Below are 57,671 nucleotides of genomic sequence, written 5' to 3'. Positions count from 1 at the left end.
ATCGTCGTCAGCAAGCCGCGCCAAGCCATGGCCTGGCGTTCCTGGTCATGATGCAGATAATGCTGGATTTTGCGCTGCAGCTCTGCAGCGGTCGTGAAGGTTTCGATGTCATAGCCAGGTTGGTAATAGCGAGGCAGGTCTCCGCGAGTATCCGTAATCTGCATCGTGCCACAAGCGCTGATCTCATAGGTGCGTGGATTGATCGAGCGTCCCTCCAGCTGGTGCGTATTACGATTGTCCTCCCCGTTCTCACAGGTCCGATGTACGTTAATGACAATCTTGGCGCCGTTGTAATAATCCACCGTTGCCGCCGGATCAATCCATCCTTCGTGGATGAAGCGCCCCAGCACATCCAGCCTGGCCAATCGGCTCCACTGGCTTCCGGCAATAAACACTCTTTTATCTGCCAGATAAGGAGCAAGCTGATTGAACAGGTCAATCCGGTTCCAGAAGCCTGTGCCGATAAAACAGATATCGTATTGATACTGCGGATCTGTGCGGCGCGGATGAAACATGCCCGGATTGACAGCCAGCGGCATGTAGATGACACGCTGTGCACCTTTCCCTTTGTAGAACGGAACGGCTGCCTCCTCATGTGTAAACACAATGTCATAATGCTGACAGATGGTTGCTGTGTCCTCTGTGAAGTAAGGGTCATCGACAAACCATACAGCTGTCCGAATCCCCAGCTCACGGATGCCTCTCACCTGCTCCAGATGATTCTCGGGAAACACATGCAGACCGTTCATAACCAGAACTACATCCGGCCGGTGTTGACCAGCTTCCTGCAGCATCGCTGCCGGCGATCCGACAACGCATTCCCGAACGGACTGCTGCAGTGCCGAGATGACACCCTCATCAATGGCATCGAATCCCTGAGGGATGTAGAGCACCTTCATGTCCCGCACGGCTGGCACATATGGCTGTACCCGCTCCATGATGGCCTGACAGCCGCCAAACCTGCGGCCTTCTGCATATCCGCCGCGGTAGGCCATCTCCGCTTCAGTCAGCGGACGGTGTCTTCGTTTTGCCACATTCTTCACCCTGTCTTCCTTCAAGGAGACCCCTTGCCGGACTCTCCACGAGATTGGTCTTCCCTCTAAAGGATATGCCCCGGGGTCAGATGCATCATGGACGGGTGTCCTGCAAGGCTCAAAATTGGCTCATGCCCTCCATGTCCGCCTGCACGGGCATGTCCGCTACAGCGGTTATGTGAATAACCCGGAGGACAGGGTCCCCCGGGTTGCAGCTCTTACCTGTATGTTAGTCCTGCGATACGTGCACTACTGTGCCTTGTAAGCCAATTGGTGTCCGTCCTCGAAACCCTTGGCGAAACCCGCGTTGAATCCTTCGTTGTATGCCTCGTTGTATCCTTGACTGTATGCGTTGTCGGGGTTTGGATCGGTAGGGGTAGCCGGGACGAACGGTTGAGCGGCCTTCACATTGTGATGCCGCCGCACGGTGCGTTTCTTTTTTTTCAGCCACGCACTGCGTCCTTTGCCTGTACGTTTATGCACGACACGTTTCGATTTTAATGCACGCAGCTTGCGGATTTTACGCAGGCGGGCACCACGAGCCACCAAAGCCCGCTTTGTTTTCAGTCTGGACTTCTTCTTTAACATATCAGCATTCCTCCTGTAGGTCCCCGGTGGCACGAATGACACACGCGGGGTCTTTGAGCCAAGGCAGACCGGGCGCTCCATAGCGAATGCGGGAGAGCCTGATGCCTGTGACCATGCGAGACATCTCTTCCTGATAGCGACTAAGCAGACGTATATTCTCAGCAAGACTGCGAGCGGATACTTCCGAATGAGACGATACACTGGCTACACTGTCCAGAATACGGGCCAAGGCCTGCTGACTGTGAGCAATGGATTCAATGAGTGCCAGTTTGACCTCCTGTTCCCGCTGCAAGAGACTCATTTTCCCAGATCCCCGAGATCCATGCCGCCAAACATGCCCCCGTCCATGCCGCCATCTTCGCTGTCATTCTGGACCATAACCGCTTTAAGATTGTTGCATAGCCCCGTTTCCATGCGGGTTAACCCTTCCAGCAGCTCAACCAGCTGCTCATGCATTTTCAGCGGTTCGCCAACCTGATCTCCATGGGTTAAAAAGCTGTCTCCGTTCAGGTGATTCAGCGTCCAGTTTCGTACCTTCTCCGCCTCAATCGCCTTTGCCTCCAGAATCAGTGCAATGTTCCACTGCATTTTGGCGGCTGCATCCAGCATTAGAATAAGGCTTTGTTCTCTGCTCATGTTTCATCACCCGCCTTCCGGGCTTATTCTTCCTCTTGCACTGCAATCTCCCGCATGACCTGAGTCAGCGTCTCGGCCACAGCTTCTTCCAGGTCAGCCAGCCCCCCCAGGTAGGAGATGATACTTTTGTTTATCTGCCCCGAACTGTCCAGCAGCCCCTCAACCCCATCCAGCTCCGGCTCGATATCGGGCAAATGATGGATAATCTCTGACATGCGTACAGCGACCTGACGTTTGGCATCCAGTACCCGTGCGATCTGCTGATGGGAATGGGCGATATGTGTAATGATTTCATCTATTTTGCTCTGCATGGTGCTCCTCCTTTCGGGTTAAGGCCTGCTTCTCCATAGAAAAAAACCGGCCTATCAGCATTTGCCTGTTACAGCATATGCCGGGCCGGGATCGTCAGTTACTACAGCCTGCGCCTATATCATTAAATTCAATTACTCAACCTATCGCTATATGACATAACTCCAATCCGAAGAATATCTGCTGAGAAATTGCCGCGTACGTTCCTGCTGCGGCCTGCTGAATACCTCCTCCGGAGCTCCTTCCTCTACAACACTGCCACCATCCATAAAAACAACCCGATTGGCCACTTCCCGGGCAAAGCCCATCTCATGCGTGACCACAATCATCGTAATGCCTTCCCGCGCAATGTTGCGGATCACAGCAAGCACCTCGCCAACAAGCTCGGGATCAAGTGCTGATGTTGGTTCATCAAACAGGATAACCTCGGGATTCAGCGCGAGTGCCCGGGCGATGCCAACACGCTGCTGTTGTCCGCCAGACAGCATGCTGGGATAAGCATTAATTTTATCGGACAAGCCCACTTGCTCCAGCACATGAAGCGCCCGGGTCCGGGCATCCGCTTTGGACCTTTTCTGGGCAATAATCAATCCCTCCGTTACATTCTCCAGCACCGTTTTGTGCTTGAACAGATTATAATGCTGGAACACCATCGCTGTTTTACGCCTCAATTGTACAATGTCATGCTTGCGTGCATGCTTGCAGTCCACCGTCAGCCCGCTGATCTGAACCTGCCCCTCATCGGCACGTTCCAGAAAATTCACACAGCGAAGCAATGTTGTTTTCCCTGATCCGCTGGGACCCAGAATAGCAACAACATCTCCCTGATCCACCGTCAGATCTATGCCTTTCAGCACCTCCTGCGGACCAAAGGACTTGTGAATGTTGGACAATGTAATCATGACACGCCTCCTTTATTATATACAGCCACTCTGCGTTCAAGCAGAGCTGTAATACGTTCAGCAATAACCGTGATCCCCCAATAGATGATGGCGGCAGCAATGAAGGCTTCCAGAAATTTCAGGCTTACGGAAGCAACGACGTCCGCTTTTCCCAGAATATCCATCTGTGACACAGTGAAAGCAAGCGTTGATCCATGCAGGAAGCCGACAAACATGCTGCACAGATTCGGTAGCACAGCGCCTATAGCCTGAGGAATGATAATCCGTCGCAGCGCCTGAAACGTGCTCATGCCTACTGCATGAGCAGCTTCCATCTGCCCCTGGTCCACGGCAAGAATGCCGGAACGGATAATTTCGGACAGGTAAGCTCCGGCTGTGAGCGAGAAAGCAATCAGGACAAAAACAAGAATTGGAATCGAGGACGATTGAAATGCCCAGCCGTATCGTTCAGCCAGCCGGTCGATGATCATGGGAATGCCGTAATAGATCAGGAACAGATGCATCAGCATCGGGGTTCCGCGTAGAAAGGAGACGTAAAACGCGGCGATTCGATGCACCCAGGGCACACGGTAGATGCGAATAAGCGCTGTTACCAGACCGATACCCAAACCTGCGATTAACGGTACAATCGTAATGACAAGCGTCAGCGGAAGCGCCTTTAAAATCTGGAAAAAAGAGGTGTAGATAAACTGCAGATCAATCGACATACGCTCACCCCGCTATTCGTTTCAGCCGTCCTGCGGCTCGAATTGCCTTGCCCGTGACTGCCTGTTTTCGTTCATGGCGCTGCAGTCTGCGCTCGGTCACGGCAAACCCTTTTTCAAGCAAGATCACAATGACATAATAAACAATCGACAGACTGATATACACTTCCAGTGCATGCGATGTCGCCGAGATCAGTGTCTGTCCTCTGCCCACCATATCCATAACACCGATGGAGAACGCGAGAGACGTATCCTTCAACGAACCGATGAATGTATTAGCCATATTGGGAAAAGCAACAACCAGCGCCTGCGGCACCACAATCCGCCGAAACGATTGAAATGCAGTCAAGCCCGCAGCATAAGCGGCTTCGGTCTGACCTTTATCCACACTGCGCACCGCCCCGCGAAAGATCTCGGCAAAGGATGCTGCATCACTGAAGGCATACGTCACGATGACAAACAACAGCGGGTCCGTTCGGGACAGGTCGATGCCCAGCGGCTTCAGCAGTTCCGGCAGACCGTAATAGACCAGAAACAGCTTGATCAGAATCGGTGTTCCCCGCATGAACGAAATATACAGGGTTGCGAGCTGACTCAGTACCGGAATCCGGTAGAGGCGAGGCACGGCAAGCAGCACACCGCCAAGCAGTCCAAGCACGATAGAGCCGCTGAGCACGATCAGTGTAATATGCAGATATCGCAGCAGTTCCGGAACAAAGTCCAGAACAAGTGACAGATCGAACGCTTTTCCCATGACCGCTTGCACACCTTTCTCTTGATCTAAAATTAGAGCTATTCCTCAACCGTATAGTCGGCTCCAAGCCATTCCGTGCTCAGTTTGGCAAGTGTGCCATCTTTCTTGATGGATTTGAGCGCTTCGTCGATTTTGGTTTTGAGCTCCTGTTCGTCTTTGTTGAGGATGAAATACACCTTGGAATTGGATAACGCATCCCCTACGGTTTTCAGCTGTGCATCCACCGCTTTGTTCTGATAATCAATCGCAAACGGTGTGCTGATGGTCGCATCCACACGGCCCGTTTTGATCTGCGTAATCGTATCCTCGCCAGCACCCGAATATACAATGTCGATCGCATTGCCATGAGCCGCATTCCATTTCTCGGCAAGCACCGCTGCATTGCTGGTTGCACCTACAATCAGCTTTTTGCCTTTTAGATCGTCAATGGAATGCACCGTATCGTTTTTCTCGCTTACCACCACTTTATTAGGGAAAATATTATAGGCTTCATCGTTAAACAGGAATTTGGCCTGTCTCTCTTCATTCACTTCCATCTGGTGGGCAATCAGATCAATTTTTTTCGTTTCAAGGCTCAGCAGCAAATTTTTAAAATCCATCGTACTGAACTCGAACTCATATTCCGGCAAGCGTTTGTCGATCTCGCGGATCAATTCCACATCGTACCCGGTTAAATTGCCCTTATCGTCAATAAAGCACACGTTTGGAAACTGCGTGCCCGTTCCTACAATGATTTTTTTCACCTGAGTGCCGCCTGCTGCAGACGCAGCTTCCGAATCTTTGCCAGCTGTACCTGAGCTGCAACCTGCGAGTACCGCCATAATTGTGATGAACAGCAATGCTGCTCGGACTTTCCGAATCCCCCATTTTTGTACCATACCCATTCTCCTCCACAGGCTGTAAATACAGCGAAAATATTGACTCTCTCCTGCCCGACCTTCCATTCAAAACAGATTGTATATTAACAACCATTCTTACTTGTATAGTCGGAATTAGGTTGAACACAGAATAGCACTGACCGTTCATTAAGAGCAATATGCCGGTTAATAGGACATTCCAATATGCTAATAGAACTTCTCTATGCTGCAAGCAAAAAAGCCACCTCCTCAGCATCAGGAGCATGGCTTTGTTCGTTCATATGAAGTTGTCTAAAACTTGATCATTTGGTGAAATGAATTCGTGTTTGATGGTGCCGTCTATCTACGGCTGGCCCATTTGATTTTACGTGCCACTTCCACCCGCTGCAACTGCAACACACCGATTCGCTCTTCAAACTTCTTGCGTTCATCTACCGAATGCGCGGCATGAATCTGATGACATAGACCTGTCAATTTACTGTTGATGTAATCGAATCTCATCCACAATTCCTCTTCAGGAGTATGTTGCTGCTCCGGTGCCGTTTGAAATATTTTGAGCTGCTGGATAAGGGACTGGCGCCATTCCTGATCTTGAATTTGGATGGCAAAATGCAAAAGATCCAGATAATCATCAATTTGCAACGATATGTCGCAATCAGGTTTAGTGTTCATCGTCGTCTCTCCTTATTTCAATGCTTGGCTGGAATCAGTTACCTCCTATTTTACAGGAACAAGCCCCATGAAAGCGAGTACCGAACAGCAGAAATTTGGAAAAAAATTTGTTTTTTTTCCGCGAAAAGGGCTTTACTTTTCCAATATGATCATTTTCATTGCTCCCGAGGACATATGTCAGGTGGTTCATAATAAAAACCCGCTAATTGAGAATCGTTCTCCAAGCGGGTTACAGGTAAATCTAATTATGATGTTTTGCTATCTTGCGGTTGTCTTGTCATCAGTAACATTAGAAATGAAATGATGATAATCGAAATGGTCCAGGCCCAGGCCATCGTCTGATTCCCTGAATCCACAGCAACATATATCGCTGTCGGTACGGTCTGTGTTTTGCCTGGAATGTTACCCGCAATCATCAAGGTTGCACCGAATTCACCCAAGGCGCGAGCAAAGCCCAAAATAAAGGCTGTCATCAAGGCTCTGCCTGCAAGTGGCAACGTAATGTAACGGAACACCTGCCATTCATTTGCCCCGATGGAGCGCCCGGCATCTTCCAGATCCCGATCAACCCCGTTAAAGCCCGACTTCATCGTCTGATATACGAGCGGAAAAGCCACTACTATCGAAGCAATGACAGCGGCCCACCAGGAAAAAATGACAGGAGCCGAGAAGATCGCTTCAATCCAGCGACCGAGCAGACTTCTACGGCCCAGCAGAACGAGGAGCAGGAAACCAACCACCGTTGGAGGCAGAACAAGCGGCAGCATGAGCAGAGTCTCCAGAAACACTTTACCGCGAGATGAGGATCGGGACATCTTCCAGGCAACAGCTACTCCAATCAATAAAGCTACAATACTTGATAGCAGCGCCACCTGCAGGGATAAGCGCACTGGGGGCCAGAACACGGACCAGTCGATTGCACCCATATTCATTGCGGGATCGAGAATCCGTATTTAGCGAAAATGTCCAGCACCTCGGGTGTCTGCAGGTAAGCATAGAATTGCTCGGCCTCTGTACGGTGTTTCGTACCTTCAATAATGCCTAGCGGGTAATTAGCGGGGGTATAGCTGCTTTTGTCAACTTCAAATGCGATTTTCACCTGCTTGGAGGTCAGTGCATCGGTTTTGTACACAAAGCCTGCATCCGCATTGCCTGTTTCAACATATTGCAGCACCTGTCTGACGTCTTTACCCTGCACAAGCTTCTTTTCAAGCTGATCCCACAGCTTCGCATTCGTTAGAGCTTCTTTTGCATACATTCCAGCGGGTACACTTTCCGGGATGCCAATCGCTACCGTTTTGATGGCATCACTTGCCAGGTCCTTTTCACTGGTCACTGTACTTGTCCCGTCTGCAGGCACAATGGCTACCAGTGAGTTTTGCAGCAGATTTCTCTGGTCAGTGGATGCAATTAGCTGTTCATCGACCAATGCCTTCATATTTTTAGCCGAAGCCGATACAAAAATATCTGCTGGTGCCCCCTGTTCGATCTGCTGCTGTAATGCACCCGAAGCCCCAAAGTTAAAATTCAGACTGATGTTGGGATGTGCCTGCTCATAGCCGGTTTTGATCTCTGTCATTGCATCGGTCAGGCTAGCTGCCGCTGAAATCGTTAGCTCTACTTTTTCCTGCGGCTCTGCTGCTGATGATGATGTGCTCTCGCTTGATGCCGCTGGTGTAGAAGCTGACGCTTGATTCGCAGCAGACGACGCATCTGGCTTCTCTGTGGCTGAGCTTCCGTTGTTCCCGCAGCCAGCCAGCATAAGTGCCAACACAAGTGATACACTTCCAAGTATGGTTCCGATTTTTTTATTCATTACTTCTCCCCCAATATTATGTTTAGATATAACTAGTTATATTTAATTATAACTAATTATACACAAGACGAATAAAATGGGAAGGCGAGCGCTTGTACATTTTTTTGAAGAGATCCAGGAACGGTGTAGTTACATCATGCGCAGGTTTATGAATGCCTTTAAATAATGGTATAGTACAAGAAACGTCTGCTTCCGCAGCATCGGATCAGTAACAATCGCTGTAGAAAAGATTTTGACTACAACATCTTCTATTGTAATCGCAATCAATACAATGGACGAAACGCCAAAGTTATGTGGCCTTATATTATAAAGGGAGGTTCTTCATTCATGTCGGAGGAGCAATCCTACACAACCGAAGAAATTGCCAAGCTGCTTAAAATATCAAAACTAACCGTCTATGACCTGATCAAAAAGGGAGACCTTGTCGCCTACCGGGTAGGTAAACAAATGCGCATTGATGCCACAGATCTGGAAGCCTACAAACGCCGCTCCAAGCAGCTCCAGTCTCCAGCGCATCAGTCTGCTGGCACCGGCGTGGCGGTGGAGAAGCATGCCGCTGCGCCACCTGGGGTACATAAACAAAATTCAGGGTCGAATACGCTGGCTGGTCAGGGAGAAGTGCAGCATTCAGCAACACCTGTGACTGCGGCGGCATCGACATCACAAGGTGCTTCATATTCATATGCAAACGCTCCTGCAGGTTTCGGACGGAACAGTGCTAGTGCAGCACGCCATCTGGTCATTACGGGTCAGGATGTCAGCCTGGATATTCTGATGCGGCATATCGAAAAACAATCCCGAGACATCCGTCCGTTGCGCTCCTTTATGGGCAGTCTCGATGGTCTGATCTCCATGTACCGTGGAGAGTCGGATCTGGTCAGCACGCACCTGCTGGATGGAGATACTGGAGAGTACAATTTACCGTATATCCGCAAAATTTTAACAGGCTGGTCCTATATCGTTGTAAATCTGCTCACCCGCCCTGCCGGCCTGTACGTCCCGCGAGGTAATCCTCACCAGTTAAATGACTGGACAGATTTCAAACAGCCGGGGCTCCGCCTCGCCAATCGTGAAAAGGGGTCGGGAGCCCGGGTGCTGCTGGATGAGCAGCTACGGCTGAACGGAATTTCATCTTCCCGGCTGCTCGGGTATGATATGGAGGAAACAAGCCATATGGGCGTCGCAGCCAAAGTCAGCTCCGGCGAAGCCGATGTTGGCGTCGGCATTGAAAAAGCCGCCCGTCTTGTGGGACAGGTCGATTTTATCCCGCTCGTTCAAGAGCGCTACGACCTGGTTATGCTGCGAAAACAGGGCAACGAGGCCTGGATCGAGTCTGTGCTCCGTATCCTGCAATCTCCAGAGTTCCAGCAGGAATTGCGAGCCTTCGAAGGATACGATGTATCCCGTACGGGCGAGATTATATACGAGGCATAGCGATGAATAAGCTCAAGTAACGTTTGAAGGTGTGTGTGAAGTGGAAGTGGCGACCTTTCATCATCGTGTTACTCTACCCCACCATCTGCTGGCACCACTTCTCTCCTTCTTCATACCTGTTTCAGCTTCTAACACCTTTGGAGCTCTGTATGTATATGTATGCGCCGACTTCCGCGGCATAACAAAAAGAGGACCCATATCGTTGTTCACAAATACGGTCCTCATCGAATCAAAATGTGTGATTTTCCAGTCATCTCCGTTCCTTGACCAGACGCACCCATATTATGTTTTCAGTCACGCTCACGCCAGAATACCCCGGACTCATCCCTCTCCACCTGCTCCAGCACATCTTCAAAATCGGGACACGGCACAATGACCTCCACAGGACTCCAGCTTGAGTAATCATCACTGGCGTATACCTTCCACTGGTCACCTTCCCAGTAGAAACGCGCAATCGGCATCCGCTCCCACTGATACCGCTGTCCTCTTGGGCGCTCTTCGGTAAGAATCAGCTCATTTTCCTTCAGCTCGTACGTTAGCTTCACCATCGTACGCAGCTGTGCCGGTACTTTCTCATGCACATAACCATTCATCAGAGATTCAATCCGCCGCTGTGTAAACACATCCAACATGGAAGATCCGCCCCCTTATCGAAAAAATGGAACCCGCTCAGCTTACCAGCTGGATTTAGTCACACCCGGGATCTGGCCTTGATGAGCCAGCTCACGGAATTTGATCCGGGATACTTTGAATTTGCGCAAATATCCGCGCGGGCGGCCTGTCACTTCACAGCGATTTTTCAATCTCGTTGGTGAAGAGTTACGGGGCAGCTTCTGCAATGCCTCATAATCTCCCTTTTCCTTGAGCTCCCGGCGCAGCTCCGCATACTTTGCCACAATGGCCTGACGCTGCTTTTCACGTACAACCTTTGATTTTTTAGCCAACTTCTCCAGCTCCTCTATCGTTTAATTTGTCATCTTTCAATCAATGTATCCCTATCACTTCAACCGTTCCGGGCAAATTTACTGTCTGCGTCCAGCGTGGTCGTGCATTACATTGCTTCTACAGGCCACGGCAGCGGATTCTCAAAATGTCCCCAATCCGCCAGCATCTCCTCATCGCTGAGCAGACATTGATCCAGTTCATCCTCGATGATGGAACGCTCCATATCAATGCCGATCATCACCAGCTCCGTTTGGCGATCGCCCCACTGAGCGTCCCATTTGGCAAGCACATCCGGCTCGGTCCGCAAAATTTCTTCTTTATCGGCTTCCGGCAGTGCAGCAACCCAATGCCCCGCAGGTCCGAATTGAATGGATGGCCCTGCCTGGCTCAGACTGGCAGCCACATCTCCTTCTGCGGCAAGCCACACCAGGCCTTTGGCACGAACAACCTCTTCCGGCCAATAACTCATGAACTCAGCCAGACGGGAAGGATGGAATGGCTTTCTGCGTCGGTACACAAACGACCCAATACCGTATTCCTCGGTCTCTGGCGTATGAGATTCCTTCTCAAGCTCCTGTATCCAGCCAGCCGACATGCTCACCTTCTCAAAATCAAACCGGCCTGTGTTCAAAATTTCCACCGGATTCACCTGTCCGTTGACCGTGCGAATAATCTTCGCACTCGGCTGCAGCTTACGGATAATGCCCTCCAGCTTCAGCAATTCTGCCTCTTCCACCAGATCACATTTGTTCAGCAGCAGCACATCACAGGTTTCAATCTGGTCAATGAGCAGGTCCACAACATCACGGGTATCTTCCTCCCCGGTCGCCTGATTCCGATCCAGCAGGCTCTGTCCAGAAGCATAGTCATGCCAGAACCGATTGGCGTCAACAACCGTGACGAGACAATCCAGCTTCGCCAGACGAGTCAGATCAATGCCCGTTTCTTCATCGGCATATGTAAACGTCTGTGCCACCGGAACAGGTTCACTGATGCCCGTCGATTCAATCAGGATGTAGTCGTACTTGCCCTCGTTCACCAGCTTCTCAATCTCCTGCATCAGATCATCCCGCAGCGTGCAGCAGATACAGCCGTTGGACATCTCCACCAGCTTCTCCTCTGTACGCGAGAGCGTTGCCTCACCTTTTACCATCGCCGCGTCAATGTTGACCTCACTCATGTCGTTTACAATCACAGCGACCTTCAACCCTTGCCGATTGTGCAGCACATGATTCAGAACCGTTGTTTTACCTGATCCAAGGTAACCGCTAAGAACGGTCACCGGTATTTGCTTTTGTGTCATAAAAAGTCGACTCCTTATAGATACAGTTCATCTGATTGATGAGCTTTAATAGTAATATTTACGATTAACAACAATGAATATAATCCTGTTTGACGCCATTGTCAAATCTTTTTTCATTCCAGCCACACAAAAAAATGTAAAAAGGCTTACGATTTCTCCCCGCATATTCGCATACACCGTATGCTTTCGCAGAGATTCATCATAAGCCTGTTCCAGCTATTTCATATTCATTTTTTTGATGGATATGTTCAGCGTGTTCATTCCACTTCTCCAGTGCACTCCCCTCTCCTGCCCAGCTCATCTCTACTGAATTGGACTTGTGCCCGGCCTGCCCTGCATCTGTTGTCTGCCAAGTATAATCACAATCAAGGCTGCAACAGAGAGCAGCGTACAGACATGAAACATGACCGAATACGAGCTGATCTGCACCACAACGCCCATCGCCAGCCCGCCCAAGGAGAAGCCAAGATCATAGGAGGACATGAAAATGCCCATGAGTACATACCTCGAATCGGCAGGCAACACAAAGGACAGATACGTCGTCAAGGTCGGATACAGCAGCGCCAGTGCAAAACCGCTAAATACCGCAGCCACGTACACCACCGGCCCGATACTGCCCATAAGACTAAGCAGCAGCGTTCCCAGCGCAGCGCTGAGCATCAGACCTGCCATAAGCCATGTATTCCAGCTGCCGTCCGACGGAATTTTTTTACGCAAAAGAAAACGGCACAGGATCACAACGAGACCCTGAATCGTCAGAAAAAGGCCCGCACTCGCTGCACCTGTCGATACCATATAAAGCGGGAGAAAGGTCGCTGTCGCGCCGAATACACAGGAGGCAAACAGCATGACCACACTGCTGACAAGCAGCGGTGTACTGCGCCAGATGCCGCTGAATGAACGCAGCATATCCCCCAGCGTATACGTTTTGTTCTGCACCGTGCTCTGCGGTAAATCCACCTTGTATCCCATCAGCAAGGGCAGTATAGCAAGGCCCATCAGCAGCAGCGTAAACGCCAGTTCACTGGCATTTTGCCAGATCTGCACGGCCAGAATCGGAATGATCAGCGAAGGCACCATCGTAAACAGGGTGTACATCGACAGCCCTTGTGCCCGGTCCTTGTCCTCCAGCCTCTCCACAATGCCCGCCTGCATCGTCATCGAGAAAAACGCTGTCGCTACTCCTTGCAGCGCACGCAGCCATAGGTACATGTCCGCATCGGACACGATAAACAGCAGCAGTGTGCCGGCATGCAAAATCAGCAGCCACCGCATCACGCGAAGCGGTCCGTGCTTGCCCAGCAGCTGAGCCGCAAACGGCCGCAGCAGCATGCAGGTAAACATGTAGCTGCCCATCATCAGACCGATTTCGGCCTGATTAAACCCGGCTGCCTCACTTCGCAAGGGCAAAATAATCGTCAGCGCCGCATTCGCAGCAAAAAATAAAAAAGCCAGTATATAAAATCCGATAAACGAAAAGGATACCGGATTTAGTTTGCTACTGGTTGTCGTTGTTACCAAAACCTTCAATATTGCATACCTGCCTTCTCTATCACTTACCTGCTATCTGCATACCTGTAGTCCTGACTCCTCGATCACATCCCTGCACTCGGGCAGTCAGCTCAGGAATTCACAGCAGGCGTGGTCCGCCGTTCATAGGCAAAAAACATCATCACCGCTCCTAGAATAGCACAGATCATGTACATAAATGAATAGGAGGAGATATCCGCGATTGGTCCCATGATCACACCACCCAGAGAGATGCCCAGATCCGCTGTTGCGATAAACAAACCCATCAATACGTTCCGGTTCAGCTTAGGCAGAACAAAGGACAGATACGTGGTTAACGTCGGGTACAGAATGGCCTGGGCAATGCCCATCAGAACAGCACCAACATAGAAAAAGATCATGCCTCCCGTCACCGAGAAGCTGACGCACTGCGCTGCAACCGCAAGCAGCAGCATCGTGGCCATCATAAACGGCGAGTGCCACCGACCATCCGAAGGGATGCGTTTGCGAAGGACAATTCGTGCCAGCACCACCGTGCCCGCCTGTAGCATAAGATATACGCCCGCATTGCCACCCTTGATCTGCCCCGCATATAGCGGGATGAATGTAGTGATCGCGCCAAAAACAACCGAAGCGCTCAGCATCAGCAGACTGGAGCGAAATAACAGCGGGTTTCTCACCAGTTGTGCGAAGGATTGCCACATGCCCAGTTGCTGCGCAGATGTATCTTCCGGCTGTAGCTGCTCCTTGTTTTTTTCCATCTTGGCCGTGTACCCGAATATGCCCGTACAGACAGCAATCCCGATCAGCACCACTGTAAAATAGTCCATGCCTCCCGTCTGCCACAGAGCCAGTGCCAGCACCGGGCCCACAATACCGGGAATATAACTAAATAACGAATAATACGAAATGCCCTGCGAGCGGTCCTTCTCCGGCAGTGCATCAATGATCCCCATCTGCAGCGCCATGGAAAAAAAGGCCGTTGATACCCCTTGCATCATACGTGCAACCAGATAACCGCCAAGTCCCGTAAATGTATATAAAATCAAGGCCAACCCGTTAATGATCAGAATAATCCGCAAAATTTTAATCGGCCCGTGCTTCTGAATCATTTTGCCCGCCCAAGGTCTGAAAAACATCGTGGTGAACATATACGCACCCATAATGACACCAATGGTCGTACTGTTTGCACCGAGAAATGCCCCCTGTAGCGGAATAATGACATTCAGAATGGCATTCGCACTGAAGTACAGAAGCACCAGAATGTACAAACGCAAAAAAGGCCAGGACATCGCGCCATTCACAACAATTACTCCCCCTCCACGCAACACAGTCATTTCCGCGTCCAAGTTATCTTGCACGGCTATAGCGAGATTAGATGCTTTAATAATTTTCGTGCATAGTCAGACTGGACATGCTTCAGCTGTTCAACCGCAATCGTCTCCTCCACCCGTCCCTCTCTGAAAAAAACAAGCCTGTCGCAGATATAGGCTGCCGCCTGAATGTCATGCGTAATAAAGACATAGCTCATCTTGTAGAGGCTCTTCAGCGATTTCAGCAATTGCAGCACCTGGATCTGAACCGACACGTCCAGCGAGCTGACCGCTTCATCCAGCACAATGCACTTCGGCTCCGTCGAGATGGCTCTTGCAATGCAGACTCGCTGTGCCTCCCCGCCTGACAGCTCATGAGCATACTTGAGCCGATACGAAGGGTCCAGCCCCACCTGGGCAAGCAGCATATCTACTTTCGCCGTTGCCGTCATCTGCGGACGTTGTGCGGATTCGTGATTTCCTTGCTCCAGCTTGTGTCGCTCTTTCACCAACTTCTGCTGTCCCACCAGCCCCGTCTTCTGTTGTGCCTTCATCGGCTCCATGATGGCATCCTGCACCGTGAGAAACGGATTCATGGAAGACGTATAGTTTTGAAAAACGGCACTGATTCGGCCTATCCGAGCCCGGCGGTCCATCACGTCCTTGCCCTCGAATCGAATGGTTCCCCGATCCGGCCTTTCCAGTCCGAGCATGAGACGACCCAGCGTCGATTTGCCGCTGCCACTCTCCCCGATAATGCCCAGGCATTCACCTTGCCGGCATTCCAGCGTCACCTTTTTCAACACCTGCTGCCGCTGCTTCGAGAACATGCCGCCTTGTACGTATGATTTGTCAACCTGCTCTACCGTCAGCATTTACGATCCCTCCTGCATGATGGCTTTGAAATGGTCGCTTAGCTCCTGCCGGGTAGAAACAAGATAACGGGTGTACGCATGTGCCGGCTCCTGCAATACAGACTGCATGCTGCCCTGCTCGACAACGCTGCCGTCCTTCATCACCATCACATCATCCGCAATTTTCCGAACCACGCCAAGATCATGCGAGATAAAAATCATAGAGCAGCCTATGCGTTCCCGCAGCTGTATCAATTGCTCCAGCACCTCATATTGGGAGATCGTGTCCAGCGCCGTCGTTGGTTCATCCGCAATGATCAGCTCCGGCTCCAGCACAAGGGCGAGGGCAATCATCATGCGCTGCAGCATGCCTCCAGACAGCTGATGCGGGTATTGGTTCAGAATGTGCATCGGGTTTTTGAGCATCACCCGTTCCATCGCTTGAACCATTTTGCGCTCCAACTCACGAGTGTTCCAGTTATAGTGTGTCTGCAAGGTTTCACGGATGTGGACTCCGAGCACACAGGATGGATCAAATGCGCTCATGCCATGCTGCATAATCATAGAGAGATGCCTGCCTCTTCGGCGCCGCATCTCCTGTTCCGGGAGCAGCTGAAGGTCTTCGCCCTGAAAGAGCATCATTCCCGACTGACGCATATTAGGCTTGTTCAAGCGCATCAGTGCCCGGCAAGTGACCGACTTGCCGCTGCCGCTTTCCCCGACAATGGCAAGGCAGCTTCCCTGCCGGACTTCAAATGAGCTATCATGGATAATCGTGCGCTCTGTCCGCGTATCCCACACCTTGAGATGTTTAACCTCGACTATATTCATAGACAGCCTTTCTCACCTCTCTTCCATGAGACGGGTCCGACTTCCCCTGTGAAGTCATTAATTTCGGATCAAGTGCCATCTGAAGTGCATCCGACCAAAAATTAAAAGCCGATACAACTACAACGATGGCCAGTCCCGGCGCCAGCATCAATTCAGGTCGGGAGAACATGACTTCCCTTGCTTCATTCAGCATCATGCCCCATTCGGCGTGGGGAGCCTGAATGCCCAGTCCCAGAAACGACAGCCCCGATACCTGCAGCATCATCGAACACATGGCACTGCTGGAGATGACCGCGATATCTGCAAAAGTCACCGGAACGATATGCCTTGTAATAATCCGCAGATTGGAGATGCCTGAGGCTTTGGCGAATTTCACGTACTCCATCTCCGAGAATTGCATCACGGATGTACGAATGACACGCGCAAACCAGGCCCATTTCATACATACAAACGCGATCAGAATATTTTCCAGCCCTGCCCCCAAAATACCTACAACCGCGAGTGTCATAACGTACCCGGGAAACGATAGCATAATGTCACAGATTCGCATCAGCCACGCATCCACCTTGCCCTTGAAGTAACCCGCGGCAAAGCCGGCAACTGCGCCCACCAGCACCGAAATTCCTAGCGCAGCCAGCACCCACAGCACACTCGGACGAATGCCATAGATCAGCCTGGATAACACACATCGGCCCAGATGATCATTACCTAACAGATACGACCAGGATGGCGAGGCATAGCGAAGCTTCATATTAACCACGCCAGGATCATGAGGAGCAACAAGTGGGGCAAATACACCTAGAGCAAGAGTCAAAACGATAATGGCAAGCGAGGTTACAGCGAGCTTGTCACGGCTCAGATTTTTGAACAGTCGCATCGCATCAGAATTCCTTTCTCAAACGAGGATTCAGCGCGGCATTGATCATATCGGAGAACATGTTGAACAATACAAACGTTACCGCCAAAATAAGCACATACGCCTGAATGATCGGGAAATCCCGGCTCAGGATTGCTTTTACACTTAACCGGCCGAGGCCGGGCCATGCAAATACATTTTCGATGACCACCGTGCTGCCCAGTATAATCGGGATCGCCATGCAGAAGATCGACACCGCCACCTGCAGGGAGTTCCGCAAGATATGCATCATGACCTTCCTCTCACTCAGACCGCTTGCACGAGCATAGAGCACATAATCTTCGTTCATATTGCTCAGCATCGCGCTGCGAACAGATCGGAAATAAATGCCCGTATAACTCAACGTGATCACCAGCACAGGCAGAATATAGCTGCGATAGGAGTCCATGCCGCTGGTTGGCAGCAGATCCAGCTTCACGGAAAAATACCAGATCAGGAGCGCCGCAAGCCAGTAGGAAGGCATCGCTGTCAGGAAAAAGGAAACCCCTCGAACAGAGCGATCCAGCAGTTTCCCTTCTTTCAATGCACTAATAACACCAAGCAGTACAGAGAACAGAATGATAAAAACAGAGGATACCAAGGTCAGCTTTAACGTATTCAGCAAAGCCGGCCCGATCAAAGACCACACCGACTCGCCAGATACATACGAATGTCCAAAATCAAACTGCACCACAGCCTTCATCCAGTTCAGATATCGAACGAGGAAGGGCTGGTTAAAGCCCAGTGCTTCGTTCGTTTGAGCAATCAGCTCATCGGTAATCTGCGGCACATCCTGTGCCTGCAGCACCACCACAGCCGGGTCAAGAGGAGACAGGTTGATCAGCAGAAAGGTAATCAAGGAAATGATGATCAGCATTGGGATGGTTAACAGCAACCGTCTCGCGATGTAGCTTCCCATGGCCCTCTCCCCTCTACTCGAATTTCATCTTTTCAAAAGGTAGCTCATACTGTGTCTGCTTAAAGCTGATGTCCTGCAGATTTTTCGGAGCAACAATCGTCACACGCCCATGGGTGAGCGGAATAAAGACGGCTTCATCATGCACAATTCTCAGAATATCGGCATACAGTGCCTTTCTGGCTTGCTCATCCGTTGAGCTCATCACCTCGTCGATTTTTCGGTACAGCTCATCTGCTTCCGCAATACCACTCGTTGTATGCTTGTACGAGGAATCTGATGTAAACGCAGCAATGGTGCTCTGTGGATCGTAGGCCAGTCCCCAGGTCTGATTAAACAACAGATCATATTCCCCGGTCGCTCTTCTATTGGCGATGGAAGAAGACTCCTCCCCTACCAGGTCCAGCTGCATGCCGATTTCCTTCATCTCATACTGGATCAGCTCTGCCTGCGTTTTTTGCGAGGAGGAGTTGCTGTCATAATACAGCTTCATCGCCAGTGGCTTGCCCTCTTTCTCCCGTACCGCCTTGCCTTCAGCCAGCTTCCAGCCGTCCTGCTCCAGCAGCTGTTTCGCGGCTTCCGGGTCATACGCTCTGATCTTCAGGTCCACATCGGCATAGTTCACATTGGATGAGAAGAGAGCATCTGCTACCGTTTGTGTGCCGTTAAAAATATCCTTGCTGATCGTCTCGCGATCAATGCCCGTCCATAACGCCTCGCGCACTGCCTTATCATGCACCGGACTATCCAGCTTGCTGCTGTTGGCTACAATCATGGCTGTGTTCATCGCATCACTTCGCACCACCTGATATTTGCCGGACTCGGCAAGCTGGTCCATCGCTGTTACATCAATGCTGTCTGCTCCGCGGTCATCGGTGAAAACAAAGTTGATCTCACCCTTTTGCAGTGCCAAATAAGTCGTTTCGCCAGCCGGAAGCACTTTGGCCGTAATTTTTTTGATTGAAGGCGCCCCGCCCCAATAGTCCTCATTGGCCTCAAACGTAGCGTTCTCCTCAACCTTATGCCCGGTCAGCTTGTACGGTCCTGTTCCATGGAATCCGTTCACTCCGTCTTTGGTGCCACCATCTTTGAAATCCTTAGGCGAGATGAACACATATGGTCTGGTCATGGACAATTCCACCAGTGTCGGATAGTAGGTATCCGATAACACCAGTTGCAGCGTATATTCATCTAATACCTTGATATCCTTGATCTTGGTGGAAAGCTTGATCCAGGAATGCTTCTCGGCATTGGCCTGAACGGCTTCTATATTTTGTTTGACCGCCTCGGCGTTAAATGGCTCGCCGTCATGGAACTTCACATTTTTTCGCAGATGAAAGGTATAGGTTTTGCCATCCTCCGAGATATCCCATGACTCAGCCAGTAGCGGCTTGATGCCGTCCTTGGTGTTCTCCACCAGCGACTCGTAAACCATTCCTTGCGCAGGCATGGAGCCTGGGTAGAGATGTGGATTCATATCATTGATATCTTTGGCAGAGGCGTAGATGATTTCATTACTCGTCTGGCTGACTGCAGCTGCTGCCGGAGCTGCCGGGGCCTTCTCCTCCGTAGCAGTCTGGGCACAGCCCGAGATGATCGCAATAACGGCAACCAATGAAACGATACGTGTAAAAGCACTACTTTTTCTCACAACATTTCCCCCTGATGAGCAAGTTACATTCAAAATTTACACCACACCGCTTCGTGGTCAGAACAACCTTCCGATCGCCGTTATCCCCAGATTTCAGGAAGCTATTGCCAAGGGTAAATCCGGGGATACATGCGCGCACTTCGTTTCTTCAGGTTTTTTCTGCCCTCTCCGTTTCGGTGTAAAACGAAATTCAACTTGCATTTTTTATATCAAATCAATCCTTGCTGTCAGTTAAAGCACTGTAGATCATACGGATATCCTGTTGAAATGACTGGATTACAAACGCTGTCGATAAACGCTGATCCGGGTGTGCACGGGCCGTTTCCTGCAGCTTTGCTTCATATGTGGCGATAAAATGGTCAATCGTAGGGCAGCTGACCTGCACATGTCTTGCAATGCCCTGAATGATCTTGATGCGGTAATAATCCTCCTTCGGCATTCTTGGAACGTCGAGCTCGCCCTCACGATTCGTGAAGATATGGCGAAATGGCACAGCCGAGAAGTCAAAATAGGTTCCGGCAGCATCCGGCTCCGAGAATGGATCAATCAACAACGAGGCGTAACGTATGTATAATAAAAACTCCTGATGAATCGCCTGCAATTGATCAAATTTCTCGATATCATCGCGTGATAAACTCTCTAATCGAACCGGATAATTGTCATCCGTCATAAACTGCAGCAGATTGATTCCCGGAACATGGAGTCTGTCCGTAATCTGCGTAATTTCCTGCCAATGTGCCCGCATGTTGCGAATTAACGCAGGTGTAATCGGGCCCTCGGGATAAAGCTTGTAAACATATTTAGGCACGCCCTGCTGACCGAAGATAGCTTCCAGCGAAAAAGAATTCATAAACAACGGTGGGTGCACATATAACGAAATATTTCGCGTTTCCGCCTCCAGTGGTGAGGACATCACACCAAGTGAGATATGGAGACGCTCGAATAACTCGCTTAATTGATGTACATATGCTGAATCGGGCACTGTTGAGCCAATGTATACCTTCCTTTTGACCCCTGTAGTGATCACCTGATTCGACGGATGCTCATGCCTCCAGCGGGTATCCCCCAGATACGTGGAGAAGCTGATGATCTCTGGCTCCGCCCTCCGCTCCTGCAAATACTGGTTTACCAGCAGACTGGAGCCAAAGGTCGGTGAAACTAAAATGACGTATTTCAGCTGTTGTATGAAGGTATCATCCATTCGCTGTAGCACATCGATATAAGCATCGGTTGTGACAGCCAAAATCAGCGTATGCCACTCGCCTGCAATGGTGTCGTACCCCCGGAACACCTGATCCACAATGCACTCTCCCGCCAAGGCACGATGCTTTTCATTTTGTATTGTCACTTGAAGCTGCTGCCGGTGCACTTCCAATGCTGTATAGAAGGCTGCTGACCGCACGGATTCCCTGCCCGCCAGACCAACATAACAATCCAGGTGATTTTTAAACATCACAGCCAGCTGAATGGATGCAGGACCGGTGCCGCATAACAGAACTCGTTGAACGCCGCTCATCGCTCTTCCCTACCTCCCTTTCCATAATCAACAAACTCCAAAGTGTACATAGTCGAGTCTGACGAGTCTTGATTCGGAAATGATCAATCATCGAGCCTGCCTTTTACACGCTCTTCTGATATAACGCGATATCGAACACATCATGTGGCCGCAAAATGTTGTCTGCTAGCCTCCATTTGCGGTTATCCGTCTCCCTCATCGGGTAGTTGAACAACGATTTGAGCTGATTGCCATAGCGCATCGCCACAACCACCTGCTCATTCGTCAAGGCGTATAATTGATCGAGCAGATCATATTTATTCGCTACCGTTGAGCTGAAAATAATATGAGTGGCTTCGCGGGTATACGCCAGATCCTCCAGCAACCGCTGTTCCAGACGAATGTTCAGCCCGGCTCCAAGCGTCCCGACAACCTTGCGTCCAAGCGTAATTGCTTCTGCATCAATGTCAATGCCGACTACCTGTGCACCCGTTCGCCTTGCAATCAGCAGAGGTGTCATCGGAAATGAACCGGAGCCGACGAGCAGCACCTTCGAGTCAGGCGTCACCTGAAAGCTGCCAAACTCTTTGTCAATGCATTCTTCGATATTTCTAAAATAATCCGCGATCTGCACTTCTCCATCCTGTAGCTTCAATGCCCGATACTTCTCCATAATCGCTACACACCGGGCTGATTGATCTCTAAGTTTCTGGATAAGCGGTTCAAGCTCCTCCAGCTCTGATGGTCTTAACATATCCCAAGCGACCCGGTGATCCGCATCAGTCACAAAACGGGAATAATCATTAATAACTGCCTCCAGCTCGGAGCTGTGCTCCAGCGTCTGGTCATACCTGACCGCAAGATCGCTAAACTGTGTTGCAAATGCAGTAAGTCTGGTCTCGAAATGGATTAACGTAATCAATGGTCTCCTCCTCCTGCACCCCGTTATCATCACACCGTACTGCCATATAAAAGGCTTCACTCCGATACATCGAATGCTTGATTCCGATACATGTGGAACTTCGTTCAAATACTGGTCTGGCGTTGGCTCCGCTCCAGCGGCACATCAATAAAGGCTGTGCCGTGAGCTACGATTCTGACATTGCCCTCAATCGTTATCGCCTTCCTGCCGGTTTCGTGCCACTGGGCAGTCACCTTGATTGTGCCCCCAGGCTGCCGGATCAGCTGCGTAACCTCACCCTGTGCAAGCCAGGCCAGATAAGCGCCTACCGATGCTGTGCCTGACCCGCAGCCTCTCTCCCAGATCAGACTGTCCAGTTGCGGAACATAGATCAGCGGAGCCATCTCTTCCGTAGCAGGACGGTATAACAGAATACCAATCATTTTGTCCCCCATCGTAAGACCAAGCAGCCTCGCCAGATGCTGCGCCCGCCGCCTCATCGTGTCATCGAAATCCTGAACTTCGATCACAATATGAATAAATTCCGCGTAGCGAACCACGACCAACTCCAGCTCCAAGCCTTCAAACGTAATCACCTTGCGCTCAATCTGCTCGGGAACAGGCATCGTAACCCGGCAATCATACTGGTTCTCCCGCTTCTTCACATGACAGTGAATCAGGCTCTCTGTGCCTGAAACATCCAGCTTGACGTTCATGGAACTCTGCTGCTCCAGCCCCTTCTCATAGGCAACATGGGCAGCCAGTGCCATACATGCATTACCGCAGAATTCTCCTCCAGCCATCTCCAGACGGGCGGCGGCTTCCTGTCTGCGCGGCTGCTCAATGAATCCGACCTGCTCAGCATAGACATGATCATAAGACATCAGGCTCGAGGCAATGTCGCTGTAATGCTCAGCAGCATGATTCGTTTTGACCAGAATAGTCATGTTTTGCGTCGGACTACATTTGATAAAATCAATCTCATGTTTCATCGCAGCGGCTACTCCTGTTCTTATGATATCGAATTGAAGTGCTCCGGTTGCTTATTCCCTCGCTCCTTAATAGTAATATTTACGATTAAACAAAGAAGAATATAGCATATGAATTAGGGGTCGTCAACAAATTTTTCCATGTAAATCACAAGTTCTGCTGATCTGTAAAATATCGTTAATGTGCACAATTGGCTGCATTGTTGGATAAGCAAACAGAAATAGAGCTGACGCATGGCGCCAGCTCTGGAGCGGATGGTACGGAGAGAAGGATTGGTCAGATACAGCTGTATCCGTTCCAATAAAAACTCGAATATCCTTGCATTCTGAACAGCAATTCTAACCCTGCAAACGATGGAGAGCCTGCTCAGCCAGTGCTGCCAGCAACTGCGCGCCTAGTGGCAGCGCCTGTTCCTGAACATCAAAGCTTGGGTGATGCCATTCATGCGGACCAGATGTACCGAGGAAGAGGAACAGACCGGGCACTTCTTTTTGATAAAAAGAAAAGTCCTCCCCTGCCGGAGACGGAAGCGGTCTGACGCTATGCAAGCCAAGCCGCTGTGTAATCTGCACAGCCTCCAATGCGAGTGACTCATCATTGACCACGGCGGGTGGTCCCTGAATCCAGCGAACGGTTGCACGGGTGCCATAGGCAGCCGCCACACCGGATACAACCTGATTGAAGCGTTCACGGATCAGCGCCCGTACCTTCTCGTCAAAGGTTCGCACTGTGCCATCGAGCACCGCTTCCTCCGGGATGACGTTCCAGGCCGTGCCGCTGTGAATTTTGGTCACGCTGATTACAGCACTCTCCTGTGCGCTCACATTGCGACTGACAATAGCCTGTAGCGCGGTGACGATGTGTGCAGCGACCACAATGGGATCAATACCTGCCTCAGGCACTGCCGCATGGGTACCCACACCTTCGACTTTAACAACGAAACCGTCTGCCGCGGCCATCAGAGCGCCCTCACGAATGCCTACCGTGCCAACTCGCAGATCCGGTTTGTTATGCAAACCAAATATAGCCTGCACATCACTGAGTGCCCCGCTCTGAATGACCTGCCGCGCTCCTGTTGCCTTCTCCTCCGAAGGCTGGAAGATGAAGCGAACTCGCCCCGGCAGACTGGCTTCACGCTGTTTCAGCAATCGCGCCGCTCCAATGAGAATGGCCGTGTGGGCATCATGTCCACAGGCATGCATACGCCCCTCGATCTGTGAAGCAAACTCAAGCCCGGTCTGCTCCTGAATCGGCAAAGCGTCGATGTCCGCCCGCAGTGCAACGACAGGCCCTTCCGTCTGTCCTACTTCTGCGATAAGCCCGGTGCGCAATGTGTACTCATCGGCAAGCCGAACCCCTTCCTTCTCCAGCCAATCACGAATGGCTGCGGTCGTTGCCTTTTCCTCACCTGACAGCTCCGGGTGACGATGCAGATACCGCCGAATCGCGGTCAGATCTTGCGCAAAAGTCTCATCTGGCTCTGCATGCTGTGCCTCTAGCTGCTCAAGCTTGTGTTCAGACTGCTCCAGCTCACTTCTCATCTCGTGCCCTCCTTTCAGCTCTCAGCTTATCCGATGGCCGCTTCAGCCTTCTCTTGCTCATTTTCGCTTCCTAGTACAAAATGATAATTCCCTTGCTCCGCCAGCAGCTCATGCAGCAATTCAAAGGAACGAATGCGCTTGGAGAAATCGCGCGTCGCTGTTGTCACAATCATCTCTTCGATTGCAAATTCCTGTTGCAGCTCCAGCAGAGCCTGACCTGCTGTGGCTTTGGTACCGCGAATCACACTTGGTTCGAGCATTTCAACACGGTAGGCTTCATTCGACTGCCTTCCGAATTCTTCAGCCTGCTCCACTGAACCAACCGTCAGCACCTTGCCGCTCTCCAGATGAATCTTCACCAGCTTATGCTCACTCGCCAGTTCTTCTGCTTCTTCCTCGCTTTCGGCAACGATTAGAGAAATAGCCAGCGCAGCGTAAGGCTCCAGTCCACGGGAGCGATCAAAGCGCTCGCGATATACACGCACCGCCTCCAGAGCAATCTCCGTATTGCTGTTAATGAATAACGAAAAAACGTAAGGCAGCCCCAGCTCAGCGGCCATGTTAGCACTGTCCACACTGGCACCAAGCACGTACAGCTCAGCCGGATTCGCGGATACAGGGGAAGCGCTAAGACCTGCGAGTGGATGCGTTGCATCGGCAAGCGGCTCGTTATGAATATATCGCTTCACTTGAACGATTTTTTCCTGTAGTGATGCTGACTCCTGAATGCCCTGCTGCAATGCCTGTGTTGAACGTGGCAGCCCTCCGGGCGCACGGCCGATACCCAGATCAATTCGTCCCGGTCCCAGCGCTGCCAGTACGTTGAAATTCTCAGCGACCTTGTACGGGCTGTAATGCTGTAACATCACACCTCCTGACCCCAGTCGAATGCGCTCGGTGTGTGCCAATAAATGCGAAATAAGCACCTCCGGGGATGAACCTGCCACATGCTGTCCATCATGATGCTCCGATACCCAGAACCGATAGAAACCGAGCTGCTCTGCCCGCCGGGCCAGCTCAATCGTATGCCGAAAAGCATCCACCGGCGTTTCCCCCTCATAGATCGGGGTCTGATCCAAAATGCCGACACGAATACTCATATTGCTTCCTCCTTCATATGCAGCAACCTGCTTAATCAATCCACTCCAGCTACAGCTACAGCTACAGTTACAGCTGCCGCAGCAGCTCCCCAAAGGGCTCGGCAAATGGCGAATATTCCTCCTTCAAGGTCACAACACTGATCTGCAGGGATACCCCCGCCACCTCATGGACCTGGATGGGGAAAAGCTCCTGACGCTGTACCTCCTTCTTGACCGTGAGCCCCGGAAGGAAAGCAATGCCTGCCCCCTGCATCACCAGCTTCTTCGCCGTTTCCGAGTTATCGACATGGTACGTAATGTCTGGTGGATGCTCCAGAGAATCAAACGCGCGATGAATCCGAAGCCAGTCCAGTGATCCACATTCAAAGAAAACAAGCTGCTGTTCACGGAGAGCCTCCATACTAACATGTCCTCGCTCAATGAAGGGATGGCCTTTATAGACATACAGCTGGATGGGATCTTCATAAAAGGCAACGGTACGGATCGCCGGATGCATCACCTTGCGCACAAACGCCAGATCAATCTCCTGACCCAGCAGCTTGGCAATCAGTTGATCCGTTGTTGCGGTTGTCAGCTTGATATTCACCTCGGGATACGCTTCCTTGATCCGGGGCAGAAAATCAGGAATTACATAATTGGACACCGACACTGTGCTGCCAAGACGTAAGGCTTCTGGTGTTGTTCTTCGCTGTTGAATCTTCTGTCTGCCCTTCTGCAGCACTTGCAGCACCTGCTGCCCGTACGGTAAAAATTTACGGCCCTCATCTGTCAGCACAATCTGCTTGCCTAGCCGGTCAAACAGCTTGCAACCCAGCTCCCTTTCCAGTGACTGGATGCGTGCCGTAACCGAAGGCTGGGACAAGAAGAGTACTTCAGCGGCCTTATTGAAGCTGCCATAATGATTGATATATACAAACGCTTCAATATTCTCGATATTCATGGGCGCCTCCGTATCCACGTCCGCAGACGTTTGTTGTCAATGGGTTGAGCGAAATGTCCTCTGCGTTCAGGTATTAAGGGAAAGAATGCAGTTCAACCCGTGTTTCAGTCACAGAACAAGACATCGCTGACGATAAGACAAACATTTATTTTATTTATCCTATAAAATTACTCGGTTTTAATGTATCGTAATACCGTGCTTATCCAATGTCAATATCAGCTCTTCAAGAGCCCGGTCCAGCCGGGATGTAATATCCGCCGCAAGTGTAAAAGCTCCCGCTTCACTCCGTTCAATAGCCTGATCCACTGCATAGACCCCGCCAAGAATATGGCGTCCACCGAGTGCAGCAAGCACAGGCTTTAATGCGTAATCCATGGCGAGTAAATGGGCAATCGAACCGCCGATGACAAGCGGAAGAGCAACCTTGCCCCGCAAGCCTTCCTGCGGAAGCAGATCGAGAAACAGCTTGAGCACGCCTGAATAGGAAGCCTTATACACAGGTGTGGCCACAATAACTGCATCCGCTGCCTCTACAATAGAAAGGGCATCCTGAACGGCGGGGCTGTCAAACCTCGCCTTCACCAGATCTTCAGCGGGTAGATCGGCAACCTGAATCACCTCAACGGAGATACCTGCCTTGCTTAGTGTCCGGGTACTGTAATCTGTAAGTCCTGTCAAACGTGAGCGCTTGGATGGGGCCCCCGCGATAATAACAACATGTGACATCCTGATCTCCTCCTTATCAAATAACGGTCAAGCCGCTCCTTTAACCTTCGGGTCGAGCCTATCGCGAATATCGTCGCCAATCAGATTCACAGCAAGTACAAACAGCGTTATCGCAAGCCCAGGGAAGGTGCAGATCCACCATGCTACTGTCAAATATCCTCTACCTTGAGAAAGCAACGCACCCCAATCGGGGATTTCCTTCAATACGCCGAGTCCGAGAAAACTGAGTCCCGAGCCGGTCAATATGGATGTGCCCACCCCCAGCGTTGCCATGACGAGCAGCGGAGACAAGGAGTGCGGCAGGACATGCTTCCAGAAAATGCGGGCATTGGAACCGCCCAACGAACGTGTTGCGGTAATAAAGGGCAGATTCTTCACTGACATAACCTGACCACGCATCACCCGGGCATATCCTGGGATTGAGGCAGTTGCCACAGCCAGCGCAATATTCATAAGACCTGGGCCAAGTGCAGCAGCAACAGACAGCGCCAGCAGAACACCAGGCACAGCCATGAGAATATCTACAGCACGCATCGTTACGGTATCCACGATGCCGCCCACGTATCCCGCAAGAATGCCAAGCATACTGCCCACGATACCGCCCACAAGCACGGAGGCAAAGCCAATCAGCAGGGAATCTCTACTACCATGCACAACCAAACTGAAAATATCTCTTCCGAAATAATCCGTACCAAACAGGTGCGCAGCAGAAGGGGGCTGTAATATAGCATCCGTCATCATCTGCGTCGGATCATATGGAGCAATCCAGCCCGGCACAATGGCACAGACCACCGTAAAAATGACGATTAGCAGCGCCATATACAGAAACAGCCGCGATACTACAGAGGAAACACGATGTCGCCAGGACAGACGGCTCCATCTCCACATACGGGCTTTCCAGGTGCTGCCTGCCCATGCCTTTTTGTCACCGGCTAAAGGTTTCATGCTCATAACGATTAACGCCTCCTTCTGCTTGCGCCTGATGCGCAGTTCCTGATGTGTCTGATAATATGATAATAAGCCTCATGTACGAACAGCCCGCCGAACTCTGGGATCAATGTATGAATATGAAATATCAACCAGCACATTCAGCACGACATAGATGATGGATGTAAAAAACACAACCCCCTGCACGACCGGCAAATCCTTCGCCATCAATGCATCGGCAATAATACGTCCGATCCCTTGTCTGGAAAATACCGTCTCCACCACCACAGTGCCTGCCAGCAAATCCCCGATCAGCATGCCAATGACCGTGACTGCGGGGATGAGCGCATTACGCAGTGCATGACCATACATAATGACACGTTCGGATAATCCCTTGGCTCGCAGCGCAACGATAAATGGCTCATGGATCACTTCAAGCATGCTGTTGCGCACCATGCGTACAATGAACCCTGCGCCAACCAGTCCGAGCGTGGCTGCCGGAAGCACTAATGAGCTGAAACCGTCCGAGCCCATCGCCGGAAACCAGCCGAGCTGCACAGAAAACAGCAGAATGAGCAGAATGCCGGTCCAGAAGGTAGGCATGGATATGCCAAACAAACCAACGAGCCGGGCTACAAAATCAATGAAACCATTCCGATGCACAGCCGACAGAACCCCAAGTGTAATGCCGATCGTGATGGCAATCAGCGAGCTTAGTGCGGTTAAAGCCAGGGTTGCCGGGAAATGCTCCAGAATTTTGGGCAGCACCGGATCGGAGTTCACCATGGATTGACCAAAATCACCACGCAGCATATGGCCAAAATAGTTTGCAAACTGCACATAAAACGGTTGGTCCAGTCCAAGCTGTGCCCGGAGGTTTGCAATCATCTCCGGGGTAGCCGTGGACGGGTCCAGCATCAGCAGCACCGGATCACCCGGCAGAAGATACATGATGCAGTACACCAGCACCGAGGCTCCACATATAACGAGCAGTGACGTTGCCAGCCGTGACAAGACAAGTTGAATCATACCGGGATGTCTCCTTTCTGAGATCAGAATGTGCTAAACAGCATCTGTTAAAGCTAAAGTTAAGGTGATTACATCATTTATGGCTGAATGCGTACATCGTTAAAGAGCGGATAACCGAGTGAATCAAACTTGATGCCCTGCACATCCTTGGATGCAGCTACTGTATACGGGAAAACGTAGATTGGCAAAATAACCGCTTGTTCAATCAGATATTTCTGAATCTGACCATAGATGTCTACCCTTTTCGAAGCATCCTTCTCTACAGCTCCCTGCTCTAACAGCTGATCAATCTTCGGATCGGCAAGACCGGATAATGTTGGCCGCTCTCCCTCAGCACTCGAATGATAGAAGGCGTACAGGGCGTTTGGATCGGAATTGACCTGACTGTTACCATACAGATCATAATCCAGGTTCTGATAGATTACGGTAGCGATGTCTTTGGTAATTACCACTTCAACCGCAATGCCCAGCTGTTTCAGCTGCTGCTGGATAATCGCGGCGATATCATTGCGTTTCTCCCGATTCGGAGAGCCGTCCACATATTTCAGAGTGAGCCTTTTCCCATCTTTAACACGGATTCCGTCAGCGCCCTTGACCCAGCCCTGCTCATCCAGCAACTGGTTCGCACGATTGATATCCGGGGTGATGCTGCCTTCAAGCGCCTTGTCATAGCCGAGAATGCCTGGAGACAACGCAGACCATGCGCGCTCGTAGTTGCCCAGATACAAGGTTTTCACAATGGACTCGACGTCTACAGCGGATTGCACCGCCTGCCTTACTTTCACATCATCCCAAGGTGCCTTGCGCAGATTGAAAAAGAGGGTATACGGCAGTCCAACGGTATTGGCCTGCAGCAATTGCTGGTTTGGATCACTTTTCAGCGCAGCGATATTTTGCGGTGGCACAGTCTCTGCGGCAAGCACCTGCTTGCTTTGTACACTTCCGATACGTGTTGCTTCTTCAGGTACAATTTTAAACGTGATCGTATCAATATAAGGAGCGCCTTTGTTTTCCACTGTATCGGGGCCCCACTTGTAATCCTTGTTTTTGGCTACAACAATATCCGCATTCTCATCCCATTTCACAAACGTATACGGACCTGTACCTACCGGATTTTTGCCCAGCTGATCCCCGTATTTCTTCGCTGCTGTTGGAGACACAATGCCCAGCAAGGCCTGACTCAAATTGCCCAGAAAAGCCTGTGACGGTGCAGCCAGATTGACCTTGATTGTATATTCATCAATGACCTCGGAGGAGCTGTACGGTCTGATCAGGGCAAGGGCATTGGCGGCTTTGGTGGCGGGATCAATGACCCGATCCAGATTGTACTTCACCGCTTCGGCATTAAACGGAGTTCCATCATGGAACTTCACGTCCTCACGCAGCTTGAACGTATAACTTTTGCCGTCCTCCGACACAGTCCACTCCTTGGCGAGCCAAGGCTTAATGGACCCATCGGGTAGCTGCACCACCAGATTGTCATAGATGGTTCGGATCGCACGAACGGCTACTGCAAGGCCGCTGCGATGCGGGTCCAGCGTATCAGGTGAAGTGGCGAGTGCAAACGTGAGATTGCCTCCTTCGGCTGTCCCCGCCTGATTGCCGCCTTGGGAAGCCGTTGCTGTGCTGCTCGCTTTTCCTCCAGATGCCGCTCCGCATCCAGACAATACCATCACCAATGCTAATGCCAATGCCACGTATTTTGTCCATGAAACAGACCTGTTCATATTGCTTCCCCCTCTGTGTATACAGGTGTAATTAATGTGATTGGATAACTAAACTGCATGTAAATTTTATATTACCTATGAGAAAAGTCGGTTTTAAGCCAGCAAAGCTCAATACACACCCTAGATAACGTTGGATTGCTCCTGCGCTCTGGCAGCTGTATAGCGGTTAACCGGAATCTCTACACCCAGGTTGCCGCGCAGCGTATCATGCTCATATTCCGTGCGATAAATGCCACGTTCCTGCAAAATCGGTACCACCAGCTCGACAAAGTCGGACAATCCGCTAGGCAATTCGGAGGCAATGATGAAGCCGTCTGCTGCTTCTGCCTCGAACCATTCCTGAATTTTGTCGGCCACTTGCTCCGGCGTACCCAGGAATTGGCTCCGTGGTGTTGCGGCCCGTAGAGCCACTTCCCGCAACGTTAACCCCTGCTCTTTTGCATCCCTCTTGATTTTGTCTGTTCCGCTGCGGAAGCTGTTGCTGCCTATGCCATCCAGTTCCGGGAACGGTTCATCCAGCGGATATTGGGAGAAATCATGATGCTCGAAGAAACGTCCTAGATAGTCCAGTGCTTTATCAATCGTGACCAGACTCGCGATCTCCTGATACTTCTGCTCTGCTTCCTCTGCCGTGCGTCCCACAATAGGATTGATGCCTGGCAAAATGACGATATTCTGTGATGAGCGACCATAGGAGGCTGCTCTTGTTTTGACATCCTTATAGAACGCCTGTGCATCTTCAATATTTTCATGCCCGGTGAATACGGCATCCGCTTCCTGTGCCGCCAGCGCTTTACCATCGTCCGAAGAACCTGCCTGGAAAATAACCGGCTGTCCCTGACGCGAACGAGCGATATTAAGCGGTCCCTGTACCGAGAAAAATTCACCTTCATGATTCAGCGTATGCAGCTTGGAGGGATCGAAGAATACACCGCTCTCCTTGTCTCGTACAAATGCATCATCTTCCCAGGAATCCCACAGTCCCTTGGTGACCTGCAAATATTCCTTGGCAATCCGGTAACGCTCCGGATGTGTTGGATGATGACTTTTGCTGTAGTTTTTCGCAGTACCTTCGAGCGGGGACGTAACAACGTTCCAGCCTGCACGTCCATCACTGATCAGATCGAGGGAACCGAACTGTCTGGCGACTGTAAACGGATCACTGTAGGATGTGGACAGTGTTCCGACCAGGCCAATGCGTGAAGTTACGGCAGCGAGAGCGGAAAGAATACTGATCGGCTCAAAGCGATTCAGAAAGTGAGGAATGGATTTCTCGGTAATATAAAGACCGTCCGCGATGAATACCAGATCAAATTTGCCCTCCTCTGCCTTCAAGGCCTGACGTTTGTAAAATCCAAAGTTCACACTCGCATCGGACAGAACCTCCGGGTGCCTCCATGTCGTATTGCTTCCTCCAACGCCATGAATAATCGCTCCGAATTTCAAACTACGTTTTGCTGTCATATGCCCTCCGCCTTCCTGAAATAAGTTATTGTACCTCGAAGAGTCGGTCATCCAAATCAAGGCTTCACGTGCCGTGCAAACCAAGGTTATACTCATGCTCCTGAATCGCTTTTAAATTTGATTATTCCTATGAGTTTGGTTTGTTTTAATTTCACACAGCTTATCACTGCCCTGCACACGGGTCAACCGTGCTCCTAATAGATTTTTTCTATAACGATATCGGAAGTGTGTATAAGGGGTACGTGGCCACAAAATTTACATCATGCCGCCCATACCACCCATACTGTCCATCCTAAAATAATACCTGCAATTCATCCTCGTTATGAGGTTTAAGCAGATAATCGCTAGGCTCACACAGTTGCTGTTTCATCTACCTTCTGCAGCAGTTGTGCCAATTTATCCAGATCTGCTTCCAGTAAAGCCTCGTATTTCCCGTCGCTTCCCACTTCAATGACAGGCACATGACGAATGCCGTATTTGGCTTCAAGCACATCCCGCAGCACATCGTTTCCCTGCACTTCAATATTCTCGAATGGCTGATTACGCTCGTTCAGATATGCTTTGATTTCCCCGCAAAAATGGCAGCCTTCTTTGCTCCACAGCACAACTTTTTTGGATGTTGACATGGATATACCTCCCTGATTTTTAACGTAATTTTGTTTCCTCTTGTTCAAATGAACTAAAACTTAAATTCCTATAAGTTAAGTTGGTTTATGGCTATAAATGTACTCCCGTGCGCTCACAGGGTCAATGGATATCCTAATAGAATAATCCTATAACAGAATAGAAAAATTAAATTTTATTTTTTGGAAATAGGTAGTGTCTGAAAACAACAGAACTTTGTTAGACGATTTCAAGAAAATGTAGGACAAAAAAGGAGTGAGCTCATACTCACTCCATTGCTTTTAATTTCGCCTCGATAATCTTTGCTTCTGCTAAACTTGATGCCGGAGAACTGATAACCAAACCTTTATTCTGGAATTTTGCATGCGTTAATTTCGTGTATAATTCAGGTTCTGTAACAATAATTGCATATTGATTCGCCTGTTTATCAAAATAAATATCGCCCAGGACTGTTCTCTTTGAACCTTCATAAGAGATTAATAACGTATTATGCGTGAAAATGACTTTTTTGAAGACAATATCATCGATAGATAATTCCCCCTCGAAAACATCATCCTTTTTATTCAATGTGCCATTCAAACTCACTCTTACGTTCCTGCCTATCTCGGAGTTCTCACTATACATGTAAGATGGTGATTTAATGTCTATTTGTTCATGAGTACTGCACCCTGAGAGAATGAATAAGCTTAATAAAGTAATAAAAAGCACTTTTTTCATTTTCAGCCTCCAAACTATTAACTGGAGATAGCCCCTCCCCATAAGTAAGTCAATACTTAAATTTCCAATATACATTTACAGGTATAACAGTCCCACTCTGGTAACCATAATACAAGGGAGACAATGTATTTTTTGCAAGTGAAGTTAATCTTTCTTCGTCATAAAAGTAATTACCAGCTTGCCCTGAGATTTGTCCTAAATCAAAATTTCTTGGTGTATATCGTATTGAATTTTTGTAATAAACAACATTGAGTTGTGCAGAAGTATTTTTCTTAGTCGATGTTGCCATTGGAGCCCATATATATTGGAAACCATTCCACTGATAAACATCTACATATTTATATATTATTACATAGTCGTGCAGCGATCTAACAATAGTACTTTTATAACTGTCGTACTCATTCTCTTTAATTAATAGATCTACAACTGTCATAAATGCACCTACGTAAGGATGAGTCATGCCTGCTCCAATCTGAATCAGCTTATTACCCATCTTATTTAAATCCCCTTGCTCATTTCCATACAAGGTTTGTGCACCATAAGAATATTCTGTACGCAACCTAGTGTCTCCAGGAGACGCCATTAAAGTTACAGTATGATCAAAACTATCTCTATTATCAAAACTATATAACTTATTTTGATACTCGATTTCTGTATATACTGAATAATCATTCATCATTTCCATTAAATCTTCTATCTCAGACTGAGTCTTTGCATTTTCAAGTTTATTTTCATATTCAGCAACGTTTAATTGCTTTCCTTCCTGTATTGCCTTTTCCTTCAAAAATTCTTTGGTTACAGTAAATGACTCTGTTAATGGATCATAAGTGTTATCCTCAGCGTTTACTGGAGACATCTGTAGCACAAGTATAAGAGACAATAACGAACCAAACATCCTTTTTTTGATTTTCAAATTAATACCTCTATTTTATATTTTCTTCCTTTTTACCCTATCACATAACAACGCTTTCATAAAGGGTTTATGTGGTATAATATAAATATTTATTACAGTAGAAATTGTTTTCATTCTGTAATATGACTAAAACGTCCTAGTTTGTTATCTAGCAAATTTATGAAGATTTATTCTAAATCTATTTCCAGCCTCCGCTGTTAAGCATAAGTTTGCAGGCTTTTGTACTAAAGGATATCATCATCATTTAGCGCCCTCACCCACTATCCAGACTTCTCATAGCTCAGTGCATTACTTAAAATGTCGTAAGTTATTAAAGTCTTTATAGTCTTAATCCAATCATCCAGCATTGCTTCGCTTCTGTAACATCTACCTCCTCATTTCTACTCACTTGCCTTAGGGGCAACATTTTATTATGTAGCAAAGCCTTATGCGGAATGAACAGATCAGCGTGTAAGTCAGCCTAAAACGCTTACTCTGCTGTGCTGTTCATTCCGCATGTTTCCATATACTGCTTCAAACCGCGAGCGGTGGTCATTACAGGTCCTGGGTCAGCAGCTGCGGTGGCGCAATAATGGGCAAGCCTTCCGGGATCGCGTGGAGCAGTTCGACTGGTATCTGCTGTACATGTCTGGAGCTGACCCCCCAGCGTTCCGCAGCATAACCCGACACAAACCTTCTGCGTTTGCCTTCACTGATCTGATACCATACTTCGGGTGCGTTGGAAGCCGCAACGATGCTGCCTTCGGCAGCCACCTTGCCTGCATCCGAAGTTATGGCAGGCTGTACATGCTCCGGTTCAAACGGCCAGCTGCGAATATCCCCTGCAGCGTTAATCGGCTCACCTGCGGGGATGCCGAGCAGATCAGGTTTGGCTACCAGAACGGGCGAAATGCCGCGTGGAACTGGAATGTTCAGCTTGCGTCGCTTCCTGCCTTTTAAGGTGTAGACATCTCCCTTGAGATCAACAAGCAATGCCTCTTCGGGATAGAAATCGCCGCTGCGTCTTAGGCAGGATACTGAAGTTTCCTTTTCAAAATCAAAGCCTGCTGCCAGATGATGCTTATCTCCCTTTTCATTGGCTAAGGGTACGTCTCGCCGGGATCGCGATTGGCTGTCCGCATGCTCTGACTGTATCAGCCGGGAGGTTTCGGCAATGAGCGTGTGGGGGTCTCCCCATTTTTCGCTGTAAAATTGTTCATTGCCCTGATTCACTGTGTTGAACTGCTGTTCTCCGAGCTCTTTCATGCTTACACTTCCGTAGTGATGAATAAACGCATCCCCCGCCACGGCAAGACGATATCCGAGCATACGGACGCGTACAATCCAGTCATCATCCTCAAAATTGCCTACCTTATACCCTTCATCCAGATAACCTACACGCTCAAACAATTCTCTCGAGAACAGCCAGCAGAATCCAACCAGTCGGTCCGTCAACCGATGTTTGCCTGTATCCGGGCGATTTTGGCTGGCAGCAAAGGTCCACATCTCCTTCACATCATGATATGGCACCTCAATCTGCTGATCCCCGCCAATATAATTCGTCACAGGGCCCACTACACCGATCTGTGGATCACTGTTCAGGCACGCCATCATATTATCAAGCCACCCTGGTGTAACAAGCGTATCATTGTTCAGCACGACAATATGTCTTCCTTTGGCCATCATCAGACCAACGTTAACGCCCCCGGCGAAGCCCCGATTTTTCTCCAGTGCAGCAACTCTTACCATGCCCCCTTGACGAAGCAGCGCTTCTGCCGTGCCATCCCGTGAGGCATTATCGACCACAATAATCTCGTAGGGAGCGGGGGTATGTTTCTCGATGCTCACCACACATTGCAGCACATAATCACGCTTATTGTAGGTCGGGATGATAATGCTCACGCCCTCAAAAACAAGGCCGAATGAATTTTGTCCCTGACGCACCCCGTCTTCATAACCTCGGTTGTAACCTTGATTATAAAGCTTGGTGCTTCGAAGGCTTCGAGCATTTCTTTTGCCTTTGCGTGAGGACAACCGTCGATGACGGCTGCCTGCTGCATGAAGCAGAGCGGTAGCCGATGCCTCGGTACGATGAGCAGCATTGCTCAATGATGGTCTAGACTTTTTAATTTGACTGCTCTCCTGCGAGCTGCCTTGTCTGTTTTTTCGCGCGTTACGTGTATGATGAGACGTTTTTTTCGATTTCTTCATGCTGCTTCCTCCATTCCACCCGTCCTGCAGCAAAGCCCGTTTGATCCCCTGCTCAGGACGATCTGCTAGAACTGAAGCTCTCCTGTCACCAGTTTGTCGGCCAAATGTCCAAAATCGAAAGCCACTTTGCCCAGTTCGCCAGCAATACGTCTGCATAGCACCACTGCCGGAATGCCCGCTGCAACTAGCGCAATATCAAAGGTATGCTCCGCAGCATGCTGCATTACTCTCGGAATATCCGCCATACCCGCCACAGACGGAAGTATACCTGCGATCTGTACTCCATGCTGATGCAGCAGCACTCCCAAATCTGCTGCCTGACTGCCGATAAGCAGCACCCTCCGTCCTTGCAGGATGGGAAGCAGCAGACGCGAATGATGCAGGCTGTAATTGATGGTTGAGCTGGTCAATTTCAGACTGGACCAGTTGATGCCGAAATGGCGCAGCACCGGAAATAACAGTCCTTGAAATGTAGGTGCGCGTGAGATGGGCACTCCCACCCAGTCCGCACCCTGGATAGCTTCCGCAAGCATCGCGCGGATGTCCGGCGTAGAGCATGGCACCCCTGCATACGGCAGAAACGGTGCCAGCTCCTGCACCTCTGTAGCTGGCAGCACCGTATCGGCTGCCAGCGTAAGCAGTTCGCCATCCCCGAGGCGAACAACAGACAGCGGGCGCTGCGCCTCCAGCGCCGCTACAATGTGACCAGCCAGCTCGTGAGGGCTGGTCAGCCGGGTCAGGCTGGGCGCATACTGGCGGAAGCCCGCCTCGATCAAATCTGACGCTGCAACAGCAGGCAGAATGTGATCCGGCGGGATGTGCTTCGCCACCAGCGCCTCGCCCCCGGCGTATACGCCGTCGCGGTAACCCGCGGCGTAACCGCCGGGCACTGCCGCCTGCGCGGCCTGCTGCGCAGCCGCCGGCGGCACGCCGTTTGCGCTGCCCGCACTGGCGGCAGCGCCTTCCCGCCCCGCGGGCAGGGCGACGACACCCGGCGGGTGTGTTGTCTGGCGCGGGGCGGGGCCAGCACCGCTGGCAGGCATCGCCTGTGGCGAGCTTGCATGCGGTGCTGACTGTGGCGCACGGCGCATCGCCGTGCGCTGCTTGGCGCGGGCCGCGGCGCGGCGGCCCTGCGCGGAGGCGCGCCTGCGCTGGGCCGAGCCCTGGCGCAGGCGGCCCTGTGCACGGCCAGCCAGCGCTGCACGGCTGGCACGCGCCGCCCTGCCCGCATGGGGCACAGCTCGGGCTCTGCCCGATTTGCCCGTAGCTATCACACCGACAGCGCCGCCCGCACGTCTCACACCCCCTGTTTTACCTGCACTCCTTCTGACCCCTGTTCTCCCTGCGCCCTTCACATGCCCCACTTCCCTGCATTCTCCACTTGTACCGCCACGTGCCTTATACACCCTGACTTACCCGCACTCCTTCTGTTCCCTGCTCTCACACCAATCCCTCCTTGTACATGGAAAAGGATGGCCGCTGACGCTGCGCAAAACGCCGGAGCTTTCTTTAAGGCTCCGGCGCAAGCTTGGCTTCGATCATCTGTTTCGATCTGGCACCGCACAGCGGCTGCACTATCGGTTTATATCCGTTATGGCAGCTGCCCCTTCATACGCTCAGCTGCCTCCTGGAGCGACTCAAATGTGCCCGCGTCGCTCCAATATTTTTGCAAAATGTCGTACTCCAGTCCGCCGCTGGATGCATAGTGATTGTTAACATCTGTGATCTCCAGCTCTCCGCGTGCCGATGGTGCAATGTTATGAATCAGATTAAATACGTGATCATCGTACATATATATGCCGGTCACACAGTAAGAGGTCTTCGGCTGGCTTGGCTTTTCCTCAATATACGCAATACGTTCCGGGTGCTGCTCGTCAAAGACAGGCACGCCGTAGCGGCGAGCATCATCTACTCCTTTAAGCAATACACGCGCGGTACCGGCAGGCTGCTGCATATATCGGTCCACGTAAGGCTTCAGATCGTCGCTGAACAGATTATCGCCCAGCAGCACCACGAATCTTTCGCCTGGAAGAATAAACGTGGACGCCAGATCAAGCGCTTCAGCAATGCCTCCCGCCTTTTCCTGAATGCGATACGTCAGCTTGACCCCGTGATCCTCTCCGCCCCCAAGGTACTCCGTATACAAACCTGCGGATTGTTTGTTAATCACAATCAGGATATCCTCGATCCCTGCCTGACGAAGCCTGTCGATGCCATACATAATCATCGGATGTTTACCGACGGGAAGCAGATGTTTATTAATAAGCCGGGTTAGAGGGTACAATCGTGTCCCTGTGCCGCCAGCAAGAATTACACCTTTCATTTCTTGTTCCCTCCTTCATCGGATATGTCCATAAATTCAAGTGGATCGACATGCCATTTATTGATAAAAATCGAACGATTGCGCTCCAGCAATTGTTTCCATTCGATCGGGTCCGTTTTTTGAAAGCTTGCACTGCCCTGATGATGTATCAGCACATCACCACATACCAGCAGCCGGAAGCCCAGCAGTCTAACCCTGTAGCAGTAGTCATCGTCCTCATAGTGTCCCGGAGAGTACGCTTCATCCAGCCAGCCTGCCGCATCCAGCACACTTCGTTTCAACAGCATGCACAGCCCGACGATACGACGTACGTCCCTCCACCGCGACGCATCCGAAACGTTATTCGCAGCAGCCAGCTCCTGAAAATGTGTAATATCCCGAAAGTTGACCTCCACCTGCTGAATGCCGCTGGCATAATTGGTCACCGGCCCAACGATGCCTACATTGTCAGCACTGTAGAGTGCTGCTCGCATATTTTCCAGCCAGCAGGATGTAACCGTAACATCATTGTTCAGCAGCAGCAGCTCATCCCCGCAGGCGGCGCGCAGTCCGGCATTACAGGCAGCCGGGAACCCCCGATTCTCAGGCAGCCGAACAAACCGTATTCGTTCACTGGCACAAAATGCGGCCGTACCATCCGTCGAGCCGTTATCCACAACGATGATCTCGTATGGTGTCGCTTCTCCTGTATAGGTTTGGATGGCTTGCACACAGCACTTCAGAAGCGAAAGTCCGTTATACGTCGGTATGATTATGCTCGTCAGCGTCATCTCGCGTTCCTCCTGTATGCCACTTCTGCTCGGGAAAGCGGCCTCAACTGAACATCGTTTCCACCTGAGCTCAGCCAGGCAGCCAGTGCTTCCAGATGATCACCCAGAATCAGTCTGGCAACATCGTTATTGCTCCCTGTATTTCCGGGCCGTAACCGATTGGAGCGGATGACGTCCACTTGACTCGGAGCAGATACCCGCAGCCCATGGCGGATTGCCAGCATCTGTGCTTTGGGCGGGACAGCCAGCGAAGCCGGCTTCACCGTCTCAATCATACGTCTGGATACGGCATGCGGCACAGCAGTCATCGAATTCGAGCCAAGCTCCCGTCTGCCTAGCGTATGGTTCAAATACGCTTTAATGCGGCTGACCTCATCCTGCTTGGCAAATGGCGGAAGCAGAGAGGTCAGATTGTTAAGTGCAACATCCTCTCCCCGATCAACAGCGAAGAGAAACGGAGCCAATTCCTCCGCAGGCACGACCATATCCCCATCTACAAACAGAATCGTCTCCGCATCTGTCATTTTGGCTCCCAGTGCCCGCCCAACATCATGTCCGGCCCGGTTTGGTTCATAGACAAGGGTAATGCCCGGTTGCTGTAACACCCGCTCCAGACTGTTATCCGTTGTTCCGTTTAATACAACTACAATATCACGGAGTGGCAATCGTTTCAGCTGTACCAGCACCTGCCCCAGCGTTCGTTCCTCATTGCAGGCGCAAACTACGGCAGCAGCAGTATGACGTAGGGAAAGCGGCACAAGGTTTGGCGAATAACCTGAGGATCGGGCATAACCCTGCATAAATGCTTTGCCCGCCTGCCAAGCATCTTCCCATTGCTCCAGCCCCGGTTGATCCGATGCGTAGGCATGCCATGCAGCCAAAGCATGTTGATTCACGAGATCAGCCTCTATTGTCGAACAATTGCCTGCAAGCCTGCCCGCTCGCCAGTACGAGCGAAGGTCCGGCAGCGGCCGCTCGTTTACTCGGCTCCTCTTCTGACGAAGCTTGCGTGTTATGCCTTTCCTAGAGCGGGAACTGCTCCTTAACGTGCTCGCTGCTGGCCGCCTGTTCACCGGTTGTCTGCGAACCGCCGCTTCTGCTCTCGTTTTCATTACTGTCACCTCCAGCGTCATACTGCAACTGGCCGAATCCTGCTCCCCTGCCACAGTTGGCTCCAATCGTCGCTTACCATTCGGCTGTTCGTTCCGCTATCTGGTCAGACTTCGAACACGCTCCAAGTCTGGGTAGCCTCCCCGCGCACCGCGTGTATCGGTCATCCAGCGAATAGCCTCCAGATGATCCTGGAGCACAACTTGGCTCAGCGGATCAGCTTCGCTTCGTTTCTTGCTGCGAACCGCATTCAATCTTCCCACAGGCACATGATGAACGGCCTGTACCCGAAGCCCCCCAAGAATTGCTTTCGCATGAGCAAGCGGCGGAATCTCCAGTGAAGCTGTCTCGATGATCCCCAGTGTCTTGCGGCTGATTGCATGTGGAATGGCTGTCATGGAGGCCCCGCCAAGATCGGATCTGGACAGCAGGCTGTTTAACATATGCTTCGCTTCAACAACCGGATGCACCGGATTTCGTGTCACTGGACCGTTGTAATCATTCAACGCGACATCAACGCCTTTCAACACTGCCTGCACGAAGGGGGCAAGCTGTTCAGCCGGCACCTTGATGTCCGCGTCGGTAAATAGCAGAATCTGCCCTCGCGCAGCTGCAGCTCCTACTCTGCGTCCCCCGTCATGCCCCAGCGCCTCCGCATATTGAATCACCCGCGCTCCTGCCCGCTTAGCTTCGCTGGCCGTAGCATCCGTTGATCCATTCACTACAACCAGCACCTCCGCATCACGGCATATTCGCGAGCATTCACGAACTACAGCCGCAATGGTACGCTGCTCATTCATCGCTGGAATAATAACCGACAGCAGAGGGCCGTGAACCTCTTCCCCAATCTGGCGATCCGTTTCCTTATCGTTGCGAGCAGGCTTCCCCTTCTCTTGAACATTCTCTTCAACCGTGACGGGTGCGATGAGGACGTAGGCCTTTGTACCCTTTTTGCTTCCAGAAGAAAGTCGTTTTCTCCTCGTTGTCCCTCCAGAGCGTTTATTCCCTGTTTTTGTTGCAAAACGGCCCTTAATCCGTTGTTTCCGCAACAAGTTCACCTCCCGCAATCCAACCTGAACATGCCAAGGGAGTACACGTTATTCTATGTATTCGTGGAGCAGTGGAAACGGCTGCTGCCCTTGCTCTATGCAGGTTCTGACCATGGATTGCGGGCAAACAAGCCTTTAATTTTGATAAAATTCGTCAAAAAAATGAATTTCCACATCATTTCCCCGTCTTTAGACACAATTTTGTTAAAAAGCTGACATGGCATCTTTTCCAAACTTTTACACTGTGGTACTATACGATTCAAGCCGATAATATTTACAATTTTAACCTCTTAAAGAACCTACGTTCCTTTCTGGTTTGTTTCTCCACTTATTTATTGACCTTAGGTTAGTTAAAACGACGACTGGTCCTCTTCCCAAGCGTGTACAAGCAATCGCGATAATCTTGAAAGGAGTGATGCCGTTCCATATCCAGCTATTGACGCATTTTTGATAGCCCTCTTCTCATTCAAGCTCCACCTTCCGCCCTGCCAGATGCAGACGGACAATCAACCAGCCGAGATCGGCATAATATTTTCACAAATACATGATATGAAAGGGAGAGTTAACGATGAAATTGACCAAAATTATGCCAACAATTCTTGCAGGAGCTCTTTTGCTCACATCCCTGTCCTCTGCAGCAGCAATGCCGTTATCTGACTCATCCATTCCATTTGAGGGCCCCTACACCTCCGAGGAGAGTATTCTGTTGAACAACAACCCGGACGAAATGATTTATAATTTTCTTGCACAACAAGAGCAATTTCTGAATGCCGACGTCAAAGGACAGCTCAAAATCATTAAACGCAACACAGACACTTCCGGCATCAGACACTTTCGTCTGAAGCAATACATCAAAGGTGTTCCGGTTTACGGCGCAGAACAAACGATCCATCTGGACAAGAACGGAGCTGTAACTTCCGCACTCGGCGATCTTCCGCCAATTGAAGAACAGGCTGTTCCGAATGATGGCGTTCCCGCAATCAGTGCAGACGATGCCATCCGTGCCGCCGAGAATGAAGCCACCTCCCGTCTTGGAGAGCTTGGCGCACCAGAGCTTGAGCCAAAGGCCGAATTAAACATTTATCATCATGAAGATGACGGACAAACCTACCTCGTTTACATTACGGAAGTTAACGTGCTTGAGCCTTCCCCGCTACGGACCAAATATTTTATTAACGCCCTTGATGGAAGCATCGTATCTCAATACGATATTATCAACTTTGCCACAGGCACCGGTACAGGCGTGCATGGTGATACCAAAACACTGACGACAACTCAATCCGGCAGCACCTATCAGCTGAAAGATACAACTCGTGGAAAAGGCATTCAAACCTATACTGCGAACAATCGCTCCTCGCTTCCAGGCAGCTTGTCTACCAGTTCCAATAACGTATGGACAGACCGTGCAGCTGTAGATGCGCACGCCTATGCTGCCGCCACATATGACTTCTACAAAAACAAATTCAATCGCAACGGCATTGACGGAAACGGGCTGTTGATTCGCTCTACAGTGCATTATGGCTCCAACTATAAAAACGCCTTCTGGAACGGAGCACAGATTGTCTATGGAGATGGCGATGGCATCGAGTTCGGTCCCTTCTCCGGTGATCTCGATGTTGTCGGACATGAATTGACACACGGGGTGATTGAATATACAGCCAATCTCGAATATCGCAATGAGCCGGGTGCTTTAAACGAAGCTTTTGCCGACATTATGGGGAACACCATCGAAAGCAAAAACTGGCTGCTTGGCGACGGAATCTATACTCCAAACATTCCAGGTGATGCCCTGCGCTCGTTATCCGACCCTACGCTGTATAACCAGCCTGACAAATACAGTGATCGCTACACTGGCTCTCAGGATAATGGCGGTGTGCATATCAACAGCGGGATCATTAACAAAGCATATTATCTTGCAGCCCAAGGCGGTACTCATAACGGGGTAACCGTTAGCGGCATCGGCCGGGATAAAGCAGTACGTATTTTCTATAGCACGCTGGTGAACTACCTGACGCCAACCTCCAAATTTGCAGCAGCCAAAACAGCGACAATTCAGGCAGCCAAGGACCTGTACGGTGCCAATTCCGCTGAAGCTACGGCAATCACCAAAGCTTATCAAGCGGTAGGTTTGTAAAAGAGAAACCCGACCGTTTCGCTCCCCTCATGTCCGAACGGTCATAACGGCAAACAGCAGAAGCGGTGCCCGGAACAATTGCCGGACACCGCTTCTATCTATGTGCCAGATTCAGGGCCTGCAGGCAGATGTTAACGCCAGTGATCAGGCTGATGGTCCGGCTGCAATCCAGGACAACAATCCATACGTATGCTTGCAATCCGACGTGCGTGTAACCTCCAGTACCGCTTCATCCTCACTCTGGGATAACAACGACACCTGGAATCCGCGATCATTACTCATACCCACAATCACGTAATGCTCCGAATCAAATGCCTCTTCAAACACAATCGTGACCTCTGTGCATACCTCATCCTCCGGCAGAACAAAGGCTTCCATACCAAACTGCTGCACAACCGGCTGTTTGCTTACACTGCGCACAGGCTGGAATGCCAGATGCCCGGCATGCACAGCACCGGATTGTAATTGCTCGCTGCCTACAGAAGCATCACACAGATGCTGTTGTGTTACCGATTGAGGCTCAAGTGTATACGTTACGGGAATAACCGCTTCAGGACGTTCAGCAATAGCTTCATCGGAAGCTGCCGTGTGATCTCCTGTCTGAAGCGCCTCAGGCTCGAGCCATTCCACAGCTCGCTCGCCGTCTTCCAGAGCCGCTTGCCCCTCATATTCCCCGTTTAACCCCAGCAGCTGCTGAAGCTTCCAGTTGCCTACCTGGAACGCACTCTGTGTATCGTTATCCTCCGGCGAATCCTCTCCGTCGTCTCCCCAGGTGAACAGGCCCTCATTTTGCATACCAACGGACTGCATAAACTGCTGTACTTCCTGCATCGCTTCCTGCCTTTTGAGTTCGGCAAGCTGCTCCAGCGTCTCCGCACTGACCTGACGAATCGTATTCCAGATTTCTTCGCTTAAATGAGCTGTACCTACAATGCCTTCTTTCAAGTGATCGGACGTAATACTCTGTTCACTCAGCTTGCTGCCATCAATGGCGCGATCAGCCAGATGCACCGATGATATCGTTCCTGCTGTAAGCTTGCTGCCATCCACACTGCCATCTGCAAGCTTACTGCCGTCCACACTGTTATCTGCGAGTTTGGAGGCGGTGATTGCACCATCCTGCAGGTGAACTGTGCCTACGACTTCTTCACTCAGATGGCAGGATGTGATGCTGCCTTCCGCTATATGATCCCCATGGACCTCACCTGCTGCAATATGCGCAGCCTGCACACTCTCTGCCGTTAAATGAATGCTGCTTACTGCTCCTTCTGCAAGCTTGCCGCCATCTACACTACCTTCTGCAAGCTTCCCACCGTCTACACTGCCTTCTGCAAGTTTACTGCCGTCCACACTGTTATCCGCGAGTTTGCAGGCCGTAACTGCACCATCTTGCAGAATCGTAGAGCTGACCGATTCCTCCTCCAGATGTCCCGTACCGATACTTCGCTCCTGAATATGGTGGGATAGCACAGCCCCATCCTGAAGATGACGAGAATGCACTGTGCCCTGCTGCAAGTGAGCTGCACCTACAGCTTCCGATTGCAGATGCAGTCCGCTGATCAATCCCGGCTGCATATGTGCTTCCGATACAGAGAGTGGCGCAAGATGTTCGGTTTGCACAACCCCAGCCGTCAGATGACGGGAACATATCGCCTGCTCGGCAATGTGCTCACTGCCGATTACATTTGCTCTCAGATGAGAACCGTTCACAGTCTGAGACGCCAAATGCTCGGACTTGATGCTGCCTTCAGCGATATGCTGTGAATCGACAGCATCCTGCCGCAGATGCTCGCCGCCTACTGCTCCATGTTGCAGTGCCTCGCCCGTTACCGAGCCGGAGGCCAGATGTTCTTTCGTTATTGCTGCTGGACGCAGCTTGTTGCCAGGAATACTGCCGTTGGCAAACAGCTCCGGGTTACGCACCTCATCCGACAGATGCTCCAATGAAACAGCATGCTGCTTCAGATGATACCCGCGAATCGTTTCCGCAGGAATATGTTTGGCAACGATACTTTCCGCCATTATTTTGGAAGAGGTGATGCTGCCCTCAGCCAGCTTTGCCGAGGTAACCGATAGATCTGCCAGCTTATCCGTTGACACACTTTCAGGTGAAAGTTTAGGCGATGTCACGGCGTGGTCTGTCAGATGCGGCGGGAAGATCGAACCATTCGCAAGAAGTGCCGAGGTGATGCTGCCCGGTGCTATTTTGTCGGTCGTAATGGCAGCACGCGACACAGTGTCCGTCTGAACACTTCCGGGCTGAAGATGCGGTGCACCTACAGCATGTTCTGTCAGATGCTCGGACTTTACACCATACGGGCGAAGTGCCTCCGAGCCCACACTGCCTGGTGTCAGATGCGATGCTGTAATGGCTCCAGATGCCAGATGGGAAGAGCTGACTGCACCAGAAGCCAGAACTCTGCCATTGACAGAGCCGGGTCCAAGCTTTTCAGACGTAATACTTTCAGCAGCCAGCTTCGCAGTCGTTACCGCTTCATCCTGTAATTGAAACGATCCCACCGATGACTCTGTCAAGTGTTTCTCCAGAACCGCTCCAGCTGCCAGCGCATCAGCAGATACACTTTCCTCAGATAGATGAGCTGTTTCGATGCTGCTGTTGGCCAGATGAATGGAATGAATAGCTCCGTTATCAATATGAACCGGTGTTATGCCACGATTAGCAATATGCTCCCCACGAATCGAGCCTTTGGCCAGATGTTTCCCCTGTACAGCTTCATCGGCAATTTTGGAAGCAATAATGCTCTGGTCTGCCAGCTTTGAAGAAGTCACAGCCTGCTCCAGCAGTTTGGCGGTTCCCACCGATTGGTCCGCCAGCTTGCTGCTGCTAATGGCTCCATTAGCCAAATGCTCACTGCCGATTTCGGCACTGCCAATCTGTTCACTGCCGATTGCACCAGCCCGAATCTGTGCCGATCCGATCGAACCATCCACCAGATGTTTCCCATTTAAAGCATGCTCTGCAACATGGCGGGTTTGAATAACTCCATCCTCGATCTGTTCGCTGCCGACACTGCCGCTTAAAAGCTGATTGCGTCCAACCGCTCCTTCTGCCAGATGAGACTGCTTGATCGAACCGGACTGAATATGACGTGAATCAACGGATTGCTCTTCAATTTTGCTGCCAGTCACAGCGCCTTCACGAATTTTGGGACTCGTGACTGCATCATCTGCCAGCTTTGACGTATGCACTGCACCCCCGGATAAATGACGGGTTTCGATGCCGCTGATCGCAATTTTGTCCGCGGTGACGGCTTGATTCTGGATCAAATCCTCTGTAACCAGCAGACGACTGAGATGTCTCGTTCCAATCGAGCCATCCGCAATTTTGGTCGCATCAATCACCTGATTGCTCAGCTTCTGTGAAGAAATGCTGCCGTCCCGAATTTTGTCCCCGGCAATCGAGGCATTTCTGATTTTGTGACCGGATACAGAGCCATCAATCAGATGCTCCTCTGCAATGGAAGCTTCAGCAAGCTTAGCCGATACGATAGCACCATCCGCAATATGAATGCTCGTCACCGCATAATCCTGCAAAGCTTCACTGCCTACTGCTCCCGACTTCAGCTTGGAGGCATCTACTGCAAAGGGTGCCAGCTTGCTTTCAGTTACAGCAAAATCACTGATGTCATCCGTATAGATATAATGCCCCTCCTGACCAGGCATCCGGTTCTGATTCAGATGCTGCTTGCTTACGAGCCTGCTCGCGTTGTTCTGCTTTTCCTGAGAGGGAGCAATGCTGCTGATCAGAACCCCTCTCTCCCCGGTCATCAGGACAGTATCTCCGTTCTGTTCCGTGCTTGGAACTTCGGGCAGCAGTTCATCCGAATTCGATTGTGTAGGAGCGTCCGATTCCAGAACGACTTCGGGTTTAAACTGTACTGGCTCGGATGTGACAGCCTCCGGCTTTGCTGTCGTTTCAGCAGCAACTTCGGTAGCAGTACCGTCCGTAACCGGATTATCTTCCTTTTTCACTGCTCTTTCCGGCTTTGTTGATTCAATCCGCTGATGGGTCAGCTCCAGTTCCCTGAATGTGGGACTGATATGACGTAGCTTCGGCGTTAAAATCTTTTTTTTGCCCTTCTTGCTCATGAGGCCAGCTCCTTCCCCTAACGTTCGTCTCCGGCATCATATGCTTCATTCTGGGCATCTGCCACATTTCTGGACCGACTTTTACAGATATGCAATCTGTTATAAGTCAATTCAGACAATCGTCCATCCCTGTCCAACCGTAAATAGGCTGAACACAAACAAGAGACAAGGCGGCTGTCCACGCCCCATTCCTGCTCTGCTCATAGGATATGGTGTCTGAGCATACACGGATGCATTCGAACGCATCTGCACATCGGTCAAGTGTTATCGCGATTTCAGAGTCGGAACCGGCGTGCAGATAGAACAACGATGGATGGTCGCGATAACAACGAAGGAGGAACGGTCATGCCTCAAGAAACGATCGGCATTATGTTCGATTCACGCATGTACCGGGGGATACCGGCCGGAAGGACCGGTCAGGAATCACTCGCTAATTATGAGCAGGCTGCGTTCAGCTATGGTTTAACACCCTGCTTTTTACGGCTTGAAGATATTGATCTGGAGCGCAAAGTGTGTATCGCCTATGTGAAAAAAGAAGGGCGATACGTCCGTGAGCGCATGACGCTGCCCTCCGTCATTCATAACCGGGCGCTCCAGCTTCGGGGTGCAGACCAGCGACAGATAACTCGTTTACTGCTGCAGGGCATTCAGGTCTACAACGTACGTAATCGCTACCACAAGCATCATGTACATGACATACTGCACCAGGACCCTTTGTTGAGAGCACATCTGCCCTACGCCGTCAAAGCAACTCCCGATTCCCTGACCTATATGATGCAGCATTACAATGATCTCGTCATTAAACCATCGAGTGGCAGCATCGGTCATGGCATTATGCGACTGTTTCAGCAGGAGGGGCATTGGAGGCTGACCCGTGAAACCAGGGCATCTCGCAGGGGGTGGGCAACCTTCAGCCTGAATCGAGGACAGCTGCCCTCCGCTGCACTTCGGCGGATATTCGGCCACGCGCACCTGATTGAGGAACGCATTCCCCTCATCCGGCATGAGGGGAGGCCTGTCGATCTGAGAGTATCCGTGCAGCGTGGGGGTGACGGGTTATGGAGCGTCACGGGCATGTTTGCCAAAGCTGCTCCCGCTCATACGTTTGTCACCAACATCGCCCAGGGCGGGAAAGTAATGACGATCGCTGAGGCATTCGGGCTTAATGTAAATGAGCCAGGAGCTGGATTGCTCCATCTGGAAGCCCGAATTGCTGCGGTAGCTACACGCATTGCGCACACTTTAGGCTCCAGTCTGCCACATCTGGCTGATCTGGGCCTTGATCTTGGTCTTACGCGAGGGGAAGACATTTTCTTCATTGAATGCAATGGACGAGACCAGCGATACGGATTTCGCAAAGCGGGTATGAAGGAGCATTGGCTGATGACTTATAGCAAACCGATGGCTTATGGACGTCTGCTGCTGGATCAGAAATTCAGCATTCCAAGGCAACCGCAAACCTATGATCGCGGCTTGTATTGATTTCATTCGTGATTTGTGTCAATATTATGCAGAATGGCCGCTTTTGCGGCCTTGAAGTTTGTATTAACCCTAAGGGGGATATTCATGGCAAAAACGCTGTTGCGATTAATGACCGAGCTATCTTCGCGCAAGTGGATCTCCCGGACCGTGGGAGCCTTCTCCAAAAGCCGGGGAAGCAAGGCATTTATCCCTTATTTTGTCCGGACCTACAACATCCCTGCACAGGAAGCAGAGAAGGATTGGAAGGAATATCGTTCCCTGAACGATTTCTTCACTCGCAGATTAAAACCGGGGATGCGCCCGCTGGATTCTTCAGAACATGCCTTGATCAGCCCCGTCGATGCCAAAATTACAGCAGCCGGCCCGATCTCCGCAGGAACCATTCTGAATGTTAAGGGACAAAATTATACACTTGCTGAATTATTAAATCACTCTCCGCATCTGGAGAAGTACAAGCATGGCTACGTGTTTGTACTCTATCTCAGCCCGCGTGACTATCATCGTATTCATGCACCTGTCAGCGGTCGCAAAATAGAGAGCGAGCACATTAAGGGCAAGGTATATCCTGTCAATGATTTCGGACTCACCCATATGAAATCCGTGCTCAGCCGGAATGAACGGCTCATTACGTATATCGAACATGATTATGGTGAAGTAGCGGTTGTCAAAGTTGGTGCGATGAACGTGAGCAGTATTCAATATACAGATGCAGATGCCCGTTCCTGGACTCGGGGAGACGATCTCGCTTATTTTGAATTTGGCTCCACCGTCGTGCTGCTCATGCAGACAGACACCTTCGAACCAGCACCTGGCTTGAAGCCGGGGGATTCCGTGAAAATGGGTTCATTACTTGGGCTGCTCAAGCCTAAACAGTCATAAGTGCATATGTAAATAAAGAGGATGACGCAGCACCTGCAATCAGGTGTTATGTCATCCTCTTTATTTATGCTTTGTATACATGCATGGCAGAAGCCTCGCTTCGCCTGAATCATCTGTTTGAATTAACGTTAAAACCAGATATCCTGCGGTTCCTCCACTCGTACCAGCCGGCGCATTCGATTCCGATAAATGCTATATCCCCTCAACGAATTTTTGCGGTTGCGAACCCGTCTTTTTCTTCTGATCATCACCTGTTCCTCCTTGTAAGGTCATCTGGATTGCTAGTTACTTACCCCTGCAATCCAGCATTGAAACGATGGCGAAGCCATTAGAATCCAGACCTGGACAGGTCGTTAACGAATTTCGGACGGACTTTTACCTGTATACTGCTTGAACTGGCGACTGAAGAAAAAGATATCGCGATACCCCAGTGCATCCGCCACCTCGGTCACGTTCATACCGGTATGCACCAGCAGATGCTCTGCCCGTTCAATACGCATACGAATAATATAGGACTGCACTGATGAGCCGACCAGTTCCTTGAACTTGATCGAGAAGTAGCGCGGCGAAAGCCCTGCCCGTGCGGCCAGATCCTCTACACGATGTGTAATTCCGGGATGCTGTCGAACATAATTGGCAACCTCCTGGATGACATCTGACAGCTGGTTGCTTACCTTTTTCTCTACCGGCTCTTCTGTATCTGCTCGCAGCAAATGAATCATAAGCTGCTTCAGAATCAGCTTGTTTTCTTCATCACGTCCATATACATCTGATAAAAACAGCCGCACATACCGTGCTAACAGATGCTCAAATTCTACCGTCTCCTGCACTTCGCGATAAGACTGGGGCACATCGGTCACAGGCCCGTCCACATCAAAGTGAATATACGTCAGCACAAGTGGCTTCTGCCGGTTATGTGTAGCACTCGTATGATCGCCAGGGCGAAACAGAAAACAGCTCCCTTTGCCAACCTCGTATGGCTGATCATTCAGAATAACCGTGCCTTCACCGCTCCACACGTAAAATAAATCATAATTTTGCATCGGCTTTTCCCGCTTCTGCCATTTCCAGCCCGGTTCACAGACAATTTTAGCGACAGCGGGCAAAATAATAAATGATGACGGCGATGCCTGCAGCATGTCGCCACTCCCCCTTGAAAGTTAATCTCTTTACACACTTATCCCATTATACAGCGGAATTCAACGAAACGAAAATGTGCACTTCTCCCATGCGATTTGCATTCGCCGCACACCTTCACGAATCTCCACTTTTTCCAGATGAGCAAATCCGAAACAGATCGCTGCACTCCCCGGCATCAAGCGATATCGCTCCACATCCCGAAACAATACTCCCTGCTTATGAACATGCTCCGTAAAACGTTCGTAGCTGGCCTGATCGCCGTTCCAGACCGCATAGATTGTAAGCCCGGCATCTCCGGGCAGCAGCGTGAACGCTTTGGGCATACACCGCTCGATCTCCTGCACCAAGAAATCATGCCGCTCTCCGTACAGCCGGGTTAACCTCCGCAGATGACGCAAGTACCCTCCTCTAGTCATAAACCTGGCTAGTGCACGCTGCTCCAGCAACGCCGGTGACACCGGCTCATACAAAGCTTTAGCGGCCAGAAGAGGCTCCACAAGAGCGGGTGGAAGTACGGCATAACCTAAGCGGAACGAAGCTGGCATCGTCTGCGAGAAGGAACCAACATAGATGACACGCTGCTCGCGGTCAAGCACCTTGAGCGGTTCGATCGGCCGTCCGCCCCAGCGGAACTCACTGTCATAGTCATCCTCAACAATAACGGCATTTTGCCTCGATGCCCAAGCCAGCAGCGCTCGTCTTCGTTCCAGACCCAGTACCGCTCCTGTAGGGAATTGTCTTGTCGGCGTAACAAACAGCGTCTGTGCCTGCCAATGCTTCGGAATAATTCCTCCCTCATCCACTTCCGCTGGAATGACCTGCCCCCCACAAGATCTGACCGCATGTACGATGCCCGGATAACTCGGATTTTCCAGCACGACCGGGCTTCCTTCGGCAATGAATAGCTGGGAGATCAACGTGATGCCCTGTATTGAGCCACTGAAAAGCACGATCTGGGATGCCTCCGTCTGAATACCGCGTGTCCAGCGGAGATGCGAGGCCATCGCTTCCCGCAGCTCCAGATCACCGGCTGCACCACATGGCTGCCTCCAGTCGCTGCGATGAACTGCCGCAAGCGCACTTTTCCACTCCGCTGCAGGAAAATGCTCCGGCTGCAGACGCTGCATCCGAAAGTTAATGACAGCTTCATGCTCCGACTGCATCTCTTCACGCGGGCTCTTATCGCTTGCCGCCGATGCAAGCAATCGTTCAGCCCATGGAGAGAGGGGCAGCACAGCTTCTTGTTGATGATCGGTATGCGTGGATAAAGATTCCGTCACATAGGTTCCTTTTCCCCGATAGGCATGGACATACCCATCCGCAAGCAACATATCATACACCTGGGCTACAGAGCCGCGTGACATTTTGTACTGCTTTGCCATTACACGTGTAGAGGGAAGCCGCGCTCCTGCCTCCAGTGTACCCGAATGAATCGCGTCCCGCAGTGCGTAATATAACGCCTGATATTTGTAACGATGCTGGAGCTCATATGAGTCAAGCGGTAGCCACAATTCCATGTGCTCCTCCCCTTCCCTTCATCCGTCGATTGTCCTTCTGGCAACCCTTCATCCAAAGTGGACTATAAAACTGAATGTAAATTGGATCTATTTTACTGTCAATATTTGTTTTATCGTTGTCTTCAAGGAACGTCATGCTCAATTCTTTTTTGTATATGATCTGCATAATGGGGGAAAACACATGAGACGCAAAGAGTTCTCTATAGAACAAGAACAGGAAATGATCACCTTTCTGGACCAGTGCTCCTTCGGATTTCTCGGCACCGTCAGCCCGGAGGGAGAACCAAGAGTGACACCGCTGAATTTTGTATATATGGATGGGTGTTTTTATTTTCATGGCAGCCTGGCCGGGGAAAAGATGAAGCAAATCAGGCAGCATTCAACGGTCAGCTTTACTGTGGCTGAGGAATTTTCGCTAATTCCGTCCTTCTTCAGTGATCCCGAGCTGGCTTGTCCCGCAACCTCCTTTTTCAAAAGTGTGATGGCTGCAGGTCACGCAGAACTGGTGCAAGAGCTTGATATAAAAGGCAAGGTGCTGCAGCGCTTTATGGAAAAGCTCCAGCCACAAGGCGGTTACGTGCCGATTGATGCAGAGGACCCACGTTATAAAGGGAGCCTGAAAGCCGTTGCTGTCGTTCGGATCGTGCCGGATCGAATGCATGCCAAGTTTAAATTTGGACAAAATCTGACTCCCGAACGATTCGAGCACATCAGCGGAGAGCTGAACAAACGAAATGAAGGCCGCGATCAGGAAACGGCTGAGATGATGCAAAAATATTGTCCTTTTCACCAGATGTAAACTCGTCTGAGTCCGGCTTATCACTGCTGAAATGCTGTGTTCTCTCCATCCGCAACAACGCGGTGAAGTGATATAACTGTCATATTGCGTAATTTCCGTGACGGGGGAATGTCAAGGTGATATAATGTTAGGCAGTTGAATCACAAAGACTTGGAAGGATGAAAAGAATGAATCCACTGGCTGAACAGTTGAACGAAAGTATTCAGGCCGGCAGCAGTCACGTCTACTCCATGCTGTCACAGCTCGGCAAAGAAATTTATTTTCCAAAAGAAGGTATCTTGAGTCAATCTGCTGAAGCAGCAAGTCTGGCCAAGACCTACAATGCAACGATTGGTATCGCCCTGGAGGGTGGTGTGCCGATGCATCTTCAGGTGATTCAAGAGAAGCTTTCTGCATTCCAGCCTAAGGATCTGTACCCTTACGCGCCGCCGGCAGGAAAGCCTGAACTGCGGACCGTATGGAGAGACAAGATGCTGAAGGAAACCCCTTCCCTGGAAGGAAAATCGTTCGGTAATCCGATTGTAACCAATGCACTGACCCATGGACTCAGTATTGTGGCCGACCTGTTCACAGAAGAAGGGGACGCTGTTATATATCCGGATAAAAACTGGGAGAATTACGAGCTGACTTTTGGCATTCGTCGTCACGGCCAGTTGATTCATTATCCATTGTTTGATGATCAGATGAACTTTAACAGCAACGGACTGCTTCAGGCGCTGCTTGCACAGAAGGATAAAGGCAAAGCGATTGTGCTGCTTAACTTCCCGAATAACCCGACAGGTTATACACCGGGTGCTGCTGAAGCAGATGCTATTGTGGATGCTATTCGTCAAGCTGCTGAAGCTGGAGTAAATGTAGTCGCTGTGACTGACGATGCTTACTTTGGTTTGTTCTTCGAGGATTCCATTCATGAGTCTCTTTTTGGTAAACTGGCCAATATTCATCCACGTGTATTAACGGTGAAGATTGACGGCGCAACGAAAGAAGAGTTCGTATGGGGCTTCCGTGTAGGATTCATTACGTTTGCTCATGAGGATGCTGCTGTGCTGCATGCATTGGAGCAAAAGACGCTAGGGATCATTCGTGCAACCATCTCCAGTGGCCCGCACCCGTCACAGACATTTGTTCTGGATGCATTGAAAGCACCTGAGTTTGAAGCTCAGAAGCTGGAGAAGTTCGAGATAATGAAAGGCCGCGCTAACAGAGTCAAAACGATTCTCGACAGCGGCAAGTATGGAGACGTATGGGATTATTATCCATTCAACTCGGGTTACTTCATGTGCCTGAAGCTGAAGCATGTTGGCGCTGAGGAGCTGCGTAGTCATTTACTGCATCAATATGGCGTAGGTACGATTGCGCTGGGTGAAGCCGACCTGCGAATTGCCTTCTCCTGCATCGAAGAAAACAGTCTGGAAGAACTGTTCGATACGGTATATCGCGGTGTTCAGGATCTGCAAAAGCTCTAAACCAAACGATATGTAATACAACCATTCAAAAATATAATGTGCTTTAACAACAGAACCCTTTGGATAACGAAGCGAAAGCTTTTGATGCCAAGGGTTCTTTCTAATTGCATGTCCAGAACCAAGGCTGGTCCTCAACCCGCTCCTTGTTCTACTGGAGCATCTGTCCTGCCTGCGGGACAGATGCCCAAAACGTAGACGAACGGGCAAAGGCCCAATCAGCCTAACTCCATGACACATAGTATACGGTGTACGCAAGGGCGTGCCAAAAAAACATCACTCGAAAGGGGTATGACCCATGTCCCAAGTGGAAGATACAAGAGGCGGATACGGATACTGCGGCGTTGGAGGCTTCACAAACACAGGTGCTATTCTTGTACTGTTCATCTTGCTTGTCATCATCACAAAATCCTTCCTCTGCTAGTCAGACCTCACTTCCTGCACACCTGACATCGTGACTATGCAGCACGCACAAAAAAGGTATTCCAGGATACAGCCTGGAATACCTTTTTCTCACGATACTATAACGTGCGGACTGCAGCAGAGCAGAGCCCATTCAGATATAGGGCACAGGATCAAATGAGTGCTATTCGTCCTCTTCCTCCTTGAGCCATTTACTGCCTTGTGATCGGCGCATGAGCACAATGACAAGTACACCGAGCACAAGGGCAACGCCTGTTATCGTAAGCCCTTGACTTCCAGCTGCGAGCATCGGTAGCCACATCAGCACTGCGGCAAGCGCATGGAGTTGAAAAATAAAACCAAGCACCTGCGAGCGGCGACTCTCTCCCGAGATCGGGTAAATCATAATCCAGAAGGATTCGCTGTGGCTGCGACGTAGCACCCCGAGCTGAATCCCTGCAAGCAACAGGAAGAACAGATACACGCAGGCTCCAAAGTAACTGCCTGCTGTCCACCAGGACAGCAGCATGCCAAGCAGGAGCAGGCGCAGCACAATCGTAAATACTTCGGTTCGAATGAACGTTTTGGTCATGAGGTACCGATAAGCTTGCCCGGCATTCCATGGAAGATTGTTCCCCCATTTGCTCAGCCAGCGACGAGAGCTTACCTTCTGTCCAGACGAAGGCACATCCACAAACCAGCCTAATGTGCGCATTACCCTGCCCGCCTGCGTCTGCTCCACCTGAATCAGTCGCTCCCATGCGACACGATGCTTCACAGGCACGAGCAGCGCAACGATATAGACAGCAGCAAGCAGTAACAAGAACCAGAGACTACGAGACGGCGACTGCCACAGCCAGGCTGCCACAGCCAGAATCGCCAGCGCCCAGCGAAGCAGCCGGTATGCTCTGGCCGCTCCCGCCTGAACCATCCTCAGCTCTTGCCAAGCTCCATAGCTGGACAGCACCTTCCATAACACAAGAAACAGAATCGACCAGCCCAGCGGCTTGGCATCTGCATCTGCCCTTACATAAAGCGGCCATAAGGTCAGAAATACGAGCAGCAGCCCCAGCATCTTATATATAACGCCCCGAACAAAGCTGTTCTTCAAATACTCCTGCATCCGGTACTCCTGCGGCCGCAGGAAGACAATATCTGCCGGAAGCAGATATGTACGGTAACTGCTGAGCAGTACAAGCGGCGCCAGCAGCAATAAAGCGATCCAGCGTATCGGAAATCCCGTGGGGATGTTCTGCACAAACGAGGTATACCACGCCGAGAATGCA

At 50.6% G+C, this 57,671-nt stretch carries 53 protein-coding genes (2 of these 53 cut by a window edge); 7 read left to right on the top strand and 46 right to left on the bottom strand.

Annotation, left to right across the window (positions count from 1 at the left end; all coding sequences use genetic code 11):
- From DFQ00_RS15810 to modA, 12 genes are all read right to left on the bottom strand, one after another.
- On the bottom strand, positions 1-995 hold the 5' portion of the coding sequence (locus DFQ00_RS15810; RefSeq protein ID WP_110897484.1) for a CgeB family protein. The gene continues 52 nt to the left of window position 1, outside the view; 995 of the gene's 1,047 nt are visible here — the first part of the coding sequence; it begins with the start codon at positions 993-995; its stop codon lies off the left edge, out of view.
- Between the two features lie 288 nt (positions 996-1,283).
- The gene (locus DFQ00_RS15805) at positions 1,284-1,622 is read right to left on the bottom strand and encodes a hypothetical protein (protein WP_110897444.1); all 339 of its coding nucleotides are present in this window, start codon (positions 1,620-1,622) and stop codon (positions 1,284-1,286) included.
- 1 nt (position 1,623) lies between these two features.
- Positions 1,624-1,923, bottom strand: a complete 300-nt coding sequence (locus DFQ00_RS15800; RefSeq protein WP_110897443.1) for a hypothetical protein — start codon at positions 1,921-1,923, stop codon at positions 1,624-1,626.
- Positions 1,920-2,258, bottom strand: coding sequence for an alpha-helical endospore appendage domain-containing protein (locus DFQ00_RS15795; RefSeq protein WP_110897442.1), 339 nt, complete (start codon positions 2,256-2,258; stop codon positions 1,920-1,922). The genes DFQ00_RS15800 and DFQ00_RS15795 overlap by 4 nt, the downstream gene beginning before the upstream one ends.
- Positions 2,259-2,281: 23 nt before the next feature.
- Positions 2,282-2,569 (bottom strand): nucleoside-diphosphate sugar epimerase, encoded by a 288-nt coding sequence (locus DFQ00_RS15790; RefSeq protein ID WP_110897441.1) that lies wholly within the window; start codon positions 2,567-2,569, stop codon positions 2,282-2,284.
- 147 nt (positions 2,570-2,716) lie between these two features.
- Entirely contained in the window at positions 2,717-3,469 is a 753-nt protein-coding gene (locus DFQ00_RS15785) for an amino acid ABC transporter ATP-binding protein (RefSeq protein WP_110897440.1), read from the bottom strand.
- The gene (locus tag DFQ00_RS15780; protein ID WP_110897439.1) at positions 3,466-4,176 is read right to left on the bottom strand and encodes an amino acid ABC transporter permease; all 711 of its coding nucleotides are present in this window, start codon (positions 4,174-4,176) and stop codon (positions 3,466-3,468) included. Before DFQ00_RS15780 ends, DFQ00_RS15785 begins: the two co-directional genes overlap by 4 nt.
- A 4-nt stretch (positions 4,177-4,180) precedes the next feature.
- The gene (locus DFQ00_RS15775; protein WP_110897438.1) at positions 4,181-4,927 is read right to left on the bottom strand and encodes an amino acid ABC transporter permease; all 747 of its coding nucleotides are present in this window, start codon (positions 4,925-4,927) and stop codon (positions 4,181-4,183) included.
- A gap of 38 nt (positions 4,928-4,965) precedes the next feature.
- Positions 4,966-5,805 carry a transporter substrate-binding domain-containing protein gene (locus DFQ00_RS15770; RefSeq protein WP_110897437.1) on the bottom strand — a complete coding sequence of 280 codons (840 nt, stop codon included), beginning with the start codon at positions 5,803-5,805 and terminating at the stop codon, positions 4,966-4,968.
- A gap of 318 nt (positions 5,806-6,123) precedes the next feature.
- Positions 6,124-6,456 (bottom strand): hypothetical protein, encoded by a 333-nt coding sequence (locus tag DFQ00_RS15765; protein WP_110897436.1) that lies wholly within the window; start codon positions 6,454-6,456, stop codon positions 6,124-6,126.
- Between the two features lie 245 nt (positions 6,457-6,701).
- Positions 6,702-7,388 carry a molybdate ABC transporter permease subunit gene (gene modB, locus DFQ00_RS15760; RefSeq protein ID WP_174812156.1) on the bottom strand — a complete coding sequence of 229 codons (687 nt, stop codon included), beginning with the start codon at positions 7,386-7,388 and terminating at the stop codon, positions 6,702-6,704.
- On the bottom strand, positions 7,385-8,272 hold the full coding sequence (modA, locus tag DFQ00_RS15755) for a molybdate ABC transporter substrate-binding protein (protein WP_244213862.1): 888 nt from the start codon (positions 8,270-8,272) through the stop codon (positions 7,385-7,387). Before modA ends, modB begins: the two co-directional genes overlap by 4 nt.
- A gap of 327 nt (positions 8,273-8,599) precedes the next feature.
- On the opposite strand from modA, the gene DFQ00_RS15750 reads away from it, so the two are divergent.
- Positions 8,600-9,706, top strand: a complete 1,107-nt coding sequence (locus DFQ00_RS15750; RefSeq protein WP_110897435.1) for a substrate-binding domain-containing protein — start codon at positions 8,600-8,602, stop codon at positions 9,704-9,706.
- A 290-nt stretch (positions 9,707-9,996) separates the two neighbouring features.
- On the opposite strand, the gene DFQ00_RS15745 is transcribed toward DFQ00_RS15750, so the two are convergent.
- The 30 genes from DFQ00_RS15745 to DFQ00_RS15600 all read right to left on the bottom strand — a co-directional run bounded on the left by DFQ00_RS15745 (position 9,997) and on the right by DFQ00_RS15600 (position 42,459).
- Entirely contained in the window at positions 9,997-10,338 is a 342-nt protein-coding gene (locus DFQ00_RS15745) for a DUF3024 domain-containing protein (RefSeq protein WP_110897434.1), read from the bottom strand.
- A gap of 42 nt (positions 10,339-10,380) precedes the next feature.
- Positions 10,381-10,650, bottom strand: a complete 270-nt coding sequence (gene rpsN / locus DFQ00_RS15740) for a 30S ribosomal protein S14 (protein ID WP_110897433.1) — start codon at positions 10,648-10,650, stop codon at positions 10,381-10,383.
- Positions 10,651-10,757: 107 nt separating this feature from the next.
- Positions 10,758-11,954: a GTP-binding protein gene (locus DFQ00_RS15735; RefSeq protein ID WP_110897432.1), complete on the bottom strand. Its 1,197-nt coding sequence runs from the start codon at positions 11,952-11,954 to the stop codon at positions 10,758-10,760.
- Positions 11,955-12,257: 303 nt separating this feature from the next.
- Positions 12,258-13,484, bottom strand: coding sequence for a staphylopine family metallophore export MFS transporter CntE (cntE, locus tag DFQ00_RS15730; RefSeq protein WP_244213861.1), 1,227 nt, complete (start codon positions 13,482-13,484; stop codon positions 12,258-12,260).
- 92 nt (positions 13,485-13,576) lie between these two features.
- Positions 13,577-14,767 carry a staphylopine family metallophore export MFS transporter CntE gene (gene cntE, locus DFQ00_RS15725; RefSeq protein ID WP_110897431.1) on the bottom strand — a complete coding sequence of 397 codons (1,191 nt, stop codon included), beginning with the start codon at positions 14,765-14,767 and terminating at the stop codon, positions 13,577-13,579.
- Between the two features lie 59 nt (positions 14,768-14,826).
- Positions 14,827-15,651 (bottom strand): ABC transporter ATP-binding protein, encoded by an 825-nt coding sequence (locus DFQ00_RS15720; RefSeq protein WP_110897430.1) that lies wholly within the window; start codon positions 15,649-15,651, stop codon positions 14,827-14,829.
- The gene (gene cntD / locus DFQ00_RS15715; protein ID WP_110897429.1) at positions 15,652-16,461 is read right to left on the bottom strand and encodes a staphylopine uptake ABC transporter ATP-binding protein CntD; all 810 of its coding nucleotides are present in this window, start codon (positions 16,459-16,461) and stop codon (positions 15,652-15,654) included.
- Positions 16,442-17,338, bottom strand: a complete 897-nt coding sequence (gene cntC / locus DFQ00_RS15710; RefSeq protein ID WP_110897428.1) for a staphylopine uptake ABC transporter permease subunit CntC — start codon at positions 17,336-17,338, stop codon at positions 16,442-16,444. The genes cntD and cntC overlap by 20 nt, the downstream gene beginning before the upstream one ends.
- Positions 17,339-17,342: 4 nt before the next feature.
- The gene (opp1B, locus tag DFQ00_RS15705; RefSeq protein WP_110897427.1) at positions 17,343-18,275 is read right to left on the bottom strand and encodes a nickel/cobalt ABC transporter permease; all 933 of its coding nucleotides are present in this window, start codon (positions 18,273-18,275) and stop codon (positions 17,343-17,345) included.
- 13 nt (positions 18,276-18,288) lie between these two features.
- Positions 18,289-19,923 carry a staphylopine-dependent metal ABC transporter substrate-binding lipoprotein gene (gene cntA / locus DFQ00_RS15700; protein WP_244213860.1) on the bottom strand — a complete coding sequence of 545 codons (1,635 nt, stop codon included), beginning with the start codon at positions 19,921-19,923 and terminating at the stop codon, positions 18,289-18,291.
- A 214-nt stretch (positions 19,924-20,137) separates the two neighbouring features.
- A complete protein-coding gene (locus DFQ00_RS15695) occupies positions 20,138-21,439 on the bottom strand; it encodes an opine metallophore biosynthesis dehydrogenase (RefSeq protein WP_110897426.1) in 1,302 nt (433 codons plus the stop codon).
- Between the two features lie 103 nt (positions 21,440-21,542).
- Positions 21,543-22,340, bottom strand: coding sequence for a methyltransferase domain-containing protein (locus DFQ00_RS15690; RefSeq protein ID WP_174812157.1), 798 nt, complete (start codon positions 22,338-22,340; stop codon positions 21,543-21,545).
- A gap of 104 nt (positions 22,341-22,444) precedes the next feature.
- A complete protein-coding gene (locus DFQ00_RS15685) occupies positions 22,445-23,311 on the bottom strand; it encodes a histidine racemase CntK family protein (RefSeq protein WP_110897425.1) in 867 nt (288 codons plus the stop codon).
- 336 nt (positions 23,312-23,647) lie between these two features.
- The gene (locus tag DFQ00_RS15680; RefSeq protein ID WP_110897424.1) at positions 23,648-24,850 is read right to left on the bottom strand and encodes an amidohydrolase; all 1,203 of its coding nucleotides are present in this window, start codon (positions 24,848-24,850) and stop codon (positions 23,648-23,650) included.
- A gap of 26 nt (positions 24,851-24,876) precedes the next feature.
- Positions 24,877-25,950, bottom strand: a complete 1,074-nt coding sequence (locus DFQ00_RS15675; RefSeq protein WP_110897423.1) for an LLM class flavin-dependent oxidoreductase — start codon at positions 25,948-25,950, stop codon at positions 24,877-24,879.
- Positions 25,951-26,017: 67 nt separating this feature from the next.
- Entirely contained in the window at positions 26,018-26,890 is an 873-nt protein-coding gene (locus tag DFQ00_RS15670) for a LysR family transcriptional regulator (RefSeq protein ID WP_110897422.1), read from the bottom strand.
- Positions 26,891-27,067: 177 nt separating this feature from the next.
- Entirely contained in the window at positions 27,068-27,616 is a 549-nt protein-coding gene (gene ssuE / locus DFQ00_RS15665) for an NADPH-dependent FMN reductase (RefSeq protein ID WP_110897421.1), read from the bottom strand.
- A gap of 27 nt (positions 27,617-27,643) precedes the next feature.
- A complete protein-coding gene (locus tag DFQ00_RS15660) occupies positions 27,644-28,567 on the bottom strand; it encodes an ABC transporter permease (protein ID WP_110897420.1) in 924 nt (307 codons plus the stop codon).
- A gap of 72 nt (positions 28,568-28,639) precedes the next feature.
- Positions 28,640-29,572, bottom strand: coding sequence for an ABC transporter permease (locus DFQ00_RS15655; RefSeq protein ID WP_110897419.1), 933 nt, complete (start codon positions 29,570-29,572; stop codon positions 28,640-28,642).
- 77 nt (positions 29,573-29,649) lie between these two features.
- The gene (locus DFQ00_RS15650) at positions 29,650-31,299 is read right to left on the bottom strand and encodes an ABC transporter substrate-binding protein (RefSeq protein WP_110897418.1); all 1,650 of its coding nucleotides are present in this window, start codon (positions 31,297-31,299) and stop codon (positions 29,650-29,652) included.
- 120 nt (positions 31,300-31,419) lie between these two features.
- On the bottom strand, positions 31,420-32,763 hold the full coding sequence (locus DFQ00_RS15645) for an LLM class flavin-dependent oxidoreductase (RefSeq protein WP_110897417.1): 1,344 nt from the start codon (positions 32,761-32,763) through the stop codon (positions 31,420-31,422).
- 350 nt (positions 32,764-33,113) lie between these two features.
- Positions 33,114-33,389, bottom strand: a complete 276-nt coding sequence (locus DFQ00_RS15640) for a glutaredoxin family protein (RefSeq protein ID WP_110897416.1) — start codon at positions 33,387-33,389, stop codon at positions 33,114-33,116.
- 265 nt (positions 33,390-33,654) lie between these two features.
- On the bottom strand, positions 33,655-34,104 hold the full coding sequence (locus tag DFQ00_RS15635) for a YajG family lipoprotein (RefSeq protein ID WP_110897415.1): 450 nt from the start codon (positions 34,102-34,104) through the stop codon (positions 33,655-33,657).
- Positions 34,105-34,153: 49 nt separating this feature from the next.
- Positions 34,154-35,017, bottom strand: a complete 864-nt coding sequence (locus DFQ00_RS15630) for a hypothetical protein (RefSeq protein ID WP_110897414.1) — start codon at positions 35,015-35,017, stop codon at positions 34,154-34,156.
- A gap of 534 nt (positions 35,018-35,551) precedes the next feature.
- Entirely contained in the window at positions 35,552-37,207 is a 1,656-nt protein-coding gene (locus DFQ00_RS15625) for a glycosyltransferase family 2 protein (protein WP_110897413.1), read from the bottom strand.
- A 65-nt stretch (positions 37,208-37,272) separates the two neighbouring features.
- The gene (locus DFQ00_RS29850) at positions 37,273-38,613 is read right to left on the bottom strand and encodes a GT-D fold domain-containing protein (protein WP_244213859.1); all 1,341 of its coding nucleotides are present in this window, start codon (positions 38,611-38,613) and stop codon (positions 37,273-37,275) included.
- Between the two features lie 185 nt (positions 38,614-38,798).
- Positions 38,799-39,530 carry a sugar phosphate nucleotidyltransferase gene (locus DFQ00_RS15615; protein WP_110897412.1) on the bottom strand — a complete coding sequence of 244 codons (732 nt, stop codon included), beginning with the start codon at positions 39,528-39,530 and terminating at the stop codon, positions 38,799-38,801.
- Positions 39,527-40,300, bottom strand: coding sequence for a glycosyltransferase family 2 protein (locus DFQ00_RS15610; protein WP_110897411.1), 774 nt, complete (start codon positions 40,298-40,300; stop codon positions 39,527-39,529). Before DFQ00_RS15610 ends, DFQ00_RS15615 begins: the two co-directional genes overlap by 4 nt.
- Complete coding sequence (locus DFQ00_RS15605; protein WP_244213858.1) at positions 40,297-41,412, bottom strand: glycosyltransferase family 2 protein; 1,116 nt, start codon at positions 41,410-41,412, stop codon at positions 40,297-40,299. The genes DFQ00_RS15610 and DFQ00_RS15605 overlap by 4 nt, the downstream gene beginning before the upstream one ends.
- Positions 41,413-41,508: 96 nt before the next feature.
- Positions 41,509-42,459 (bottom strand): glycosyltransferase family 2 protein, encoded by a 951-nt coding sequence (locus DFQ00_RS15600; protein ID WP_110897410.1) that lies wholly within the window; start codon positions 42,457-42,459, stop codon positions 41,509-41,511.
- 568 nt (positions 42,460-43,027) lie between these two features.
- Here DFQ00_RS15600 and DFQ00_RS15595 point away from each other — a divergent pair.
- Positions 43,028-44,593, top strand: coding sequence for a M4 family metallopeptidase (locus DFQ00_RS15595; protein ID WP_110897409.1), 1,566 nt, complete (start codon positions 43,028-43,030; stop codon positions 44,591-44,593).
- A gap of 144 nt (positions 44,594-44,737) precedes the next feature.
- Here DFQ00_RS15595 and DFQ00_RS15590 read toward each other — a convergent pair whose 3' ends face one another.
- On the bottom strand, positions 44,738-48,703 hold the full coding sequence (locus DFQ00_RS15590) for a WIAG-tail domain (protein ID WP_110897408.1): 3,966 nt from the start codon (positions 48,701-48,703) through the stop codon (positions 44,738-44,740).
- 345 nt (positions 48,704-49,048) lie between these two features.
- On the opposite strand from DFQ00_RS15590, the gene DFQ00_RS15585 reads away from it, so the two are divergent.
- A complete protein-coding gene (locus DFQ00_RS15585) occupies positions 49,049-50,185 on the top strand; it encodes a YheC/YheD family protein (RefSeq protein ID WP_110897407.1) in 1,137 nt (378 codons plus the stop codon).
- Positions 50,186-50,269: 84 nt separating this feature from the next.
- Positions 50,270-51,064 carry an archaetidylserine decarboxylase gene (asd, locus tag DFQ00_RS15580; protein ID WP_110897406.1) on the top strand — a complete coding sequence of 265 codons (795 nt, stop codon included), beginning with the start codon at positions 50,270-50,272 and terminating at the stop codon, positions 51,062-51,064.
- A gap of 353 nt (positions 51,065-51,417) precedes the next feature.
- On the opposite strand, the gene DFQ00_RS15575 is transcribed toward asd, so the two are convergent.
- Both DFQ00_RS15575 and pdxR read right to left on the bottom strand, forming a co-directional pair.
- Complete coding sequence (locus DFQ00_RS15575) at positions 51,418-52,203, bottom strand: helix-turn-helix domain-containing protein (protein WP_110897405.1); 786 nt, start codon at positions 52,201-52,203, stop codon at positions 51,418-51,420.
- A 60-nt stretch (positions 52,204-52,263) separates the two neighbouring features.
- Positions 52,264-53,721 (bottom strand): MocR-like pyridoxine biosynthesis transcription factor PdxR, encoded by a 1,458-nt coding sequence (pdxR, locus tag DFQ00_RS15570; RefSeq protein WP_110897404.1) that lies wholly within the window; start codon positions 53,719-53,721, stop codon positions 52,264-52,266.
- Between the two features lie 181 nt (positions 53,722-53,902).
- On the opposite strand from pdxR, the gene DFQ00_RS15560 reads away from it, so the two are divergent.
- The 3 genes from DFQ00_RS15560 (at position 53,903) to DFQ00_RS29540 (ending at position 56,407) form a co-directional block, all read left to right on the top strand.
- Positions 53,903-54,520 carry a pyridoxamine 5'-phosphate oxidase family protein gene (locus tag DFQ00_RS15560; protein WP_110897402.1) on the top strand — a complete coding sequence of 206 codons (618 nt, stop codon included), beginning with the start codon at positions 53,903-53,905 and terminating at the stop codon, positions 54,518-54,520.
- Between the two features lie 167 nt (positions 54,521-54,687).
- Entirely contained in the window at positions 54,688-55,986 is a 1,299-nt protein-coding gene (locus tag DFQ00_RS15555) for an aminotransferase class I/II-fold pyridoxal phosphate-dependent enzyme (RefSeq protein WP_110897401.1), read from the top strand.
- A gap of 295 nt (positions 55,987-56,281) precedes the next feature.
- A complete protein-coding gene (locus DFQ00_RS29540; protein ID WP_208643788.1) occupies positions 56,282-56,407 on the top strand; it encodes a YjcZ family sporulation protein in 126 nt (41 codons plus the stop codon).
- A gap of 162 nt (positions 56,408-56,569) precedes the next feature.
- Here DFQ00_RS29540 and DFQ00_RS15550 read toward each other — a convergent pair whose 3' ends face one another.
- Positions 56,570-57,671 carry the 3' portion of an ABC transporter permease gene (locus DFQ00_RS15550; protein WP_110897400.1) on the bottom strand. The gene runs 116 nt beyond the window's last position, so 1,102 of the gene's 1,218 nt are visible here — the last part of the coding sequence; its start codon lies beyond the right edge, outside the window; it ends in the stop codon at positions 56,570-56,572.

The organism is Paenibacillus barcinonensis (assembly GCF_003217495.1).
Taxonomy (GTDB): Bacteria; Bacillota; Bacilli; order Paenibacillales; family Paenibacillaceae; genus Paenibacillus; species Paenibacillus barcinonensis.
Note: the sequence above shows the minus strand (reverse complement) of the source record. Positions and strands in the feature narration are given on the sequence as shown.

Excerpts from the sequence above, each read along its gene's own strand:
- DFQ00_RS15745 (WP_110897434.1), bottom strand. The coding sequence starts at position 10,338 with ATGTTGGATGTGTTTACACAGCGGCGGATTGAATCTCTGATGAATGGT.
- DFQ00_RS15770 (WP_110897437.1), bottom strand. The coding sequence starts at position 5,805 with ATGGTACAAAAATGGGGGATTCGGAAAGTCCGAGCAGCATTGCTGTTC.
- pdxR (WP_110897404.1), bottom strand. The coding sequence starts at position 53,721 with ATGGAATTGTGGCTACCGCTTGACTCATATGAGCTCCAGCATCGTTAC.
- DFQ00_RS15720 (WP_110897430.1), bottom strand. The coding sequence starts at position 15,651 with ATGCTGACGGTAGAGCAGGTTGACAAATCATACGTACAAGGCGGCATG.
- DFQ00_RS15765 (WP_110897436.1), bottom strand. The coding sequence starts at position 6,456 with ATGAACACTAAACCTGATTGCGACATATCGTTGCAAATTGATGATTAT.
- DFQ00_RS15615 (WP_110897412.1), bottom strand. The coding sequence starts at position 39,530 with ATGAAAGGTGTAATTCTTGCTGGCGGCACAGGGACACGATTGTACCCT.
- modB (WP_174812156.1), bottom strand. The coding sequence starts at position 7,388 with ATGAATATGGGTGCAATCGACTGGTCCGTGTTCTGGCCCCCAGTGCGC.
- DFQ00_RS15685 (WP_110897425.1), bottom strand. The coding sequence starts at position 23,311 with ATGAAACATGAGATTGATTTTATCAAATGTAGTCCGACGCAAAACATG.
- DFQ00_RS15590 (WP_110897408.1), bottom strand. The coding sequence starts at position 48,703 with ATGAGCAAGAAGGGCAAAAAAAAGATTTTAACGCCGAAGCTACGTCAT.
- DFQ00_RS15750 (WP_110897435.1), top strand. The coding sequence starts at position 8,600 with ATGTCGGAGGAGCAATCCTACACAACCGAAGAAATTGCCAAGCTGCTT.
- cntC (WP_110897428.1), bottom strand. The coding sequence starts at position 17,338 with ATGCGACTGTTCAAAAATCTGAGCCGTGACAAGCTCGCTGTAACCTCG.
- DFQ00_RS15610 (WP_110897411.1), bottom strand. The coding sequence starts at position 40,300 with ATGACGCTGACGAGCATAATCATACCGACGTATAACGGACTTTCGCTT.
- modA (WP_244213862.1), bottom strand. The coding sequence starts at position 8,272 with ATGAATAAAAAAATCGGAACCATACTTGGAAGTGTATCACTTGTGTTG.
- DFQ00_RS15635 (WP_110897415.1), bottom strand. The coding sequence starts at position 34,104 with ATGAAAAAAGTGCTTTTTATTACTTTATTAAGCTTATTCATTCTCTCA.
- DFQ00_RS15575 (WP_110897405.1), bottom strand. The coding sequence starts at position 52,203 with ATGCTGCAGGCATCGCCGTCATCATTTATTATTTTGCCCGCTGTCGCT.
- DFQ00_RS15670 (WP_110897422.1), bottom strand. The coding sequence starts at position 26,890 with ATGAATATCGAGAATATTGAAGCGTTTGTATATATCAATCATTATGGC.
- DFQ00_RS15695 (WP_110897426.1), bottom strand. The coding sequence starts at position 21,439 with ATGAGCGGCGTTCAACGAGTTCTGTTATGCGGCACCGGTCCTGCATCC.
- DFQ00_RS15655 (WP_110897419.1), bottom strand. The coding sequence starts at position 29,572 with ATGATTCAACTTGTCTTGTCACGGCTGGCAACGTCACTGCTCGTTATA.
- DFQ00_RS15795 (WP_110897442.1), bottom strand. The coding sequence starts at position 2,258 with ATGAGCAGAGAACAAAGCCTTATTCTAATGCTGGATGCAGCCGCCAAA.
- cntD (WP_110897429.1), bottom strand. The coding sequence starts at position 16,461 with ATGAATATAGTCGAGGTTAAACATCTCAAGGTGTGGGATACGCGGACA.
- DFQ00_RS15780 (WP_110897439.1), bottom strand. The coding sequence starts at position 4,176 with ATGTCGATTGATCTGCAGTTTATCTACACCTCTTTTTTCCAGATTTTA.
- DFQ00_RS15645 (WP_110897417.1), bottom strand. The coding sequence starts at position 32,763 with ATGACAGCAAAACGTAGTTTGAAATTCGGAGCGATTATTCATGGCGTT.
- DFQ00_RS15605 (WP_244213858.1), bottom strand. The coding sequence starts at position 41,412 with ATGAAAACGAGAGCAGAAGCGGCGGTTCGCAGACAACCGGTGAACAGG.
- DFQ00_RS15775 (WP_110897438.1), bottom strand. The coding sequence starts at position 4,927 with ATGGGAAAAGCGTTCGATCTGTCACTTGTTCTGGACTTTGTTCCGGAA.
- DFQ00_RS15805 (WP_110897444.1), bottom strand. The coding sequence starts at position 1,622 with ATGTTAAAGAAGAAGTCCAGACTGAAAACAAAGCGGGCTTTGGTGGCT.
- ssuE (WP_110897421.1), bottom strand. The coding sequence starts at position 27,616 with ATGTCACATGTTGTTATTATCGCGGGGGCCCCATCCAAGCGCTCACGT.
- opp1B (WP_110897427.1), bottom strand. The coding sequence starts at position 18,275 with ATGGGAAGCTACATCGCGAGACGGTTGCTGTTAACCATCCCAATGCTG.
- DFQ00_RS15650 (WP_110897418.1), bottom strand. The coding sequence starts at position 31,299 with ATGAACAGGTCTGTTTCATGGACAAAATACGTGGCATTGGCATTAGCA.
- DFQ00_RS15680 (WP_110897424.1), bottom strand. The coding sequence starts at position 24,850 with ATGAGAAGTGAGCTGGAGCAGTCTGAACACAAGCTTGAGCAGCTAGAG.
- DFQ00_RS15675 (WP_110897423.1), bottom strand. The coding sequence starts at position 25,950 with ATGAGTATTCGTGTCGGCATTTTGGATCAGACCCCGATCTATGAGGGG.
- DFQ00_RS15800 (WP_110897443.1), bottom strand. The coding sequence starts at position 1,923 with ATGAGTCTCTTGCAGCGGGAACAGGAGGTCAAACTGGCACTCATTGAA.
- DFQ00_RS29540 (WP_208643788.1), top strand. The coding sequence starts at position 56,282 with ATGTCCCAAGTGGAAGATACAAGAGGCGGATACGGATACTGCGGCGTT.
- DFQ00_RS15595 (WP_110897409.1), top strand. The coding sequence starts at position 43,028 with ATGAAATTGACCAAAATTATGCCAACAATTCTTGCAGGAGCTCTTTTG.
- DFQ00_RS15785 (WP_110897440.1), bottom strand. The coding sequence starts at position 3,469 with ATGATTACATTGTCCAACATTCACAAGTCCTTTGGTCCGCAGGAGGTG.
- asd (WP_110897406.1), top strand. The coding sequence starts at position 50,270 with ATGGCAAAAACGCTGTTGCGATTAATGACCGAGCTATCTTCGCGCAAG.
- DFQ00_RS15735 (WP_110897432.1), bottom strand. The coding sequence starts at position 11,954 with ATGACACAAAAGCAAATACCGGTGACCGTTCTTAGCGGTTACCTTGGA.
- DFQ00_RS15560 (WP_110897402.1), top strand. The coding sequence starts at position 53,903 with ATGAGACGCAAAGAGTTCTCTATAGAACAAGAACAGGAAATGATCACC.
- DFQ00_RS15790 (WP_110897441.1), bottom strand. The coding sequence starts at position 2,569 with ATGCAGAGCAAAATAGATGAAATCATTACACATATCGCCCATTCCCAT.
- DFQ00_RS15660 (WP_110897420.1), bottom strand. The coding sequence starts at position 28,567 with ATGAGCATGAAACCTTTAGCCGGTGACAAAAAGGCATGGGCAGGCAGC.
- DFQ00_RS15585 (WP_110897407.1), top strand. The coding sequence starts at position 49,049 with ATGCCTCAAGAAACGATCGGCATTATGTTCGATTCACGCATGTACCGG.
- DFQ00_RS15640 (WP_110897416.1), bottom strand. The coding sequence starts at position 33,389 with ATGTCAACATCCAAAAAAGTTGTGCTGTGGAGCAAAGAAGGCTGCCAT.
- DFQ00_RS15625 (WP_110897413.1), bottom strand. The coding sequence starts at position 37,207 with ATGAAGAAATCGAAAAAAACGTCTCATCATACACGTAACGCGCGAAAA.
- DFQ00_RS15555 (WP_110897401.1), top strand. The coding sequence starts at position 54,688 with ATGAATCCACTGGCTGAACAGTTGAACGAAAGTATTCAGGCCGGCAGC.